Source organism: Pseudomonas sp. CCNWLW23 (assembly GCF_037095675.1).
GTDB classification, from domain to species: domain Bacteria; phylum Pseudomonadota; class Gammaproteobacteria; order Pseudomonadales; family Pseudomonadaceae; genus Aquipseudomonas; species Aquipseudomonas atacamensis.
The window spans coordinates 316,672-373,567 of the sequence record NZ_JBAWKM010000004.1; the positions used below are offsets into that span (position 1 = coordinate 316,672).

The 56,896-nt window shown below is 60.2% G+C and carries 51 protein-coding genes and 1 tRNA gene (1 of these 52 cut by a window edge); 30 read left to right on the forward strand and 22 right to left on the reverse strand.

Going from position 1 to position 56,896, the window contains the following annotated elements; translation table 11 throughout:
* Positions 1-23 precede the first annotated feature (23 nt).
* Complete coding sequence (locus V8J63_RS08500) at positions 24-536, reverse strand: hypothetical protein (RefSeq protein WP_024014007.1); 513 nt, start codon at positions 534-536, stop codon at positions 24-26.
* A 321-nt stretch (positions 537-857) separates the two neighbouring features.
* Between V8J63_RS08500 and mgtE the strand changes: the two genes are divergently transcribed.
* The gene (gene mgtE / locus V8J63_RS08505) at positions 858-2,300 is read left to right on the forward strand and encodes a magnesium transporter (protein WP_016773597.1); all 1,443 of its coding nucleotides are present in this window, start codon (positions 858-860) and stop codon (positions 2,298-2,300) included.
* 256 nt (positions 2,301-2,556) lie between these two features.
* Here mgtE and V8J63_RS08510 read toward each other — a convergent pair whose 3' ends face one another.
* The gene (locus tag V8J63_RS08510) at positions 2,557-2,883 is read right to left on the reverse strand and encodes an Arc family DNA-binding protein (protein ID WP_003178899.1); all 327 of its coding nucleotides are present in this window, start codon (positions 2,881-2,883) and stop codon (positions 2,557-2,559) included.
* A gap of 388 nt (positions 2,884-3,271) precedes the next feature.
* On the opposite strand from V8J63_RS08510, the gene phnN reads away from it, so the two are divergent.
* Positions 3,272-3,841: a phosphonate metabolism protein/1,5-bisphosphokinase (PRPP-forming) PhnN gene (gene phnN / locus V8J63_RS08515; protein WP_110602395.1), complete on the forward strand. Its 570-nt coding sequence runs from the start codon at positions 3,272-3,274 to the stop codon at positions 3,839-3,841.
* Here phnN and V8J63_RS08520 read toward each other — a convergent pair.
* Together V8J63_RS08520 and V8J63_RS08525 are read right to left on the reverse strand one after the other, a co-directional pair.
* Positions 3,816-3,995, reverse strand: a complete 180-nt coding sequence (locus V8J63_RS08520) for a PA3371 family protein (protein WP_016773599.1) — start codon at positions 3,993-3,995, stop codon at positions 3,816-3,818. The two genes, phnN and V8J63_RS08520, sit on opposite strands and share 26 nt — an antisense overlap.
* A 20-nt stretch (positions 3,996-4,015) precedes the next feature.
* Positions 4,016-4,249, reverse strand: coding sequence for a hypothetical protein (locus V8J63_RS08525; protein WP_016773600.1), 234 nt, complete (start codon positions 4,247-4,249; stop codon positions 4,016-4,018).
* A 298-nt stretch (positions 4,250-4,547) separates the two neighbouring features.
* Here V8J63_RS08525 and V8J63_RS08530 point away from each other — a divergent pair.
* A tRNA-Arg gene (locus V8J63_RS08530) sits at positions 4,548-4,624 on the forward strand.
* Positions 4,625-4,699: 75 nt separating this feature from the next.
* On the opposite strand, the gene V8J63_RS08535 is transcribed toward V8J63_RS08530, so the two are convergent.
* Positions 4,700-8,836: a CheR family methyltransferase gene (locus V8J63_RS08535; protein WP_336463890.1), complete on the reverse strand. Its 4,137-nt coding sequence runs from the start codon at positions 8,834-8,836 to the stop codon at positions 4,700-4,702.
* Positions 8,837-9,230: 394 nt separating this feature from the next.
* On the opposite strand from V8J63_RS08535, the gene V8J63_RS08540 reads away from it, so the two are divergent.
* From V8J63_RS08540 to V8J63_RS08555, 4 genes are all read left to right on the forward strand, one after another.
* Positions 9,231-10,835, forward strand: a complete 1,605-nt coding sequence (locus V8J63_RS08540) for a tetratricopeptide repeat-containing response regulator (protein WP_016773603.1) — start codon at positions 9,231-9,233, stop codon at positions 10,833-10,835.
* Positions 10,832-11,524, forward strand: coding sequence for a sensor histidine kinase (locus V8J63_RS08545; protein ID WP_016773604.1), 693 nt, complete (start codon positions 10,832-10,834; stop codon positions 11,522-11,524). The genes V8J63_RS08540 and V8J63_RS08545 overlap by 4 nt, the downstream gene beginning before the upstream one ends.
* 307 nt (positions 11,525-11,831) lie before the next feature.
* Positions 11,832-13,073 (forward strand): glutamine synthetase family protein, encoded by a 1,242-nt coding sequence (locus V8J63_RS08550; RefSeq protein WP_172834031.1) that lies wholly within the window; start codon positions 11,832-11,834, stop codon positions 13,071-13,073.
* Between the two features lie 69 nt (positions 13,074-13,142).
* Entirely contained in the window at positions 13,143-14,525 is a 1,383-nt protein-coding gene (locus tag V8J63_RS08555) for an MFS transporter (protein WP_336463891.1), read from the forward strand.
* Positions 14,526-14,598: 73 nt separating this feature from the next.
* Here the strand turns inward: V8J63_RS08555 and V8J63_RS08560 are convergent, their stop codons facing one another.
* From V8J63_RS08560 to flgA, 4 genes are all read right to left on the reverse strand, one after another.
* Positions 14,599-15,345 (reverse strand): flagellar brake protein, encoded by a 747-nt coding sequence (locus V8J63_RS08560; protein WP_041479276.1) that lies wholly within the window; start codon positions 15,343-15,345, stop codon positions 14,599-14,601.
* Positions 15,346-15,437: 92 nt separating this feature from the next.
* A complete protein-coding gene (locus tag V8J63_RS08565; RefSeq protein WP_016773608.1) occupies positions 15,438-15,905 on the reverse strand; it encodes a flagella synthesis protein FlgN in 468 nt (155 codons plus the stop codon).
* Positions 15,906-15,953: 48 nt separating this feature from the next.
* Positions 15,954-16,280 carry a flagellar biosynthesis anti-sigma factor FlgM gene (gene flgM, locus V8J63_RS08570; RefSeq protein ID WP_016773609.1) on the reverse strand — a complete coding sequence of 109 codons (327 nt, stop codon included), beginning with the start codon at positions 16,278-16,280 and terminating at the stop codon, positions 15,954-15,956.
* Positions 16,281-16,442: 162 nt separating this feature from the next.
* Positions 16,443-17,204, reverse strand: coding sequence for a flagellar basal body P-ring formation chaperone FlgA (flgA, locus tag V8J63_RS08575; protein WP_122612076.1), 762 nt, complete (start codon positions 17,202-17,204; stop codon positions 16,443-16,445).
* Between the two features lie 82 nt (positions 17,205-17,286).
* On the opposite strand from flgA, the gene V8J63_RS08580 reads away from it, so the two are divergent.
* The 6 genes from V8J63_RS08580 (at position 17,287) to flgE (ending at position 22,343) form a co-directional block, all read left to right on the forward strand.
* Positions 17,287-18,219: a chemotaxis protein CheV gene (locus V8J63_RS08580; RefSeq protein WP_016773611.1), complete on the forward strand. Its 933-nt coding sequence runs from the start codon at positions 17,287-17,289 to the stop codon at positions 18,217-18,219.
* Between the two features lie 46 nt (positions 18,220-18,265).
* Entirely contained in the window at positions 18,266-19,093 is an 828-nt protein-coding gene (gene cheR, locus V8J63_RS08585) for a protein-glutamate O-methyltransferase CheR (RefSeq protein WP_336463892.1), read from the forward strand.
* Between the two features lie 270 nt (positions 19,094-19,363).
* Positions 19,364-19,774 carry a flagellar basal body rod protein FlgB gene (gene flgB / locus V8J63_RS08590; RefSeq protein WP_016773613.1) on the forward strand — a complete coding sequence of 137 codons (411 nt, stop codon included), beginning with the start codon at positions 19,364-19,366 and terminating at the stop codon, positions 19,772-19,774.
* Between the two features lie 3 nt (positions 19,775-19,777).
* Entirely contained in the window at positions 19,778-20,221 is a 444-nt protein-coding gene (gene flgC / locus V8J63_RS08595) for a flagellar basal body rod protein FlgC (RefSeq protein ID WP_016773614.1), read from the forward strand.
* A gap of 15 nt (positions 20,222-20,236) precedes the next feature.
* Positions 20,237-20,965 (forward strand): flagellar hook assembly protein FlgD, encoded by a 729-nt coding sequence (gene flgD / locus V8J63_RS08600; RefSeq protein ID WP_016773615.1) that lies wholly within the window; start codon positions 20,237-20,239, stop codon positions 20,963-20,965.
* A 31-nt stretch (positions 20,966-20,996) separates the two neighbouring features.
* Positions 20,997-22,343 (forward strand): flagellar hook protein FlgE, encoded by a 1,347-nt coding sequence (flgE, locus tag V8J63_RS08605; protein ID WP_076563858.1) that lies wholly within the window; start codon positions 20,997-20,999, stop codon positions 22,341-22,343.
* Between the two features lie 1,003 nt (positions 22,344-23,346).
* Here the strand turns inward: flgE and V8J63_RS08610 are convergent.
* On the reverse strand, positions 23,347-26,241 hold the full coding sequence (locus V8J63_RS08610; protein WP_024013986.1) for a ribonucleoside-diphosphate reductase subunit alpha: 2,895 nt from the start codon (positions 26,239-26,241) through the stop codon (positions 23,347-23,349).
* Between the two features lie 859 nt (positions 26,242-27,100).
* On the opposite strand from V8J63_RS08610, the gene V8J63_RS08615 reads away from it, so the two are divergent.
* Positions 27,101-27,823: a response regulator gene (locus tag V8J63_RS08615; protein WP_056788095.1), complete on the forward strand. Its 723-nt coding sequence runs from the start codon at positions 27,101-27,103 to the stop codon at positions 27,821-27,823.
* Positions 27,820-29,430: an ATP-binding protein gene (locus V8J63_RS08620; RefSeq protein ID WP_125926497.1), complete on the forward strand. Its 1,611-nt coding sequence runs from the start codon at positions 27,820-27,822 to the stop codon at positions 29,428-29,430. Before V8J63_RS08615 ends, V8J63_RS08620 begins: the two co-directional genes overlap by 4 nt.
* A gap of 107 nt (positions 29,431-29,537) precedes the next feature.
* On the opposite strand, the gene V8J63_RS08625 is transcribed toward V8J63_RS08620, so the two are convergent.
* A complete protein-coding gene (locus V8J63_RS08625) occupies positions 29,538-30,263 on the reverse strand; it encodes a 4'-phosphopantetheinyl transferase family protein (RefSeq protein WP_125926498.1) in 726 nt (241 codons plus the stop codon).
* A 152-nt stretch (positions 30,264-30,415) separates the two neighbouring features.
* Positions 30,416-31,207 (reverse strand): dienelactone hydrolase family protein, encoded by a 792-nt coding sequence (locus tag V8J63_RS08630; RefSeq protein WP_125926499.1) that lies wholly within the window; start codon positions 31,205-31,207, stop codon positions 30,416-30,418.
* A gap of 143 nt (positions 31,208-31,350) precedes the next feature.
* On the opposite strand from V8J63_RS08630, the gene V8J63_RS08635 reads away from it, so the two are divergent.
* The 4 genes from V8J63_RS08635 to V8J63_RS08650 all read left to right on the forward strand — a co-directional run bounded on the left by V8J63_RS08635 (position 31,351) and on the right by V8J63_RS08650 (position 36,317).
* The gene (locus V8J63_RS08635) at positions 31,351-31,956 is read left to right on the forward strand and encodes a hypothetical protein (RefSeq protein ID WP_122707481.1); all 606 of its coding nucleotides are present in this window, start codon (positions 31,351-31,353) and stop codon (positions 31,954-31,956) included.
* Positions 31,957-32,104: 148 nt separating this feature from the next.
* Positions 32,105-32,782 (forward strand): response regulator transcription factor, encoded by a 678-nt coding sequence (locus V8J63_RS08640; RefSeq protein WP_016773623.1) that lies wholly within the window; start codon positions 32,105-32,107, stop codon positions 32,780-32,782.
* A complete protein-coding gene (locus V8J63_RS08645; RefSeq protein WP_073472181.1) occupies positions 32,779-34,125 on the forward strand; it encodes an ATP-binding protein in 1,347 nt (448 codons plus the stop codon). The genes V8J63_RS08640 and V8J63_RS08645 overlap by 4 nt, the downstream gene beginning before the upstream one ends.
* Before the next feature lie 590 nt (positions 34,126-34,715).
* On the forward strand, positions 34,716-36,317 hold the full coding sequence (locus V8J63_RS08650) for a hypothetical protein (RefSeq protein WP_125926500.1): 1,602 nt from the start codon (positions 34,716-34,718) through the stop codon (positions 36,315-36,317).
* Here V8J63_RS08650 and V8J63_RS08655 read toward each other — a convergent pair.
* Positions 36,308-37,318: an AraC family transcriptional regulator gene (locus V8J63_RS08655; protein ID WP_130887400.1), complete on the reverse strand. Its 1,011-nt coding sequence runs from the start codon at positions 37,316-37,318 to the stop codon at positions 36,308-36,310. The two genes, V8J63_RS08650 and V8J63_RS08655, sit on opposite strands and share 10 nt — an antisense overlap.
* Before the next feature lie 346 nt (positions 37,319-37,664).
* On the opposite strand from V8J63_RS08655, the gene V8J63_RS08660 reads away from it, so the two are divergent.
* A complete protein-coding gene (locus V8J63_RS08660) occupies positions 37,665-38,999 on the forward strand; it encodes a dicarboxylate/amino acid:cation symporter (protein WP_024013978.1) in 1,335 nt (444 codons plus the stop codon).
* Positions 39,000-39,266: 267 nt separating this feature from the next.
* Positions 39,267-40,448, forward strand: coding sequence for a CaiB/BaiF CoA transferase family protein (locus tag V8J63_RS08665; protein WP_336463893.1), 1,182 nt, complete (start codon positions 39,267-39,269; stop codon positions 40,446-40,448).
* Between the two features lie 109 nt (positions 40,449-40,557).
* Here the strand turns inward: V8J63_RS08665 and V8J63_RS08670 are convergent, their stop codons facing one another.
* Both V8J63_RS08670 and V8J63_RS08675 read right to left on the reverse strand, forming a co-directional pair.
* Entirely contained in the window at positions 40,558-41,052 is a 495-nt protein-coding gene (locus tag V8J63_RS08670) for a SprT family zinc-dependent metalloprotease (RefSeq protein ID WP_024013976.1), read from the reverse strand.
* Between the two features lie 147 nt (positions 41,053-41,199).
* A complete protein-coding gene (locus V8J63_RS08675) occupies positions 41,200-41,802 on the reverse strand; it encodes a Yip1 family protein (protein ID WP_016773629.1) in 603 nt (200 codons plus the stop codon).
* A 423-nt stretch (positions 41,803-42,225) separates the two neighbouring features.
* On the opposite strand from V8J63_RS08675, the gene ttcA reads away from it, so the two are divergent.
* Together ttcA and V8J63_RS08685 are read left to right on the forward strand one after the other, a co-directional pair.
* Positions 42,226-43,050, forward strand: a complete 825-nt coding sequence (gene ttcA, locus V8J63_RS08680; RefSeq protein WP_024013975.1) for a tRNA 2-thiocytidine(32) synthetase TtcA — start codon at positions 42,226-42,228, stop codon at positions 43,048-43,050.
* A gap of 167 nt (positions 43,051-43,217) precedes the next feature.
* The gene (locus V8J63_RS08685; protein ID WP_016773632.1) at positions 43,218-43,892 is read left to right on the forward strand and encodes a DNA-3-methyladenine glycosylase I; all 675 of its coding nucleotides are present in this window, start codon (positions 43,218-43,220) and stop codon (positions 43,890-43,892) included.
* 135 nt (positions 43,893-44,027) lie between these two features.
* Here V8J63_RS08685 and V8J63_RS08690 read toward each other — a convergent pair whose 3' ends face one another.
* The 3 genes from V8J63_RS08690 to arsC are packed head-to-tail and all read right to left on the reverse strand — an operon-like array spanning position 44,028 to position 45,399.
* A complete protein-coding gene (locus V8J63_RS08690; RefSeq protein ID WP_324175248.1) occupies positions 44,028-44,453 on the reverse strand; it encodes a DUF2069 domain-containing protein in 426 nt (141 codons plus the stop codon).
* Positions 44,453-45,049 carry an NAD(P)H:quinone oxidoreductase gene (wrbA, locus tag V8J63_RS08695; protein WP_041479575.1) on the reverse strand — a complete coding sequence of 199 codons (597 nt, stop codon included), beginning with the start codon at positions 45,047-45,049 and terminating at the stop codon, positions 44,453-44,455. The genes V8J63_RS08690 and wrbA overlap by 1 nt, the downstream gene beginning before the upstream one ends.
* Entirely contained in the window at positions 45,046-45,399 is a 354-nt protein-coding gene (gene arsC / locus V8J63_RS08700; RefSeq protein WP_186567721.1) for an arsenate reductase (glutaredoxin), read from the reverse strand. Before arsC ends, wrbA begins: the two co-directional genes overlap by 4 nt.
* 113 nt (positions 45,400-45,512) lie before the next feature.
* Between arsC and V8J63_RS08705 the strand changes: the two genes are divergently transcribed.
* On the forward strand, positions 45,513-45,977 hold the full coding sequence (locus V8J63_RS08705; RefSeq protein ID WP_073472190.1) for a TlpA disulfide reductase family protein: 465 nt from the start codon (positions 45,513-45,515) through the stop codon (positions 45,975-45,977).
* Between the two features lie 145 nt (positions 45,978-46,122).
* Here the strand turns inward: V8J63_RS08705 and V8J63_RS08710 are convergent, their stop codons facing one another.
* Both V8J63_RS08710 and V8J63_RS08715 read right to left on the reverse strand, forming a co-directional pair.
* Positions 46,123-46,527, reverse strand: a complete 405-nt coding sequence (locus V8J63_RS08710; protein ID WP_016773637.1) for an META domain-containing protein — start codon at positions 46,525-46,527, stop codon at positions 46,123-46,125.
* Positions 46,527-46,961: a hypothetical protein gene (locus V8J63_RS08715; RefSeq protein WP_039757838.1), complete on the reverse strand. Its 435-nt coding sequence runs from the start codon at positions 46,959-46,961 to the stop codon at positions 46,527-46,529. The genes V8J63_RS08710 and V8J63_RS08715 overlap by 1 nt, the downstream gene beginning before the upstream one ends.
* Before the next feature lie 134 nt (positions 46,962-47,095).
* Between V8J63_RS08715 and V8J63_RS08720 the strand changes: the two genes are divergently transcribed.
* On the forward strand, positions 47,096-47,554 hold the full coding sequence (locus tag V8J63_RS08720; RefSeq protein ID WP_336463894.1) for a hypothetical protein: 459 nt from the start codon (positions 47,096-47,098) through the stop codon (positions 47,552-47,554).
* Positions 47,555-47,560: 6 nt separating this feature from the next.
* On the opposite strand, the gene V8J63_RS08725 is transcribed toward V8J63_RS08720, so the two are convergent.
* Together V8J63_RS08725 and V8J63_RS08730 are read right to left on the reverse strand one after the other, a co-directional pair.
* Positions 47,561-48,550: a 2-hydroxyacid dehydrogenase gene (locus V8J63_RS08725; protein WP_133340702.1), complete on the reverse strand. Its 990-nt coding sequence runs from the start codon at positions 48,548-48,550 to the stop codon at positions 47,561-47,563.
* Between the two features lie 81 nt (positions 48,551-48,631).
* Positions 48,632-51,385, reverse strand: coding sequence for a response regulator (locus tag V8J63_RS08730; protein ID WP_051600774.1), 2,754 nt, complete (start codon positions 51,383-51,385; stop codon positions 48,632-48,634).
* 206 nt (positions 51,386-51,591) lie between these two features.
* Between V8J63_RS08730 and V8J63_RS08735 the strand changes: the two genes are divergently transcribed.
* From V8J63_RS08735 to relA, 5 genes are all read left to right on the forward strand, one after another.
* Positions 51,592-52,314, forward strand: coding sequence for a response regulator transcription factor (locus V8J63_RS08735; RefSeq protein WP_076563844.1), 723 nt, complete (start codon positions 51,592-51,594; stop codon positions 52,312-52,314).
* Complete coding sequence (locus V8J63_RS08740) at positions 52,301-53,725, forward strand: sensor histidine kinase (protein WP_281120679.1); 1,425 nt, start codon at positions 52,301-52,303, stop codon at positions 53,723-53,725. Before V8J63_RS08735 ends, V8J63_RS08740 begins: the two co-directional genes overlap by 14 nt.
* 210 nt (positions 53,726-53,935) lie before the next feature.
* Positions 53,936-54,838, forward strand: a complete 903-nt coding sequence (gene cysM, locus V8J63_RS08745; protein WP_336463901.1) for a cysteine synthase CysM — start codon at positions 53,936-53,938, stop codon at positions 54,836-54,838.
* Positions 54,838-56,214, forward strand: coding sequence for a 23S rRNA (uracil(1939)-C(5))-methyltransferase RlmD (rlmD, locus tag V8J63_RS08750; RefSeq protein WP_336463895.1), 1,377 nt, complete (start codon positions 54,838-54,840; stop codon positions 56,212-56,214). Before cysM ends, rlmD begins: the two co-directional genes overlap by 1 nt.
* Before the next feature lie 101 nt (positions 56,215-56,315).
* A protein-coding gene (relA, locus tag V8J63_RS08755) for a GTP diphosphokinase (protein WP_041479585.1) crosses the window boundary here: on the forward strand, positions 56,316-56,896 show its 5' portion. Its footprint extends 1,663 nt past the window's final position; 581 of the gene's 2,244 nt are visible here — the first part of the coding sequence; its start codon is at positions 56,316-56,318; its stop codon lies off the right edge, out of view.

A 56,896-nucleotide genomic window follows, 5' to 3' on the forward strand; every position in this document is an offset into this window, starting at 1 on the left:
ACCATATACCAAGAAGCCCGCGTTTAACGCGGGCTTTTTGCTGTCCGGGATTTGGCTTTTCCCTTCACACAGCCTCTTTCATCAAAATCAATTTGAGCACTGCGGCCTCGCTTGAGGTCGTAACGATAGCTCGTGGTCGACGTGCGCGTGTTGATCTTGTCGGGCTTGCCCAGTGCGCTTTCGACGTCCCGCTGGCTCATGCCGGCAATCACTCGCCGATTGATGATCGCTTCGCGCCGCTGCCTGTTATCGATCAGGTTTCCACATTTGTGTTCGGTGCCACCGACGATGCCCGGTTCGCGACCGCTGTCTTTCATGCCGGAAACGGCTTCGTGATTGAACTCCGGCATGATTGCGACCCAGCCGGGTGAATACGGGTGGACCTCCTGAATTGAGAGTTGCTCGCCAGTTGCGCAGCTCATCGATGTGAATGTGACGCTGCCGTCAGCGGCCTGGCAACGATGAAGTGTGGTGGCGTTGGCAGGCGTGGTGTGGAGCAGGGCGGTCAGTAGATATAGCGCGGGTTTTGCTGGCATTCGATGTCCTCCATGACGATCTACGCTCAAGGGTAGTCGCTGCTTTTTGCGTTGCCGGTGTGTTTTCTTTTCAAGATGAGTCGTCGCATTTGCACGGGTCAGGCAGGTGCTCAGGTTTGTTTCGCAAGCGCTTGTTTCAGCCGTGATTTTTTCAACGTTTTAAACCGTCAGGCGTGTATCATTGCGCCCGTCAGCCCCGCCGGGGCTTATGGAAAACCTCCATGGACTTACCCAGTAGTTGTTCAGTAAACCGTTTCACCAATCATGAATTGACTGATTGATCCTTCCGGCGTGCCCCGCTGCTGGGAGTGGAGTTCGCCTATGTCCGAAATCGAAGTAAAGAAAACACAGGAAAGCCTGCAGGACCGCCTGGCTCAGGTCGTCGAGCTGCTGCAGCGCCAACGTGTCGTTGAAGACCTGACTCATCGCCAGGAAGGTCCGCACCACGACCGTGTGGAAAACCTGGTTCACCGGCAGAACCTCGTCGAGCTGCAACGCAAGCTCGATGATCTGCACTCCGCCGACGTCGCCTACATTCTCGAAGCCTTGCCGCTGGACGATCGTCTGACGCTCTGGCAACTGGTCAAGGCCGATCGCGACGGCGACATTCTTCTCGAAGTATCCGATTCCGTCCGGGAAACGCTGATCGCCGACATGGACGATCATGAGCTCCTGGCTGCGGCCAAGGACATGGACGCCGACGAACTCGCTGACTTGGCCTCCGAGCTGCCGCGCGACGTTGTCCATGAGCTGATGGAGAGTCTGGATAACCAGCAGCGCGAACGCGTGCGCTCGGCCCTTTCCTATGACGAGGATCAGGTCGGTGCGCTGATGGACTTCGAGATGGTGACGATCCGTGAGGACGTCAGCCTTGAAGTGGTTCTGCGTTACCTGCGTCGCCTGAAAGAGCTTCCCGGTCATACCGACAAACTGTTCGTGGTCGATTACGACGGCGTGCTCAAGGGCGTGCTGCCGATCAAGCGTCTGCTGGTCAACGATCCGGAGAAGCAGGTCGCCGAAGTGATGGCCAGCGATCCGGTCAGTTTCCATCCTGACGAAGACGCCTACGACGCCGCTCAGGCATTCGAGCGTTACGACTTGATCTCGGCGCCGGTGGTCGACAAGAACGGCAAACTGATCGGCCGTCTGACCATCGACGAAATGGTCGACCTGATCCGTGAGGAAAGCGAAAGCGAAGTCCTCAACATGGCCGGTCTGCGCGAAGAGGAAGATATCTTCGCCTCGGTATGGAAATCCCTGCGTAACCGTTGGGCGTGGCTGGCGGTGAACCTGATCACTGCATTTGTCGCATCGCGGGTGATCGGTCTGTTCGAAGGTTCGATCGAGAAGCTCGTGGCACTGGCGGCGCTGATGCCGATCGTGGCGGGTATCGGCGGCAACTCCGGTAACCAGACCATCACCATGATCGTGCGCGCCATGGCGCTGGATCAGGTCAGCACCGGCAACACCTCGCGCTTGATGCGCAAAGAGCTGGCGGTCGGTTTGATCAACGGTCTGGTCTGGGGCGGGGTGATCGGTGTGGTCGCGTACATGCTCTACGGCAGTTGGTCACTCGGCGTGGTCATGACGGCGGCGATGACGCTCAATCTGTTGCTGGCGGCGTTGATGGGGGTGTTGATCCCGATGACGCTGGCGAAAATGGGTCGCGATCCGGCGATGGGCGCCAGTGTGATGATCACCGCGATGACCGACAGCGGTGGCTTCTTCATCTTCCTCGGGTTGGCGACAATCTTCCTGCTCTGACCTTGTGCAATGAAAAGCCCGTCAAATCGACGGGCTTTTTTGTGCCTGCCAAACAGATATGAGCGCAAGTACAAGTAACCGTGGCGAGGGGATTTATCCCCGCTGGACTGCGCAGCAGTCCCATTGTTTTTGGGGCTGTCATGCAGCCCAGCGGGGATAAATCCCCTCGCCACACTCAATTGCCAATCGGCCATCTGTCATATTGCGGGCAAAAAAAAGCCAGCAATCATGCTGGCTTCAATATGCTCGGTATAACTCAGGACGCGTCAGCGGCCATTTCTGCGTCGTGTGCGATCAGCGACACCAGGGCGTTCTGCTGACGGTGCGACAGCTGACGGAAGCGTTGCAACAGCTCGCGCTCGTGCAGCGACAGCTCCGGGCTGTCCAGGCGCATGCTCAGCTCTTCGCCCAGTGCGCCTTCCTGAATAAGACTCTGCTCAAGGCGCGCAATGATCTCGGAGTTCATGCTGCGATGATGATTGCGAGCCACCTCGGCAATGCGTTCACGCATTCCGTCTGGCAGACGTACGACAAACTTGTCAGCCGTACGGCTGGAATAAATTGCCTGTTTCAATGGGCGCATATATTTAACCGGTTAGTTCAGGGGAGCGGTTCTCGGGATTGGCCGCAGGATGTGTGGTAGGACAAGCATCCGGACCAATTGGTTCAACCTGAATTGTTAAGAGGCCGGCATCATGCCTCAAAATTGCCAGATCATTGGCGTCAATTCTGTGACAAATATTGAGCCGGGTAAAGGCGTAATGCCAGCACCAGTTGTCAGAAATGCGGACTGGTTGGAAAACTTTCCATCCTTCCGTATCGCTGCCCGCTTTCGCATGCACATCTGTTGATGTCCGCAGACCTCAGAACGTGCATGCTATGCGGCTCGCTATTCTTGATCCCTATGTGTACAGGATAGTGGCAATTTGCCGATTTACTAGAGGCAGGACCCGTCGGAGGGCGTTTTCGGGATGGATGGCAAGCTTTTTTACCTGATGGGGCCGTCCGGTTCGGGCAAGGACAGCCTGATCGATGCATCGCGCGAGCCACTGCGGGCGTTGAACTGTGAAGTAATGCGTCGGGTGATTACCCGCTCGGCGGAGTCCGTCGGCGAAGATGCAATTGGCGTGACGCTTGAAGAGTTCGAGCGGCGACAGCACGCCGGCGCTTTCTCCTTGGCCTGGCAAGCCAACGGCCTCTCCTACGGCATTCCAAGGAAAATGGATGAATGGTTGCAAGCGGGCCGGCACGTACTGGTCAACGGGTCAAGAGCGAACCTGCGTCAAGCAATGGAGAGGTATCCAACCCTGGTGCCGATTCTGCTGACAGTCCACGATGAGGTCCTGCGCAAGCGCTTGCTCAGCCGTGGTCGGGAGACCCCTGAGCAAATCGATGCGAGGCTGGCTCGCAATGCGTTATTCAAAGACCGAAGATCCAGCGACAGCCCCGTCCATCAGATCGACAACTCTGTTGACCTTGCTATCGCGGTCTCTTCGTTATTGGAGTTAGTTCGGCTCAACGCAGAACCGGATCGAACTTGATTTTGCGCCCTGCAATCAGCGCCAGCACAAACAGCACCGCAAACACGCCACAGCCAACCAGAGGCAAGGTGACTTCCGTCTCCTCGAACAGCGCCAGATGGGTAACGCCACTCAGTAAAGCGAGGATCAGAAATCCCGTCGCTGATTTGGACATGTTGTACTCCTGAAGATATTTCAAAAAACCAGACGTTCGGTGGTTGGCGCCGAGGCTTGCTCAGGCTCGCTGACCATTTGTGTAGAAGCGTCGCTGCGATCACTCAACACGGCCCACTGCGGCGCTTTCTGCACTTGCAGGTAATGCGGCATGCGCTGCGCCACTGGCTGCTCAACGTCAGCCTTGGGAAAAAAATGTGATCCGAGCAAGACAGCCAGAGCCGCTGCGTTTGCAAGCAAGAGGGTGCTGTTCATGGCACGACGCTCCAAATTGTTCTTTTTGATAGAACAGGCATAGCAGTCGCCGTGCCAACAGTGTAACGGCTGATAAGTCCTTTAAAAACAAGGGGTTGGTATGTTTTTTCTGACGACGCTGATTGCAATCTGCAATGACCGCATTTCCGCGCAGTGCAAATTGCCCGGTAAAAGTTCCCGCAATCTTCCAGGGCGCTTGCCTACACTTAAAAAGCCCTACGGACGACATGACAAAACAGGGGCTGGCCGTTAACATGCACGCCGTCTGTCGCGCCGCGTCCAGCGCGCGTCAATCAGTGTCTCAGTAGCTCAATTGGATAGAGCATCCCCCTCCTAAGGGGAAGGTTGCAGGTTCGAACCCCGCCTGGGACACCACCTCTTCAAAAAACAAAAAGCCCCGCCTCACTTAATCGTGTGGCGGGGCTTTTTGCGTTGGAGCGCTGGCGAGCTTTACAGCAACTCCGAACGGCGCAACGCCTCGATGGTTTCAATCAGGTCGTCGTACGCCACCGGTTTACCCAGATGCTGATCGAACCCGGCTTCACGGGACTTCTGCATGTCGCTCTGAGTGCCATACCCGGTGAGGGCGATCGCCGGTACGTTTTTCACCAGCGGCAGCTTGCGCAGGGCAGCCATCAGTTCATAGCCGGTCATGACCGGCATGCCGAGGTCGGAGATGATCAGATCGAAGCGCGTGCTCTCAGCGGCTTTCAGCGCTGCCACCGGATGATCGAAGGCCGTTACGTCGGCGTCTTCCATCTCCAGCAGCAGCTTCAAGGTCTCCAGCACTTCCGGCGAGTCGTCGACCAGCAGAATGCTCAAGCCATCGAGCTTGCCGGAAACCGGTTCAACCTCGGCTGTTGCAGCGGTTTCTTCGACATCAGTCGACAGCGGCAGGCGAACGGTAAAGGTACAACCGGCGCCCAGCCCCGGCGAAGCAACCTTCACCGTGCCGTGCTGGGCTTCGGTCAGTTGCCGCACCAGTGACAGGCCGATGCCCAAGCCTTCACGTTGATGGTTGGTGTGCTGTTTTTCCGCCTGGCCGAACAGATCGAAGACGTGTTCGAGGTTTTCCGCAGCGATGCCGACGCCGTTATCCTTGACGTCCAGTTGCGCCATTTTCCCGCTCTTGCTGGCGATCAACTCAATGCGCCCGCTCGGTGGTGTGAACTTCAAGGCATTGTTGACCAGATTCCAGATGATCTGCTCGACCCGTGTCGGGTCGGCATGAATGATCAACGGTGCTTCAGGCAATTGCAGATCGATCCGCGTGGCATGCTGTTCATTCAGCACGACCGTGTGGATGTCACGCAGCACAGCGCTCAGGTCGACGCGGGCCAGTTGCAGCTTGAGCTTGCCGGTGCGTACGCGAGCCACGTCGAGCAAGTCGTCGATGATCCGCGCCTGGCTGTTGACGGCATCGCAGATGGTATTGACCGCTTTGGTCGCCGGGCCGGCAGTACGGATCATCGGCAGGCGCCGCAGCAGTTCGGCGTTGAGCTGGATCAGGTTGAGCGGGTGCTTGAGTTCATGGGACATGACCGCGAAGAACTCATCACGCAGGGACACGGTATTGCGCGTCTGCGCCAGTTCCTTGCTCTGTTCATCCTGCTGGCGCTTGTGTCCGGTCAGGTCGCGGGCGATTTTTACATAGCCCTGCAAGCGGTCGCCGCTGAGCCTGGTGACCTCGCCGCTGCAGAAGAATCGGCTGCCATCCTTGCGCACATGCCAGCGCTCATCCTCCGAGCGCCCGTGCTGGCGGGCGGTGGACAATTCGCTTTCAGCCATGCCGGCAGCACGGTCTTCGGCTGTGAAGATGAAATCGTAGTACTGACCTTCCGCCTCGTTTTTGCTGTGGCCAAAGATCAGTTCAGCGCCTGTGTTCCAACTGGTGATCGCACCCATTTCATCGAGGATGATAATCGCGTAATCACGCGTACTCTCAGCGACCAGTCGCATGCGTTCTTCGCCCAGGCGCAGCTCTTCCTCGGCTTCGCGGCGTTTGCTGATGTCGATGAAGGTCAACACGGTGCCGTCGATGTGGTCTTCGCTGGAGCGATAAGGCAGCAAGCGGGCGATGTACCAGCGGTTATCGGTACTGTTGACCTCGCGTTCGATCATGTTCAGCGATTCGAACACTTGCGCCGCGTCCTCGGTCATCGCCGGGTAATTCAGGCGATGGGTGATATCCAGCAGTGAACGGCCGGTGTCTACCGGCAACATGCTGAAGATGTCGGTGGCGCGCGGCGTGAACCATTTGATGCGCATGCTGCGATCGACGAACACCGTAGCAATATCAGTAGAAGCGATCAGATTGGTCAGATAATCGTTGATCTTGTCGGTTTCTTCGACTTTGGTCTTCAGCTCGTAGTTGACCGTCAACAGCTCTTCATTGATTGACTGCAACTCTTCTTTGCTGGTTTCCAGCTCTTCGGTGGCCGAGCGCAGTTCTTCGTTGATCGCCTGCATTTCCTCGTTGGAAGCCTTGAGCTCTTCGCTGGAGATTTCCGACTGTTCGATGGTGTCCTGCAAATGCAATTTGGTGCGTTGCAGCTCACGTTCCAGATTCGAGAGCACTTGGCTTTCAGTCTGCAGCACCGTGGTCAGCGCCTGCTCGTGCGCGTCGATCTCCGTTTCATCGAAGGTCACCAGCACGCACTCGCTGTCGAAGTCGTCGTCCTTGTACGGCTGCGCAATCAGCGTGATGCGGTACTGACGCTCCTCGCGCTTGAGCAGCACTTCACGCGAGCGCACGGTGAGGTTGCTTTGCTGCACCTGGAACAGCGTCGTGCGGATTTCCAGGCGCAGTTCCGGCAGGATCAGCGTCAGCAAGTTGCGTGACAGCTCGCCGCCGACATGCCGCAGGAAGCGCCCGGCGGCTTCGCTCATGTGAAGGATATCGGCGTTGGTGTCGACGATGATGCTCGGCGGGGCGAAGCGTTCTATGGCGCGGCGGTGGATATCGGCAAACGACAGCTTGACGGGCTCGATGGCTTTCGATGGCGGTCGGGAAACGCTGGTGCGCATGTAACCGCCACGCGGCATGGTCGGGGTGCGGCGGCTGTTCGCGGTACCGGTCTTGGCGCGGAAGATGCGGTTGCGCTTGTCCACGGGCGCGAACAGTTCGTGGCAGGCATCGGCGCTTTCCGAAGTGCCGAGAAACAGGAAACCACCCGGTCGCAGGGCGAAGTGGAACATCTGCAGGATTTCCCGCTGCACCTCGCGATCCAGGTAAATCAGCAGATTGCGGCAAACGATCAGGTCGATCTGCGAGAACGGCGGATCGGACAACAGGCTGTGCTTGGCGAACAGCACTTTCTCGCGGATTTCCTTGCGAATCCGGTAATGCTCATTGTCCTTGACGAAATAATGCCGAAGGCGTGTTGGCGGTACGTCGGTGACGATGGCTTGCGGATAGGTGCCGGCGCGGCCAGTGGTGATCGCGCGTTCGTCGATATCGGTGGCGAACACTTGCAGGTTGGCCTTGCTGCTTTGTACCTGCATCTGATCATCGAGCAGGATCGCCAGGCTGTAGGCTTCTTCGCCGGTCGAGCAGCCGGCAGACCAGATGCGCAGTTCTTCTTTTTCCGACGAGTCGGCAACCGATTGCACCAGTTGCGGCAGCACATCGCGCTCAAGGGCTTCGAAGGCTTCGCGGTCACGGAAGAAGTTGGTCACGCCGATCAGCATATCGCCGAGCAGGGCCTTGGATTCTTCCGGGGTATTTTGCAGGTAGTCGTAATAGGCGCCGAGGTCAGACTGGCTGGTGACCTGCATGCGCCGCTCGATGCGGCGCAGCACGGTGGCGCGCTTGTAGTGTTTGAAATCGTGACCGGTGCTGCTGCGCAGGTACAACAGGATTTCATGCAGGCGTTGTTCGGCGATCGACGCTTCGTGTTCGTTTGCAGGCTTCAAGGCTTTCAAGTCGGGATCATTGGCGCTGGGTAATTTGATGTTCTGAGAGTTGCGCCACAGCTCCATCAGTTTCTGCGGCATCTCGACCACTGGCAGTATCAGATCGACCATGCGCGTCTCGATGGCGGCACGCGGCATGCCGTCGAACTCGGCGTCTTCCGGCACTTGCACCAGCGTCACGCCACCCTGTTCCTTGATTCGCGACAAGCCCACCGCACCATCGGAACCGGTGCCTGAAAGCACCAGGCAAAAAGCCCGCTCGCGATGCACATCGGCCAGATCGCGGAAGAACAGGTCGATGGCAGTGTGGCGCGCTTGCGGTGAGCCAGCGGGGCTGACGCGCAGGTAGCCGTCATTCATCGTCAGCGAGTGCGCCGGAGAAATCACGTACACGCAGTTCTTTTCGATCGGCACCGGCTGCGTCACTTGCAGCACCGGCATGCGCGTCGATTCCTGAATGATCTGGTCGGCGATGCTCTGGTGATCGGGCGACAGGTGCAAAATGATCACGAACGCCATGCCGCTGTCCTTCGGCATATGCTCGAAAAACAGCTTGGTCGCTTGCAGGCCGCCCGCCGAGGCGCCGATGCCCACCACGGGGAAATTCAGGTGGCTGGGTGTCAGGTCCTTGCGTTCGGGCGCAGAGGGCGAGGCAGGGGTTTTCGAGGTCATCACTTCGGCCTTTTTTGTGGCGGTACAAGCGTATCGCGGACGTCCGGGGGCGCAGGTAATTGAGCAGAATAAACCTCATTTGCGAATCTGCCTGCACTTTTGAAGGACAAATGTGCTGCCTGTGTTTTTGACATCCGGTGATTGGCAACCGTGCCGATTAATTTTCCGGCGTGATGATCGGTGGTCGTTCGTCGTTAATTTCGATCCTCGGACGCTTCGACAATCTCAACGAAGAATCTTGAGCAGCACCCTCAGGCCCCGGGATTTTTGGCCGATAACCCGAACGGTGAGTTCAGACTCCAGCGAAATCGCTTGATGGCGCATGGCCTCCGGCTATCATCTGTGCGCCTGAAATCGCCTCGGTTCGTTTTCTTCAATTGCCTGGAAATCTTCGATGTCGTCGTATCACCAAAAAAGCTTTCTGATCGTCGATGATTTTTCCGATTTCCGCAGTTCCGTGCGTTCGATGTTGCGTGAGCTCGGCGTCAAGGATGTCGATACTGCCGACACTGGCGAGCAGGCGCTGAAGATGTGCTCGCAGAAGTCCTACGATTTCATTCTTCAGGACTTCCACCTCGGCGACGGCAAGAAGAACGGCCAGCAGGTGCTCGAAGACCTGATGTCGGAAAAGCTCATCAGCCACGAAGCCGTTTTCGTCATGGTCACCGCTGAGACCAGTCAGGCGATGGTGCTCAGTGCGCTGGAGCACGAGCCGGATGCGTACCTGACCAAGCCGTTCAACCGTTCCGGACTGGCCCAGCGCCTTGAGCGTCTGGAGCAACGCAAGACCTTGCTCAAACCGATTCTGCAAGCCCTTGATCGCGGTAAGCCGGTCGAGGTGCTCAATGCCTGTATTGCCCTGTGCAAACAGGACATCCGCTATTCGCCGCTGTGCCTGCGCTACCGCGCCGACGCCCTGCGCGACATGAACCAGAACGAAGCGCTGGAGCGACTCTACGACGGCATCATTGCCGACCGGCCGTTGCCGTGGGCCTTCGCTGGATTGGGCAAGTTGCTGTTCAAGCGCGGGCAGGTGTCGCAGGCCAAAGAGGTCTATGAAAAGGCCTTGAAAGTGTTCCCGATGATGCCGGCGCTGTATGACGGCATGGCCGATGTGCTGGTGGCCGAAGGCGACAGCAAAGGCGCGCAGCGGGTGCTCGAAGAAGCGATTCGCCTGTCGCCGCTGGCGGTGCGCCGTCAGGCGCTGCTCGGCAAACTGGCGATGGCCAACGAAGATTTCGAAACCGCCTCGCGCGCTTATCGTCAGGCCGTGGCGCAGGGCGCGCAGTCGCGTTTCAAGGACCCGGAAAGCAATCTCGGCCTGGCTCATGCGCTGATCAGCAAGGGCAGCGATCGCGGCCTCGACACGCGCACGCGGCTGGAGATCAACACCACCCTCAGTGCCGTGGCCAAGGAGAATCCGAGCGATCCCGGCCTGCAAATTCGCGCGCGCCTGATGAAAGCCACCAGCCTGCTGCTTAACGACGCTGAAACCGCCGACAAACTCACCGAACAAGCACTGATGCGCCTCGATGGCATGGAGCAATTCATGAGCCCCGAGGCGGCGTTGCTGGTGGCCAAGCAGTTGCAAATGCTCGGTCAGGCCGAGGCGGGCACTTCGATGCTCAAGAGCTGCGCGGAGATTTACGGGGATGACCCGGCGGTGATGAAAGACATTGCCAAGCTCACCGACGATCCGACGATTCTCAGTTCGAGTAACGCTGCGGCCGATCTCAACCGCCAGGGCGTGCGCGTGTACAAGACCGGCAATCTGGTCGAGGCCCGCGAGGTGTTCCGCAAGGCGCTCAAGCTGCAACCGAAAAACATCAGTATTGCGCTGAACCTGGCCCAGTCGCTGCTGCACGGCACCGACACCAGTGTGCCGTCGGCGGAGCTGGAAGAATGTCGGGCCTGCCTGAAACTGGTGGGCCTGATGCCCGACACCGACGCGCGGTTTGCGCGTTATCAGAAGCTGAAAAGCAAGGCGTTTGGCGAATGAACCCAATTGATCCGGCGCTGGATTTTTCCACGGTGATTGCCTCCACCGTCCACGACATGAAGAACTCCCTGGCCATGCTGATGCAGGCGCACAGCCAATGGCTCGCGCGTCTGCCGAAAGAGCTGCGCGACGGCTCGGAACAGGGCGTGATCGACTTCGAGTTCGCCCACCTCAACGGCATGCTGGTGCAGTTGCTCGGGCTGTACAAACTCGGCGTCAACCAGTTGCCGCTACAGCCGGCCTATCACGAACTCGACGATTTCATCGAGGCGCAACTGGCCGCGCATCAGGAAGTGTTTGCCAGTCGCGGCATCATCGCCACCTATGAAGTCGATCCGTTGAGCCCGCTGGGTTTCTTCGATCGCGAGCTGATCGCCTCGGTGCTCGGCAACTGCATCAACAATGCGATCCGTTACGCCCGCGAGTCGCTGCTGATTACTGTCAGCGATGAAGCCGGGCAACTGGTATTGAGCATCAACGACGACGGCGACGGCTATCCAGCAGAGATGCTTGAGCGCCAGGCCGATTACGTCCAGGGCATCAATCACAGCAGCGGCAGCACCGGGCTGGGTCTGTATTTCGCCAATCGCATCGCGGCGCTGCATCAGCGCAACGGCGTGGAAGGGCGCACCGAAATCAGCAATGGCGGGCCGTTAGGCGGAGGAGTGTTCAGCCTCTACTTGCCCTGAGGTCTGGTGTAGGAGCTGCCGAAGGCTGCGATCTTTTGATTTTGAAAAGCAAGATCAAAAGATCGCAGCCTCGTTGCACTCGTCAGCTCCTACGGCTCCTGCACAAGATGGGGATTTTTGTGGGCGCTGCTTGATATTCCGAACAGCCGCAGCCTATTTTGTCCGGGTCGCCGTTCGCGGCTCGCACAACAACAAGGATTGCGTCATGACAACCGATGGCCAGGGTTCACTCGCGCAGCGATTGACCGGCATTGATGAGATTGAATGTGTCACCCCGGATCTGAACGGTGTGCCACGGGGCAAGGTGATGACCGCCGAGGGTTTTCTCGAAGGGCGGCGTTTGCAGTTGGCGCGGGGTGTGCTGCTGCAATGCATCATGGGCGGCTATCCGCCGGCGCGGTTCTACGGCAGCGATGACGGCGATCTGGCGCTGGTTGCCGATCCTGCGCAGATTCACCGTTTGCCCTGGAGCGACGAGCCGCGCGCCATGGCGATTTGCGACGCCGACGAACTGAGCGGGGGGAGCTCCAGTCTCTCGACCCGTGGCCAGCTCAAAGCGGTCATCGCCCGTTACGCCGCGCACGGTCTGGCGCCGGTGGTGGCGACCGAGCTGGAATTTTTTGTCTTCGCACCCAATACCGATCCGACTCAGCCGTTCCGTCCGCCGGTGGGCCTCGACGGCCGCCGCGAGGATGGCCAGTCGGCGTTCAGCGTCAGTTCCAACAACGGTCTGCGGCCGTTCTTCAGCGAAGTGTATAAATGCATGGCCGCCCTGGGCCTGCCGCGCGACACCTTCATGCATGAAATGGGCGTCAGCCAGTTCGAGATCAATCTGCTGCACGGCGACCCGCTGCTGCTGGCCGATCAGACGTTCTTGTTCAAGCACCTGCTCAAGGAGGTCGCGCTCAAGCATGGCCTGAGCGTGGTGTGCATGGCCAAACCGCTGGCGCACACACCGGGCAGCTCGATGCATATTCACCAGAGTATCGTTGAGATCGGCAGCGGCAAGAATGTCTTCACTGACTCGAACGGCGAGCCGACGTCGATGTTCCGCCACTTCATCGGCGGGCAACAGGCAGGCCTCGCCGATTTCACCGCACTGTTTGCGCCCAACGTGAATTCCTATCAGCGCCTGTGTCATCCGTACGCGTCGCCGAACAATGCCTGCTGGTCCCATGACAATCGCGCCGCCGGCTTGCGTATTCCCGCCAGCTCGCCGGTCGCACGTCGGGTCGAAAATCGTCTGCCGGGCGCCGACGCCAATCCGTATCTTGCCATCGCCGCCAGTCTGGCTGCGGGTTTGCATGGCATCGAGCAGGAACTGGAGCCGAGCGCGGCAATCCAGGGTGAGTTCGCCGTGCCGGATAATCTGGCCTTGCCGTGTACCTTGCACGCCGCGCTGGAGCGTCTGAAACGTAGCCAGTTGGCGAGGGAACTGTTCGGGTCGGAGTTCATCGAAGGCTACATCGCTTCGAAGACCATGGAGTTGACCAGCTTCTTTGATGAAATCACTCCCTGGGAGCGCCGTGTGCTGGCCGCCCAGGCCTGACGTATCGCTGCTGCCGGGCAGTCGTTCTGACCGCCCGGTATTTACTGCAAGGAGCCGCTCGGAACGCCGATGCGCCAAATCTGGAAATCCTTTCGAGCGCTGTATTTTGCCTCGCTGATGATGTTGATCGGCTCAGGCCTTCTTTCTACTTATCTGGCTTTGCGTCTGGCTGCCGACAACGTCGACGGGCTGTGGGTCGGTGCGCTGATGGCGGCCAACTATTTCGGTCTGGTGCTGGGCGGCAAGATCGGCCATCGCCTGATCGCCCGGGTCGGGCATATCCGTGCCTACTCGGCGTGTGCCGGGATCGTCGGCGCGGCGGTGCTCGGCCATGGGCTGGTGGACTGGCTGCCGGCGTGGCTGGTGCTGCGGACGATCGTTGGTCTGGGCATGATGTGTCAGTACATGGTCATCGAGAGCTGGCTCAACGAGCAGGCCGACGCCAATCAGCGTGGGCTGGTGTTCAGCGGTTACATGATCGCCTCGTATCTGGGCCTGGTGCTGGGCCAGCTGATTCTGGTCATGCACCCCGGCCTCGGCCTGGAACTGCTGATGCTGGTGGCGCTGTGCTTTGCCCTGTGTCTGGTGCCGGTGACGCTGACCCGACGGATTCACCCGGCGCCTCTGCACCCGGCGCCGATGGAGCCGCGCTTCTTTATCAAGCGTGTGCCGCAATCGCTGAGCACGGTGCTCGGCGCCGGTCTGATCATCGGTTCGTTCTACGGTCTGGCGCCGCTGTATGCATCGCAACAGGGGCTTACGACCGAGCAGGTCGGTCTGTTCATGGGTAGCTGCATTTTTGCCGGTCTGCTGGTGCAGTGGCCGTTGGGCTGGTTGTCCGACCGTTATGACCGCGCGCTGCTGATACGCTGCTTTGCCGGGTTTCTGGCGGTGGCGGCGTTGCCGTTGGCGATCATGCCGCAGGTGCCGCTGGAGGTGTTGTTCGTCGTTGGTTTCTTCTGTTCGCTGGTGCAGTTCTGCCTGTATCCGCTGGCGGTGGCGTTTTCCAACGACCACGTCGAAGGCGATCGCCGCGTGTCGCTGACCGCCATGTTGCTGGTGACTTACGGCGTCGGCGCGAGCATCGGGCCGCTGCTCGCGGGCGTGCTGATGAAGTTTCTCGGCAGTCAGAGCCTGTATGCGTTCTTCAGTTTCTTCGCGTTGGTGCTGGTCTGGCGGATACGTCCGAAAGCGGTCACCAACCTGCACCAGGTCGACGACGCACCGCTGCATCACGTGGCAATGCCGGACAGCATGTCGAGCTCGCCGCTGGTGGCGGCGCTTGACCCGCGTGTCGATGAGCAGGTGGTGCAGGAGCAGATGGTCCAAGACCCGGCACCGGTCACTCCTGAGCCTGAGCCCGAAGCGCAGCCGGAAGCAGTCGTTGAAACCGAACTGGACAGCGGCAATGACGATAAGCCTACGCCGGATATCAGCGGTGGCAGGCCCTGAATCGAAGGTAAACATCGGCGCATAAAAAAGGGCAGTCCTGTGCGGGACTGCCCTTTTTATTGATCGCTGCGACTCAGAGATCGTCTTTGTCGAAACGCCGTGCTTCACGCTGCAACTGGTAAACAAAACGCTCGACGTTGCGCGCAGCCTGGCCACTGATGTTGTGGAAGCGCAGACCGGCGAAGGTGATGTTGAGTTTTTCTTCGAAATGCAGATAGCGCAGTTCGACCGATGTTGGCTGGTTGCCGAACAGCGGCGGGGCGATCAGGCGATCGTAGACCTGGCCCAGTTGCAGGCGATCAGTGATGTCGCCTTCGAAACGGAATTTGCAGCCGGTGGCGGAGATGTCCAGCAGCTTGCCGTGCAGAGGAACCTTGAGCTTTTCGCCGCCCAGTTCAACGCTGACCAGATCGGTGAGCTTCAACGCAGCGCGGAAGGCGTTACGGCGCTGGTGATAGACCACTTCGCTCGGCAGGTCGCCGGTGTAGAAACGGTCGCCGTCGGATTCTTCGATGTTCAGCGTGCCGTTGCATTCCCAGGCGATGCGCACGCCGTCATGAAAGCCTTCGACCTTGAACGGTTCGCCAGCCTGGAGGAAGCGCTCGCCGTCGCGTGGAATCATTTCGTCCAGCGCGATCGTTGCGGTTTCGCGGTCGACCTTGATCAGGTAACTCTGAAAGCGCTGGCTGCGTTCATGGAAAGTGATGATCAGCGGATCGTGGCTGTCTTGCAGCTGGCGCAGGTTGCTGGAGATTTCCAGTGGCGTGGTGAGCACCTTCGGAGGCTGCGGAGCATCATCCGCGCTTAGGGTGTTGGACACGGTTCTTCAATCTCCAGACAAAATAAGACTACGACTGGCCAGTATTTTGCCAGCATGTTGCGCAAGTGGATAGTGCAGGGCCAGCGAATGGCTCATGCCTGGCTGAGCGTTCGCGGCTTGACCGGTTTGGCAAAGGTCCCGCTGGCGTCGTACAGCGCTGGCGGCTCACCGCCGGTGAGAATCTTCAGCTGGTTGGCCGTAGTCGCCTGCTGGATCTGGATCGACTGGCCGTTCTTGATGTTGGCCGCCTGGCATTGGGCGATCAGCGCGGTCAGGGCGTCGCCCTGGGTCAGCAACTGGTCGCCAATGCTCGACTGGCTGGCCAGTTGCTCAAGACCTGTGCGATCAGTCGGCAGGTTGAGGCTGGCGAGGATTTCGCTGCGCTTGCGGCCATGCTGCTCGAGCAGAATGATCAACGCTTGCTTGGTCGCCAGAATTTCTTCCAGCAACGGCATGTCGCGACCATGCAAAGCGAGGGATTCGGTTTGCAATAACTCCAGCAATTGTTGCGCTGGAGCAAAGTCGTCATTGATCAGTTGCAATAAGTTAGTGTCGTGCATGGCTGGCCTTGGGGTTTAAGCGTCCAAAAGCCTGGCGCCGGCAAAAGCCTAGCGCTGGGCTTCGAAGTTGAGCAGTTTGCTGGCTACACGGTTGCTGTCGACTTTATAGCTGCCATCGGCAATCGCGGCTTTCAACTCGGCCACACGGGCTTTGTCGACAGCAGGCTGATCGCGCAGCTTGTCAGTGACCTTCTGCAACTGTTGAGCCTCATTGCTGAGGTGTACCGACTCCCCGCTTTTGGCGACATTGGCCTGTTCGGCCTGGGTATTCAGCGGCGCGGAGGGGCTGTTTTCAGCGCTTTCCTTGGCGTTGCTGGTACGTGTGCTGCCGGTTAGTGACGAGGAACTGTTCAATCGGTTGAAATCGATAACCATGATAAAAAACCTCTGGGAATTTGGACGCTTGCCATGTTTTCGGCTATCCCCTGAAAAACTTTAGGCCCAATCAACCATAAGCTTGCATGCGCCGTTGCGAGACCTGCTGCGGCACAGTTTAGGGAAGCGACGGGATCGGCGCCAGTTTTCTCCACGAGGCTTTTACATGGCCACTTCGACCTGTCCCGGCGCAATCACCTGCGCCTTGATAACTCTTTGAGAATTAAGGTTTTTTACTCGAATCTGTTCTTTCATGCCGCCATTGGAGAGCGCTTCCCCCGGCATGCGTACGGCAAGGGTGCCGCTGCGCGCAGTGATCACCACCTGGTCACCCTTGCGCACCACTTCGGCCTGTTCCAGATGCACCAGTGTGATGACCTGATCGGCGACCGTTGGTCGGGTAAGTTTCTGCCCGATCGCTTCGTCGACCGAGGTCAGGAAACCCTGGTTGATCGTGCTGACGTCGCGCTCGCGCAAGGTCACATCCTGCGGCTCGATAATGCCGGCGCGTTTCAGCGGACGAGTGGTCGTCACGATCTCGCGAAACAGGCGGACTTGAGCGGGTACGAACACCGTCCAGGGCGAACTGCCTTCGCAGCGAACCTTCACCGTGACGCGGCCCAGCGGGCGCGCCGGGCTCTCCAGCGTGGCTGTCAATTCCTTGTCGCACATGGGCATGCGCATGCGCGGGTCGAGCTGGTTGACTTCGATTTCGTAGCGGCCTTCGGTTTGACTGGAAGCCAAATAGTCTTCTACGGTGAATTCAAGAAAGCCCTGAGTCACGCCGATAAGCATATCAGGCAAGGTAACCGCATCTGCATGGGCAGGACTGCCAGCAAGCGAGCAGCAAACGGCGGACACCGCGCAAAGCCCTTTGCGAAGGGAGGATGTCAGGCGTCGGGAAAATGTCGTTTGAGCGTTCATACGAGTTAAAAAGCAAGCGCCGTGCCGTTTAGCAATGAATGTGCGTCGCAACAACACTTGGCGTTGGTGTAGGAGTCTGGGCATGGCTGGTGTAATGGATTCGGTGAACCAGCGCACGCAACTGGTAGGGCAGAATCGCCTCGAGCTGCTGCTGTTCCGTCTCGACGGGCCGCAGCTCTACGGGATCAACGTGTTCAAGGTACGGGAAGTGTTGCAGTGCCCGTCCCTGACGTTGATGCCCAAATCCAGTCCTGTCGTGTGCGGGGTAGCGAATATACGGGGAGCGACCATTCCGATCCTGGATCTGGCAATGGCAACGGGCTCCGGTGCGTTGAAAGACAAGAACAGTCCGTTCGTGATCATCACGGAGTACAACACCAAGACCCAGGGTTTCCTGGTCCGCTCGGTGGAGCGCATCGTCAACATGAACTGGGAAGAGATCCATCCGCCACCCAAGGGTACCGGCCGCGATCACTACCTGACCGCTGTGACCCGGGTCGACAATCAGTTGGTCGAAATCATCGACGTCGAGAAGGTGCTGGCCGAAGTGGCGCCGACGCCGGAAGCGATTTCGGTGGGCGTGGTCGATGTCGAGACGCAGACCAAGGCGTTGTCGCTGCGGGTGCTGACGGTCGATGACTCGTCTGTGGCGCGCAAGCAGGTCACGCGTTGTCTGCAGACCATCGGTGTCGAAGTGGTGGCGCTGAACGACGGCAAGCAGGCGCTGGATTACCTGCGCAAGCTGGTCGACGAGGGCAAGAAGCCGGAAGAAGAGTTCCTGATGATGATTTCCGACATCGAGATGCCGGAGATGGACGGGTACACCCTGACGGCGGAAATCCGCGGCGACGCACGCATGCAAAAGCTCCATATCATCCTGCATACTTCGTTGTCGGGGGTATTCAATCAGGCGATGGTCAAGAAAGTCGGTGCTGATGACTTCCTGGCCAAATTCCGTCCTGATGACCTCGCATCCCGGGTAGTCGACCGGATCAAAGCAGCAGATATCAGCTAGGGGCCTTCTGCCCCTGGCGGTCAACACGATTTAAGAGGCGGCATCATTGTCTACGGGTAATTTGGATTTCGAACAGTTCCGGGTCTTCCTGGAAAAAGCCTGTGGCATTCTGCTCGGTGAAAACAAGCAGTATCTGGTCTCGAGCCGTCTCAACAAACTGATGGAGCAGCAAGGCATCAAGTCCCTGGGTGAGCTGGTACAGCGCATCCAGACCCAGCCGCGCAGCGGTTTGCGCGAGCAGGTGGTCGATGCCATGACGACCAACGAAACCCTGTGGTTTCGCGACACCTATCCGTTTGAAGTCTTGAAGAACAAGGTACTGCCGGAAGCGATCAAGGCCAGCCCCAACCAGCGTCTGCGGATCTGGTCGGCGGCCTGCTCGTCGGGACAGGAACCGTACTCGCTGTCGATGTCGATCGACGAGTTCGAGCGCAGCAACCTGGGTCAGTTGAAGATGGGTGTGCAGATCGTTGCCACCGATCTGTCGGGCCTGATGCTCAACAACTGCAAGACCGGCGAGTACGACAGCCTGGCGATCGGTCGCGGTCTGTCGCCGGAACGCCTGCAACGCTACTTCGACCCGAAAGGGCCGGGGCGCTGGGTGGTCAAGGCGCCGATCAAGAGCCGGGTGGAGTTCCGCTCGTTCAACCTGCTCGACAGCTACGCGGCGCTGGGCAAGTTCGACATCGTGTTCTGCCGCAACGTGTTGATCTACTTCTCTGCCGAAGTGAAGAAGGACATCCTGTTGCGCATTCACAGTACGTTGAAGCCGGGCGGGTACCTGTTCCTTGGCGCGTCCGAAGCGCTGAATGGTATGCCGGATCATTACCAGATGGTTCAGTGCAGCCCGGGGATTATCTACAAGGCGAAATAAGCGGTTTGCGCTGATACAAAAAACGGGAAGCCCGCAAAGGCTTCCCGTTTTTTTTTGCCCGAAGAAATTCTCTTAACACCCACAATTGTCCGGCTGTGATGGGACGGCAAGCGGCAGAAAAGCGGCATCCGGCGGTAACCGGTTGCCGCTTTTCTGGCATTGCCGCTTAGCCTGTTCGGCGCAAAGCCCCGGAACACGGGGCTTTGTTTATTTGGCACGGCGCTTGCTAAAGCTCAGATACGAAAAACCGGTCACCTGAAGGTTCCCGACATGAGCATCAGCTTCGACAAAGCGCTGGGCATTCACGAAAAGGCATTGGGCTTCCGCGCCCAGCGTGCCGAAGTGCTGGCCAACAACATCGCCAACGCCGACACCCCGAACTATAAGGCGCGGGATCTGGATTTCTCCAAAGTGCTCGAAGCACAGACCGAGAAGACCAAGACCGGCGGCCACTTTGCCCTGAACATGACCAACAGCCGGCACATCGAGGCTGAAGGGCTGGGCAACGGCGACGAGTCGCTGATGTATCGCACGCCGATGCAGCCTTCGATCGACCAGAACACCGTGGACGCTCAACTGGAACAGTCGAACTACGCGGAAAACGCCGTCGGCTTCCAGGCCAGCTTCACCTTGCTCAACAGCAAATTCAAAGGGCTGGTGTCAGCCCTGCGCGGAGAATAATCCATGTCCCTGTCCAGCGTTTTCAACATTGCCGGCAGCGGCATGAGCGCGCAGACCACACGCCTGAACACCGTGGCGTCGAACATCGCCAACGCCGAAACCGTTTCGTCGAGCATCGACCAGACCTACCGCGCCCGTCATCCGGTATTCGCCACCATGTTCCAGGGCGGCCAGGCTGGCGGCAGCAATTCGCTGTTCCAGAACCAGGACGCGGCCGGGCAGGGCGTGCAGGTGCTCGGCGTTGTCGAAGACCAGAGCAATCTTGAAGCGCGCTACGAGCCGAACCATCCGGCTGCCGACGCCAAGGGCTACGTCTACTACCCGAACGTCAACGTGGTGGAAGAAATGGCTGACATGATTTCTGCGAGCCGCTCGTTCCAGACCAACGCGGAAATGATGAACACCGCCAAAACCATGATGCAGAAGGTACTGACCCTCGGTCAGTAATAAGGGGCGACTGCCATGAGCGTTACGGATACCACCAGCAGCCTGAGCATGAACGACATCCTGGCCAACTCGTCGAAGAAGGCCAGCAGCACTACGTCGGGCGGCATCGCTTCGGCGACCAACAGTGCCACCGGCGGCCAGGCGCTGGGCAAGGATGCTTTCCTGCAATTGCTGGTTACCCAGCTGAAAAACCAGAATCCGCTCGACCCGCAGGACAACAGCGCGTTCGTTGCGCAACTGGCGCAGTTCAGCAGCCTTGAAGGCATTACCACGCTGAACTCCACCGTCAGCGGCCTTGCCGGCAACTACAACTCGTCGCAGGCATTGCAAGCGTCGTCGCTGGTCGGTCGCAACGTGATCGTGCAGACCAACACCGCCCAGCTCGATGACCCGAGCAAAGGCCTGACCGGTTCGGTCACCGTGCCTTCGTCGATTGCCGGCGGCACCGTGACCATCACCGACAAGGACGGCAAAACCGTGCGCACCATCGACCTGGGCAGCCGCGCTGCCGGCGATGCCAGCTTCACTTGGGACGGCAAGGACACCGCCGGCACCGTGGTTCCGGTCGGCACTTACACGTTCAAGGCCAACGCACCGATCAACGGCACCGCGACGGACCTGGCGACTTATCTGCCAGCGACCGTCAACAGCGTGACGATCAGCCAGACCGGCGGTGAGCTGATGCTCAACCTGGCTGGCAAGGGCACCGTCGCCCTGTCCAAAGTACAAACCATTGGTATATAGAGCCGACTAACCCGGCATAAAGGAGTGGAATATGTCTTTCAATATCGGCCTTAGCGGTCTCTATGCAGCCAACAAGCAACTGGACGTGACCGGCAACAACATCGCCAACGTCGCCACCGCCGGTTTCAAATCCTCGCGCGCAGAATTCGAAGACGTCTATTCGTCGACGCGTCTGGGCAGCGGCAGCAAAGTGATCGGCAACGGCGTGCGCCTGGCCAACGTTTCCCAGCAGTTCACCCAAGGTGACATCAACAACACTGGCAACGTGCTGGACATGGGCATCAACGGTTCCGGCTTCTTCACCATGAGCAACAACGGCTCGATCTCGTACACCCGTGCCGGTACGTTCAAGGTCGACAACGCCGGTTACATCACCAACACCGACTACACCTCGCGTCTGCAGGGTTACGGTGTGGATGCCAACGGCAAGATCATCAACGGTGTGTTGACTGACCTCAAGATCGATACTTCGAACCTGGCGCCGAAGTCGACTTCGGCGGTGACTTCGAGCATCAACCTGAACTCTTCGGCACCCGTGATTGTTGATACCGGCGCTACTGCCGTGAAGTTCGACCCGTCGAAGCCTGAGACTTACACCAAGTCGTTCAGCACGCCGATCTATGACACTCAGGGTAACTCCCACGTCATGGATCAGTACGTGGTCAAGACTGGCGAGAATACCTGGAAGGTTTACACCCTGGTTGATGGACGCAACCCGGATGCCACCGGTAGCGATCCAACCAACGCCGCCACGCCTCCGGTTGCTTCGACATTGACGTTCGACAGTTCCGGCAAATTGCTTCAGGTGAGTACACCGAGTACTTTGCCGCCGCCGGCGCCAAACCCGCTCATCAGCAGCGACTTGACGTTGAGTAACTGGAAGCCAGGCACCGTGACCAACGGTGTTTTTACGCCTAACGGCGCGGCAGCAAATCCGGCTGGCGTGACCATTTCGATGGCCAAGACCACCCAGTACAACGCTGATACTTCGCGCACGATACCGACTCAGGATGGCTACGCCACTGGACAGATCACCAACCTGACCATCGACGGTACCGGTACGCTGTTCGCCAACTTCAGCAACAACCAGAGCAAGGCGATTGGTCAGGTTGCACTGGCCAGTTTCACCAACGAGCAGGGCTTGCAGGCTGTCGGTGGTACTAGCTGGAAAGAGACTTTCGCTTCGGGTATTCCGGGCTACGACGCGCCGAAGACCGGTACGTTGGGTGAGGTGGTGTCCAACTCGCTGGAAGAGTCGAACGTTAACCTGACTAACGAGCTGGTTGATCTGATCAAGGGCCAGAGCAACTATCAGGCGAACGCCAAGACCATTTCGACGCAGAGCACGATTATGCAGACCATTATTCAGATGACCTGATTCGGGTTTCTGAGCTGGTTTTTTGGGCCCCTCGGTTTTGAGGGGCTTTTTTTTGGTCTTGGCGGCCTCTGGGCCGACCAGGTTCTTGGGGGTTTGGGGGTATATCCGTTTTTGCGGGTGTTGCGGCTGGCGGTTCCGCTCTTACAGCGGGTCACTTTTGCAGACGCCCAAAAGTAACCAAAACGCTTTGCTCCTGCGTTCGGCCCTCGCAGGCTCGGGTTCCTTCGCTCCGGGACTGATCCGGGCGCAGCGGCTACGGTTTGCTTCGCTGCACCTCCTTCCGCTGTGTACGACTGCGTCGTACGGTCGCTGCGCTCCCACGCCCGGATCAATCCCTCCACTCAGCCTTCCGACGTCGCCGGTGGATCAAAAGCACTCGAGCTAACGCTCATTGTTGAATGGGGCGGCTTCGCCGCGGGCAGCTGCGCTGCTTTGCTTTTGCTTTTGTGGGAGCGAGCCTGCTCGCGAAGGCGGCCCGACAGCCGACCTGGTCTTGAGGTAACACTCGATCCAACTGTAGGAGCCGCCGAAGGCTGCGATCTTTTGATCTGGCTCTTGATCTGGCTTTTGCTTTGCTTCGGCTTTTGATCTTTTGCCCCTTCGGCAGGCTTCGTTACGGGATCGATCCGGGTGTGGGAGCGCAGCGACCGTACGACGCAGTCGTACACAGCGGAAGGAGGTGCAGCGAAGCAAACCGTAGCCGCTGCGCCCGGATCGGTCCCGTAACGAAGGTACCCCGAGCTTTAGCGAGCGGGCCGTACGCCGGGGCAAAGCCTTTTGGGTTACCTTTTTGGCGTCTGAAAAAGGTGACTCGCTGTAAGAGCGAAACCGCCAGCGGCAACACCCGCAGCAACGGATATACACCCAAAACCTCAAGAGCCCGGTCGGCCCAAAGGCCGCCAAGGCCGCCAAAAAACAAAACCCCCAACAAACCAGAAGTCTGTCGGGGGTTTTGTTTGCCACGAGATTCCAGGCGTCTCGCAACGCCTGAAATCAGCTCAGCTTATTGGCAAGCTTCGCAATCCGGCTCGTCAATCGCGCAGGCCTTCGGCACTGGCGCCGGACCTGCCGGAGCGGCCAGGACCGAATCGTCGCCGTGGTTGCCGCCGCTGGAAACAGCGTTCAGCTTACCGGTGTTGATGGTCGACTTCTCGGTGCTGGTCGCGGCCAGGGCACGGAGGTAGTAGGTGGTTTTCAGACCACGGTACCAGGCCATGCGGTAGGTCACGTCGAGCTTCTTGCCCGATGCGCCGGCGATGTACAGGTTCAGCGACTGGGCCTGGTCGATCCACTTCTGACGACGGCTGGCGGCGTCAACGATCCACTTGGTGTCCACTTCGAACGCGGTCGCGTAGAGCTCTTTGAGTTCTTGCGGGATGCGCTCGATCTGCTGCACCGAACCGTCGTAGTACTTCAGGTCGTTGATCATGACCGAGTCCCACAGACCGCGAGCCTTCAGGTCGCGAACCAGGTACGGGTTGATCACGGTGAATTCACCCGACAGGTTCGATTTCACGTACAGGTTCTGGTAGGTCGGTTCGATCGACTGCGAAACGCCAGTGATGTTGGCGATGGTCGCGGTCGGTGCGATGGCCATGATGTTCGAGTTACGGATGCCTTTCTGTACACGGGCGCGAACCGGTGCCCAGTCGAGGGTTTCCTTCAGGTCGACATCGATGTACTTCTCGCCGCGCTGCTCGATCAGGATCTGTTGCGAATCCAGTGGCAGGATGCCCTTGGACCACAGCGAACCGTTGAAGGTCTCGTAGGCGCCGCGCTCGTCGGCCAGGTCGCAGGAAGCCTGGATCGCGTAGTAGCTGACCGCTTCCATCGACTTGTCGGCGAACTCGACGGCAGCGTCGGAGCCGTAGGCGATGTGCTGCAGGTACAGAGCGTCCTGGAAGCCCATGATGCCCAGACCGACCGGACGGTGGCGGAAGTTGGAGTTCTTCGCCTGCGGCACCGAGTAGTAGTTGATGTCGATCACGTTATCGAGCATGCGCACGGCGGTGTTCACGGTGCGTTGCAGCTTGGCGGTATCGAGCTTGCCGTCGACGATGTGGTTCGGCAGGTTGATCGAGCCCAGGTTGCAAACGGCGATTTCGTCCTTGTTGGTGTTCAAGGTGATCTCGGTGCACAGGTTCGAGCTGTGGACCACGCCGACGTGCTGCTGGGGGCTGCGCAGGTTGCACGGGTCTTTGAAAGTCAGCCATGGGTGGCCGGTTTCGAACAGCATGGACAGCATCTTGCGCCACAGGTCTTTGGCCTGGATGGTCTTGAACAGCTTGACCTTGCCCGGGTACTCGGTCAGCGCTTCGTAGTACTCGTAGCGCTCTTCGAAGGCCTTACCGGTCAGGTCGTGCAGGTCCGGTACTTCGGATGGCGAGAACAGGGTCCACTTGCCGTCATCGAAGACGCGCTTCATGAACAGGTCAGGGATCCAGTTGGCAGTGTTCATGTCGTGGGTACGACGACGATCATCACCGGTGTTCTTGCGCAGCTCGATGAACTCTTCGATGTCCATGTGCCAGGTTTCCAGGTAGGCACACACCGCGCCTTTGCGCTTGCCACCCTGGTTCACGGCCACGGCGGTGTCGTTCACCACTTTGAGGAACGGCACAACGCCTTGCGACTTGCCATTGGTGCCCTTGATGTACGAACCCAGCGCACGAACCGGCGTCCAGTCGTTGCCCAGGCCGCCGGCAAATTTCGACAGCATGGCGTTGTCGTGGATCGCGTGATAGATGCCCGACAGGTCGTCCGGCACGGTGGTCAGGTAGCAGCTCGACAGCTGTGGACGCAGGGTACCGGCGTTGAACAGGGTCGGGGTCGAAGCCATGTAGTCGAACGAGGACAGCAGGTTGTAGAACTCGATCGCACGGTCTTCTTTCTGCTTCTCTTCGATCGCAAGGCCCATGGCCACGCGCATGAAGAAGATCTGCGGCAGTTCGAAACGCACGCCATCCTTGTGGATGAAGTAACGGTCGTACAGGGTCTGCAGGCCCAGGTAGGTGAATTGCTGATCGCGCTCGTGGTTGATCGCCTTGCCCAGTTTTTCCAGGTCGAAGGTGGCCAGCACAGGGTTCAGCAGTTCGAACTCGATACCTTTGGCGATGTAGGCCGGCAGTGCCTTGGCGTACAGGTCGGCCATTTCGTGATGGGTGGCGCTTTCGGCGACTTCGAGGAAGTTCAGGCCTTCGGCACGCAGGGTGTCCATCAGCAGGCGGGCGGTAACGAACGAGTAGTTCGGCTCGCGCTCGACCAGGGTACGGGCGGTCATCACCAGCGCGGTGTTGACGTCGGTCAGGGCCACGCCGTCGTACAGGTTCTTCAGGGTTTCGCGCTGGATCAGGTCGCCATCGACTTCTTCCAGGCCTTCGCAGGCTTCGGTGACAATGGTGTTCAGGCGGCCCATGTCCAGCGGCGCGAGGCTGCCGTCGGCGCGGGTGATGCGGATCGACGGGTGCGCGTTGACTGCTGCTTCGGCAGGAGCGTGCGCTGCGCGCTCTTTCGAACGGCCGTCACGGTAGATCACGTAGTCGCGTGCAACTTTCTGCTCACCGGCACGCATCAGGGCCAGTTCGACCTGGTCCTGGATTTCTTCGATGTGGATGGTGCCGCCCGATGGCATGCGACGCTTGAAGGTCGCGGTGACCTGTTCGGTCAGGCGCGCAACGGTGTCGTGGATTCGCGACGAGGCGGCAGCGGTGCCGCCTTCAACTGCGAGGAACGCTTTGGTGATAGCGACGGTGATCTTGTCATCGGTGTAAGGAACGACAGTGCCATTACGCTTGATCACGCGCAGCTGGCCAGGCGCGGTGGCTGCCAGATCCGAAGTCGAATCGGCGGCCTGCGGCAAGGTGCCCTGCGGGTTCTCGCGAGTTGTGTCGGTTTGCATGGGGGGTGGTCTCCACATTCTCTATGTTTGTTTGGCACCGTCATGGTGCTCACCGTTCTGTACCGAAGCACTGCAACCGACGGGCGTCGGCATTACAAACTTCGGAACAGTAGGAAAAAGGCTGCAACGCCGCATCCTTGCCGAAGTTTTGGTTACGAGCCGAAGCTCGCCACCGGATTCCTTCGCGGGTGGCAGTCATGACTGCAACACCCATACCGTTTTGTCCGTTTCGGACCAAATAAAACGGTGCCATCCGCCAGTGCGGTTTGGGCTTGAAAAAACTCGCTTGTTCTACCGGAAACTGGCCATAAAGCACTTGAGTTTCAGGTCTGAAATGTGGTTGGGCGTTTTAGGTGAAAACCCTATATGTAGGGTCTCTGTTTTCGCCGTGCTACAAGATAATGCGTTTCAGGGGGGGATTGCAACGTACTACCTGTGGATAAGCCTGTGCGTAATTTGTGTAAGAAACAGGGAAAACGCGTGTAGGCCGCGAACCTGCTGAGCCAGACCGTTTGTCACTGTTTTTTTGCCTGGAAAAACGCTTCAGCGGTTTTTTAAGGGCGCGAACCCTATCACAGAATTCCGCCTTGTCCGAACGCATTTACCGACTTGTTTTCCGGGTGACCGGCGTTTATACAATCGCTGGGTGCATGGGCATTTTTATCCTCCTGAAACATGACAGATGATCGGGAGGTATACGCAGGATTGTGGAAGCGAGCCTGCTCGCGAATCGGTTGACCACTGAGCATTCAGGTTGGAGCAACAGACGCTTTCGCGAGCAGGCTCGCTCCCACAGGTTTTGTCCGTGTCAGGCGATTGTCTTTCTTCTTTTAATAAAAACAGCAAGCAGAGGTCACCGGTGGAGCAACAAACCTGGCAGGTATTGATCGTCGAGGATGACCAGCGACTGGCCGAGCTCACCCGCGATTACCTGCAAGCCAATGGCCTGCGCGTGGAGATCGAAGGCAACGGTGCGCTGGCGGCGGCGCGGATCATCAAGGAGCAGCCGGATCTGGTGATCCTCGATCTGATGCTGCCCGGCGAGGATGGCCTGAGCATCTGCCGCAAGGTGCGCAGCCAGTACGACGGGCCGATCCTGATGCTCACCGCGCGCACCGATGACGCTGATCAGATCCACGGCCTCGACCTCGGTGCCGACGATTACGTATGCAAACCGGTGCGTCCGCGCTTGTTGCTGGCGCGCATCCAGGCGTTGCTGCGGCGCAGTGACACACCGGAACCGGTCGCGGAAAAATCCCGACGTTTGCAATTCGGTCCACTGGTGGTCGACAACGCGTTACGTGAAGCCTGGCTGAGCGACAACGGCATCGAGCTGACCAGCGCCGAGTTCGACCTGCTGTGGCTGCTGGTGTCCAACGCCGGGCGGATTCTTTCCCGGGAAGAAATCTTCACTGCATTGCGCGGCATCGGCTACGACGGCCAGGACCGCTCGATCGACGTGCGCATCTCGCGCATCCGCCCGAAAATCGGTGACGACCCCGACCATCCGCGCCTGATCAAGACCATCCGCAGCAAAGGCTATCTGTTCGTCCCGGAAGCCTGCGCAGACCTGGCGCTGTGAATTCGATCTTCCTGCGCATCTACGGCGGCATGTGCGCCGCGCTGATTCTGGTGGCGGTGCTCGGCGTGCTGGCGCTGAACCTGCTCAATCAGGTGCGCAGCGAGCAATACCGCGAGCGCCTGGCCCACGGCACCTTCTCGCTGATGGCCGACAACCTGCAACCGATGAATCAGACCGAACGCCATCGCGCGTTGCTGGTGTGGGAGCGGCTGCTTGGTATACCGCTGACACTGAAGAAATTCGCCGAAACCGACCTCGATCTGGCCCAGCGCACCCGTGTGCTGCGCGGTCAGGCGCTGGTCGAGCAGACCGGGCCTCACGCGGCCAGGGTCTATCGGCTGATCAGCGAAAAAGAGCAAATGATGCTGGTGGGCGAGGTGCAGCAGATCAGCGAGCAACTGGCCCGGGCGACCATTTACCTGCTGGCCGATGAACTGGTGCGGGTACCGGTCGGCGAACAGCCCAAGCGTCTGGCGCAGATAAAGCAGGAAAAGGGCTTTGGCTTCGATCTGCGTCTGGTCACGGTAAATGACGCCGACATGGACGAAGACCAGAGCCGCCGCGTGGCCGAGGGCGATACGGTGATGGCGCTGGGCAAGGGCGGCGATTCGATCCGCGTCTTCGCCGGTATGGTCGGCACGCCGTGGGTGCTGGAAATCGGCCCGCTGTATCAGATGAATCCGTATCCGCCGGAATGGCTGGTATTGATTGCCGCGCTGGGCCTGACCCTGATCGGCCTTATCGTTTATCTGTTGGTGCGTCAGCTCGAGCGACGTTTGCGCGGCCTCGAAGCAGCGGCCACGCGCATCGCCAAGGGCAGCCTGGAAACCCGTGTGCCGGCGCGCGGTGCCGACTCGGTCGGACGGCTGGCGTTGGCGTTCAATGGCATGGCCGAGCACCTGCAACAGTTGCTGGCGATCCAGCGTGAACTGGTGCGCGCGGTGTCTCACGAGCTGCGCACGCCGGTGGCGCGGCTGCGTTTCGGTCTGGAAATGATCGGCACGGCGACCACTCCGCAAGCGCTGGAAAAATACCGCGAAGGCATGGATCACGATATCGAGGACCTCGACAAGCTGGTCGACGAAATGCTCACCTACGCACGACTGGAGCAAGGCTCGCCGGCGCTGACCTTCCAGCGCATCGATCTGGATGCGCTGGTCAATCAGGTGATCGCAGAATTGGCGCCGCTGCGCGCCGAGGTCACGGTACAGCGCGGTTTGTGTCTGTCATCGGCCGACAATGACGGCGCGTGGGTCGAGGCTGAACCGCGTTATTTGCATCGGGCGCTGCAGAATCTGGTGGGCAACGCGATGCGCCATGCGCATTCGCAGGTGACGGTGAGTTATCAGGTCGGCCAGTTGCGTTGCCGGATCGACGTCGAGGATGACGGGCCGGGGGTGCCGGAGGTGGCGTGGGAGCGGATCTTCACGCCGTTTCTGCGCTTGGACGATAGCCGCACGCGGGCCTCGGGCGGGCATGGTCTGGGACTGTCGATTGTGCGGCGGATCATTCACTGGCACGACGGCCGGGCGATCATTGGCAAGAGCAAGAGTCTGGGTGGGGCCTGTTTCAGTCTGAGCTGGCCGAGGAATCAGGAGCGCCGCTGAGATTCGGGATACCGCCTTCGCGAGCAGGCTCGCTCCCACATTTGAAATGCAATCCCCTGTGGGAGCGAGCCTGCTCGCGAAGGCGCCACAACAGGCAATGCAAAACTTCAGGCAGGAATGCTGACCAGACTCAACAACTGCCCATCCTGCACTGCAAACTGCGCCTCCAGCTCCGATCCGTTGCGCCATTCGCTGGACAAATCAGTCAACAACCGCAGCCTGACCTGACCCGCCGCACTCCATTCCAGCACTTCGGCATGCTCGAAATAAAAGCGCTGCTGCACGATCGGGTACAGCGCTTTGAATAAACTCTCTTTCACCGAAAACGTCAGGGTCACCCGCAGCGCCAGTTGCTCCTGAGAACCCGCCGCCATGCGCTGCAGTTCCGCTGGCGTGAGAATTTCCCCGGCCAGGCGTTCAGCGCGCTCGTGGCTCAACAGGTTTTCCAGATCCATGCCCAAGCCGCGCCAGTGCTGTTTGTTGGCGACAATCGCCGCCGCGCGGCCAGTGCTGTGGGTGATTGAGCCGCAGATGTGCGCCGGCCACACCGGCGCGCGGTCTTCGCCAATCGGCGGGACGATATTCAGGCCTTCGAGTTGTTGCAGCGCGGCCCGCGCGCAGATGCGTCCAGCGAGAAACTCGGCCTGGCGCTTGGCCACCGAGCGCTGAATGCTCGGCGGCGCCAGCACAGCGCTGCGCTGGAAGTCATCGCCAAGCAGGCGTGCCGGGTCGAAGTGGGTACTGAGCAGCACGGTATCGGCCAGGACCGTCGGCAACGGCCAATGGCTGTCGAGCGCAGTGCAGCAGGCGGGCAGGGCGGGGGTGGTATGCATGGCGGGCATTTTGCCGGTTAGTCGGGGCGAGGTCGAGATCGGCGGTGAAGCCTTCGCGAGCAGGCTCGCTCCCACAAGGGATCTTCTGGGCGACAGATATCCGGTGTGGGAGCGAGCCTGCTCGCGAAAGCCGCGCCTCGGTCGTTACTGACTCAACCGAAAATCTTCTTGAAGAACGCCTGCATATCCGCCCACGACTTCTCGTCCGCCGCCTTGTTGTAACCAATGTCCGGCCCACCATGCTCGCCATGGCTCAGGCGATCGGCATCCGGATTGCTGAAACCATGCTTGGCGCCATCCAGACTTACGAACTGGTAGTCCGCCCCAGCCTTGTCCATCTCTGACTTGAAGGCGGTGACGTGGTCCTGAGTGACCATGCTGTCCAGCGCACCGTGCTCGACCAGGATTTTCGCCTTCACACTGCCCGGAGTCGCCGGGGTCTTGGTTGCCAGCGCGCCATGGAAACTCACCACGCCGGCCAGCGGCACACCCTGACGCGCCGCATTCAGCACCACGGCGCCACCGAAGCAATAGCCGATGGCGGCGATTTTGTTCGGGTCGGTCTGCTTTTGTTTCTTCAACAGATCGAGCCCGGCGGCGAAACGTTTACTGGCGGCATCGGCCTCCTTGGTCGCTGCCTGCATGAAGGCCATGGCGTCTTTCGGGTGCTCGGTGTTTTTGCCTTCGCCGTACATATCGATGGCCAGCGCGCTGTAGCCGAGTTCGGCAAGATCCCGCGCGCGGCGCTTGGCGTAATCGTTCAGCCCCCACCATTCGTGGACCACGACAACGCCGGGGCGTGGGCCTTTGATCGCGTCGTCATAGGCGTAGTAACCGATCAGTTGGCTGCCGTCGGCGCTTTGGTAGGGGATTTCTGCAGTCTTGATCGCAGCCTGGGTGAGGCAGCTGACTGCCAGCAAAGTGAGGGCGAGGAACAGGCGCATGGTCGGGTCTCCTTATTGAAAGTGGTCAGAACAGCCTAGTCGATCCGGTTCAGGTCAGGTTCAGAGACGGTTCAGGGGCCGTACAGGGGCGGCTCAGTAACCTTGCGCCATACCCAAACAGCACTGTGAAAGAGGAAATATCCATGACTCGTTTAAACAAATTGCTGCTGGCTTTTACCCTGTTAGGCTCCAGCATCGCGGCGAACGCCGACGACACCAGCAACTTCGCCGGTCTGACGTTCGGCCAGACCAGCGACAAGATCGACAAGTCCCACGCGCTCAACAACAATCTCGGCAACCCCAACGTCACCGGGGCCATCGACGGCAACAACACCTACGGCATGCGCCTCGGTCAGCAAAACAGCCAGGGCCGCTACTACGCCACCTACGACAACGTTTCCGGCTCGCACAATGGCGTTAAACTGCGCCAGGAAAATCTGCTCGGCAGCTATGACCTGTTCTACCCGGTGGGCGGCAGCACCAAGTTGTTCGGTGGCGCCACGGCCGGTCTGACCAAGCTGACGCAGGATTCGCCAGGTTTCAGCCGTGACAGCGATATCGGTTACGCCATCGGTGGCCAGGTGGGTGTGTTGCAGCAAGTTTCGCAGAACACCTCGATAGAACTCGGTTACCGTTACCTGCGCAGCAACGCCAGCACCGAAATGAAAGAGAGCGGCGGCAGCAAACAGGGCTCGCTGGACTTGACCAGCAGCGCGCAGACCTACCTGTCGGCCAACTACTATTTCTAAGCGGTTGTCGCAGTTTGAAGTGTGGAAGCGAGCCTGCTCGCGAAAGGGGTGTATCAGCCGACACTTGCTTGGCTGATCCACCGGATTCGCGAGCAGGCTCGCCCCCACAGGTAGTTGCCTGGAGAGTTCAAGTGATAGGGGGAAAGGCATGAAACTGTTGGTCGTCGAAGACGAGGCGCTGTTGCGTCATCACCTGCAAACCCGCCTGACGGAAAGCGGTCATGTGGTCGAGTCCGTGGCCAATGCCGAGGAGGCGCTGTACCAGACCGGCCAGTACAACTTCGATCTGGCGGTGATCGATCTCGGCCTGCCGGGCATGGGCGGCCTCGACCTGATCCGCCAGTTGCGCTCGGGCGGCAAGACCTTCCCGATCCTCATACTCACCGCGCGCGGCAACTGGCAGGACAAGGTCGAAGGCCTCGCCGCCGGTGCCGACGATTACGTGGTCAAGCCGTTCCAATTCGAAGAACTCGACGCACGCCTGAACGCATTGCTGCGCCGCTCCAGCGGTTTCACCCAGTCGACCATCGTTGCCGGGCCTTTGCTGCTCGACCTCAATCGCAAACAGGCCAGCCTCGATGAGCAACCGCTGGCGCTGACCGCTTACGAATACCGCATCCTCGAGTACCTCATGCGCCATCACCAGCAAGTGGTGCCCAAGGATCGCTTGATGGAGCAGCTGTATCCGGATGACGACGAGCGCGATCCGAATGTCATCGAAGTGCTGGTCGGCCGTCTGCGCCGCAAGCTCGAAGGCCCGGCCGGGTTCAAACCGATCGACACCGTGCGCGGCCTCGGTTACCTGTTCAATGAGCGTTGCACTTGATCCGTTCCCTTCGCGTTCGCTTGATGCTCGCCGCCACCACGTTGGCGGTGCTGTTCATGCTCGCATTGTTGCCGGCGATGCAGGGCGCCTTCAGCCTTGCCTTGCAGGACTCGATCGAACAACGCCTGGCCTCCGACGTCACCACATTGATCTCCGCCGCGCGGGTGGAAAACGGTCGGCTGGTGATGCCGTCGCAATTGCCCGACGAGCGTTTCAACCTCACCGATTTCCGCTTGCTCGGCTATATCTACGACCGCGACGGCAAACTGGTGTGGCGCTCGAAAGCCACCCAGGAAGAACAGATCAACTACAAACCGCGTTACGACGGCCTCGGTAACGAGTTCGCGCGCATCCGCGAGGCCAGCGGTCAGGAGTTCTTCGTCTACGACGTCGAAGTCAAATTGCTCGGCGGCAAAAGCGCAGCGTTCAGCATCGTCGCTCTGCAACCGGTGCGTGAATACGAAACCACCCTCGAAGGCCTGCGGGAAAATCTCTATCTGGGCTTCGGCGCGGCATTGCTGGTCTTACTGGCGCTGCTATGGATCGGCCTGACCTGGGGCCTCAAGGCCTTGCGCCGCTTGAGCCAGGAACTCGACGAAATCGAAGGCGGTACCCGCGAAAGCCTGACGGAAAAACACCCGCGTGAACTGCTGCGCCTGACCGGCTCGCTCAACCGCTTGCTGCTCAGCGAACGCCAGCAACGCAGCCGCTACCGCGACTCCCTCGACGACCTCGCCCACAGCCTGAAAACCCCATTGGCGGTGCTGCAAGGCGTCAGCGAAGACATGGCCCAGCGCCCCGCAGACCGCGACCAGGCTTGGGTCCTGCAAAGCCAGATCGAACGCATGAGCCAGCAGATCAGCTACCAACTGCAACGGGCCAGCCTGCGCAAAAGCGGTCTGGTGCGCCATCAGGTGCGCCTGCAACCGGTGCTCAAAAGCCTCTGCGATACGCTGGACAAGGTCTACCGCGACAAACATGTGCGCGTGACCTTTGATCTGCCGGAGCATTGCTACGTGCCGATCGAGCAGGGCGCCTTGCTGGAAATGCTCGGCAACCTGCTGGAAAACGCCTACCGCCTGTGCCTCGGCGAAGTGCGGGTCAGCGTGCGCGAATCACTGGCCGGGATCGAATTGTGCGTCGAGGATGATGGCCCGGGGGTGCCACTCGATCAGCGCGCGCGAATTCTTGAGCGTGGCGAACGCCTGGACGCCCAGCATCCCGGGCAGGGCATCGGGCTGGCGGTGGTCAAGGACATCATCGAAAGCTACAACGCGCGTTTGGCTTTGGGTGATTCACCGATGGGCGGGGCGGCGTTCAGGATTCATTTTCCGGCTGTGTAAAGGTTGGCAGTGCCAGCCTCTTCGCGAGCAGGCTCGCTCCCACATTGGAGCTGTGGTGTTAACAAAGCCCCTGTAAAAGCCAGCTTGCTGGCGCTGCCGTCGCTGCGGTCAACACATAGAAGCCGCCTACCGCGCCCTCGACCATTAATTCAAACCATCCTCGCCACATGACGCCCGCAAACCCAGCACGATCTGCCTCGTCAATCCCGACATCGATAACTAAACCCTGCTGGTAAACGCCTGAGTCGCTCGCCTCGGTGAGTGTGATTCAGTGATCTCGCCGGACCTCTGGGCGTGCCATATCGCAACACGACATTGGGGATTGCGCGGGTTGGGATGCTGGAGGGAACTGGGCGGTGAATCGGGTGCTGGATGATCTGGATCCACCCGGTTGAGCACGGTTCTCGAAATCCTTACACACCTGTGGCGTGGGGCTTCGGCCCTCGCCACAACGGCTGATACAACAGTACCGTTCGTCGCAAATCCTTTTGAACTGTCAGACCTGACAGTATCCCCTTGGCTTCGCCGCGTGTTTGATGAGCTTCATCCAGGCCGACGTTCGTTGGCCTAAGCGACAGGGAAGGTGCGTCATGAAAGACGATCAGTCAAACGGCGGTGTGCTGGCCAATTATCCGATCAAGTTCGCCGGTGCCACCCCGGACGTGATTGTCAGCCCCGCGCCTCCCGCAGGAGTGCCGGTGGAGGGGTTGCCACAGGCGAGCTTCCGGGAGGTGGTCAGCCGCGACGGTAGCCGTGAAGGCGCGGTGCAAGCGGTGGTCGAACCTCCCTTGGGTGGCAGTTATCTGAATATTGCGCTTTACATGAAAGGCTCCTGGGATACGCAGCCGCAGTTGCTCGAGCGCAAGCCGGTGCCACCTGCCCAGCAGAATGATCCGGTGTATTTCGACGTCTATCAGTCGTCGCTCGGCGACGGTGTGCATGTTTTCACCTATGAAGTGGAGCGAGTCAGCGGCAACACTGGGCCGTCCATCGAGTCGTGGGCGCTGTATCATCGTGACCTTCCCGGCGGCAACGATGTGCCCGGCACGGGCGACCATCCTGACCTGGCAATCAGCCTGCCGGCTGAGTTGGGTGACCCGCCGCATATCGGTAAGGAAGAAGCGGATCGAGGTGTTGCGGTGACGGTGTCTTACTCGTTTATGAGGGCATATGATCGGATCACCCTTGAGCTCAATCGCGAACGTTTTCCCTTTACCGTACAGCCCGGTCAGCAAGGCATCCCTTTTGTAATGACCGTAACCCGAGACATGTTTGAACGGGCCGGCAATAACGCGCAGTTTCCCATCTCATACACCGTGGTCGATCAGGTGAACAATCCGACGGATAAACGGCGCTGGTCGAAAGTGATCGAGGCGGATGTCAATTCGCAGCGCGTCACCTTGGAAAAACCGATTTTGCGTGAAGACCTGGATGATTCCAGTGATGATCCAAATATCATTGATCGTGACAAGTTGGGTGGTCGGCCACTGTATGTGGTTGTTCTGGCGGACAAAGCGCCTTATCAATTGAACGATGACGTTGTAGTAACGTATATCTCGAGTCAACCTAGCGCTGAATTTTCCGTACTTGGCAAGGTTGAGAGAGACAGTTTGGGCCGCCTGCAGTCCCTCATTGAGGTCCCCAATGTGCAGGTGATTTCGGGCAGTCAGATTTCTGTTTCATTTGAATTGAAAAGGGATGGGCAAACCATCGGCGCCTCCCTGCCTGCCCTTGCGCGAGTCGTTGGTGGCGGTGGAGTTGAAGATTGGGAGAGTGAGGCTCCAAGAGCATTGCCGAACAATAGCCCTACACGATTGAAGAGCGGGCTCACGGTCATCCCGACCGGTGCAAATATCACTGTAGCGGCTTATATCACTGTTGCGGATCAAAGCGGTTACGGCAGCAAGCATTTGGTTTCCGGTTCGAATATCTCGGTTCGGTTTGAGCTGGGGGATATCGCGAATTTCATCAGCTTTGCATATGGACAATCGCAAAACCCAAGCAATACTGTCGTTTTCTTTGATACGGAACATGGTGAAATAGAGCGCCAGTTTCTCACTGCGGGCTTCCTGGTACTCTGTGTCTATAGAGGAACACGACCTTGTGCCTCCTTCGAGGTGAGGGTCTCAGAACCTGGGCTGGATCACGGCATAGTGATCGACAAAATAGAATGGCGATTCAATCAGGGGTAATCCCACTGTTCCTGCGCCCGATAAGCCCCCGGTGTCAGCCCCGTCCATTTCTTGAACGCCCGGTGAAACGCCGAAGGCTCAGAGAACCCGAGCTGCTCGGCAATCTGCTGCAACGACAGATCCGCGCGGCCCAGATGATAGATGGCGATATCCCGCCGCAGCTGATCTTTCAGCTCCTGAAAACTGGTGCCTTCCTCGCGCAAGTGCCGGCGCAAGGTCTGCGGGCTGATATGCAGATGCGCCGCAACCGCTTCCAGATCAGGCCAGTGCGCAGCGTCGCGACTGAGCAAGCGGCGCAGGCGGCTGCTCAGGCTGTCGCCGTCGTCGGGGCGCGAGAGCAGGTCGGCGGGGGAGCGTTCGAGAAAATGCTTGAGCGTGCGTTCGTCCTGCAACAGCGGCATGGCCAGGTAGCGACTGTGAAACAGCAGGCTGCTTTGCTCGGCATCAAAGGTCAGCGGGCAGGGGAACAGCAGATCGTATTCGCCGCCGTGCTCGGGGCGCGGATAGCTGAAAGTCGCCTGCTCGAGGCGAATGCGCTGGCCGATCAGCCAACTGCCGAGGCGGTGCCAGATCACCAACAAACTCTCGCTGAGAAAATGATCCGGGTCCCACCACTGCGCGTCGTCCAGGCTCAAACGCACCCATTCGTCTTCGCGACGCAGGGTCAGGCGTGGGGCGTCGGGGAACAGGCTGTAGAACAACAAACCACGTTGCAGAGCCTTCTCCAGGTTGCGGCAGTGAATCGAGGCGTGGCACATCATGGCGAAGCTGCCGGGCTTGCTCGGCGCGCTGCCGAAACCCAGGTATTCGTCGTCCAGCGCCAGCCACAAACCCTGAATCAGCCGGGTGAACTGCTCCGGGGCAATCCGCGCGCGGGGCTCGTCGAGCAATTCCGCGCTGATCCCCAGTTGCTGCAACAGGCCTGAATAATCCAGGCCGCGCCGGCGTGCACCGCCAAGGGCGGCACGTGCGAAATGGCTGGCGATGGTGCGTTCGCGCATAAGCGGCAATCCTTGTTCAGGCACCGATCGTAACGGCGAGCCGGCAACGCAACAAGGCGGATTTCCGCCAAATTGCAGGGCACTGAACGCTCAGTTGGCGGAAATCCGCCATGCCTCAAGTCACTGATTGGTGACAGGAAAATCCCGCAGCCCCTGATATCAAAAGGCTTGCTGCCATTCGCACCAATCTGGCACGACGTTTGCGATACAAGCCACAGAAGCGTGCATTTCTCCGCCCGGAAAAATGCCGTTCCAACAACAAATCCCTCCAGTGCAGGAGGGTTCGCAATTAAGGTTCGGCGCTCGACAGATGGATGTTGCCGCTGGACGCTTGAGGAAACCTGCAATGACGACTCGTCAGCCACTGTACAAATCCCTGTATTTCCAGGTGATCGTTGCCATCGCCATCGGCATCCTGCTTGGTCACTTCTATCCGCAGACCGGTGTGGCCCTCAAGCCACTGGGTGACGGCTTCATCAAGCTGATCAAAATGGTCATCGCCCCGATCATCTTCTGTACTGTTGTCAGCGGCATCGCCGGCATGCAGAACATGAAGTCGGTAGGCAAGACCGGCGGCTACGCGCTGCTGTACTTCGAAATCGTTTCCACCATTGCCCTGCTGATCGGTCTGGTCGTGGTCAACGTTGTGCAACCGGGCGCCGGCATGCACATCGACGTCACCACCCTCGACGCCTCGAAAATCGCCACCTACGTGACGGCCAGTAAAGACCAGAGCATTGTCGGTTTCCTCCTCAATGTGATCCCGAACACCATCGTCGGCGCGTTCGCCACCGGTGACATCCTGCAAGTGCTGATGTTCTCGGTGATCTTCGGCTACGCCCTGCATCGCCTGGGTTCGTACGGTCGTCCGCTGCTGGACATGATCGATCGCTTCGCCCACGTGATGTTCAACATCATCAACATGATCATGAAACTGGCGCCGCTGGGTGCGTTCGGCGCCATGGCGTTCACCATCGGTGCCTACGGTGTCGGCTCGCTGGTGCAACTGGGCCAGTTGATGATCTGCTTCTACATCACCTGCGTTCTGTTCGTCGTGCTGGTGCTGGGTGCGATCTGCCGGGCTCACGGTTTCAGCGTGTTCAAGCTGGTGCGCTACATCCGTGAAGAACTGTTGATCGTACTGGGCACGTCCTCGTCGGAATCGGCACTGCCACGCATGCTGATCAAGATGGAGCGTCTGGGCGCGAAGAAATCCGTCGTGGGTCTGGTGATCCCGACCGGTTACTCGTTCAACCTCGACGGTACTTCGATCTACCTGACCATGGCGGCCGTGTTCATCGCCCAGGCGACTGACACGCACATGGACATCACCCACCAGATCACTCTGCTGCTGGTGCTGCTGCTGTCCTCCAAAGGCGCGGCGGGTGTGACCGGTTCGGGCTTCATCGTCCTGGCCGCAACGCTGTCGGCGGTAGGCCACCTGCCGGTTGCCGGTCTGGCGCTGATCCTCGGTATCGACCGTTTCATGTCCGAAGCCCGCGCCCTGACCAACCTGGTCGGTAACGCTGTAGCGACCATCGTCGTCGCCAAGTGGGTCAAGGAACTGGACACCGATCAACTGCAGACCGAGCTGGCTTCCGGCGGTCGCGGTATCTCCGACGAGCGTGAAGAAGACGACCTGGGTGTGGCTGAAGGCCCAACCCCGAGTAATGTGAAGTAAATACAAGAACTGCGCATCAGTACGATGTGAGGTTGTAAAAAATCCCTTGTGGTGAGGGATTTACCCCCGATGGACTGCACAGCGGGCCTCTTCTTCCAATTCCAGAGAAGGGGCCGCTTCGCGACCCATCGGGGATAAATCCCCTCGCCACAGGGGTTTTTTCTTGCCCGGAATTTGAGCGCAACGGTCACACCTGCTGACATTTGCGGTGATTGCCGCATCGGCGATGGCTGCCTAGGCTGAGTACATCGCCCAAGGAGTTCGCTCATGTCTGCACCGCTGGCCTCACTGAAGATTCTCGATTTCTCGACCTTGCTGCCGGGGCCGTTCGCCTCGTTGCTGCTGGCGGACATGGGCGCCGAGGTGCTGCGCATCGAATCGCCGACGCGGATGGATCTGCTGCGGGTGCTGCCGCCGCATGATGGCGGGGTCTCGGCCAGCCACGCTTATCTGAACCGCAACAAGCGCAGTCTGGCGCTGGACCTGAAACAGCCCGAAGCGCTGCAGATCATCAAGCAACTGCTGGGAGAGTACGACATTGTGCTCGAGCAGTTTCGCCCCGGGGTGATGGAGCGCCTGGGCCTGGGTTATGAAGCGTTGAAAGCGATCAATCCAAAGCTGATTTATGTGTCGATCAGCGGTTACGGCCAGAGCGGGCCGTACAAGGAGCGCGCCGGGCATGACATCAACTATCTGGCACTGGCCGGGCTGGCCAGCTACACCGGACGCGCCGACAGCGGGCCGTTGCCGTTGGGCATGCAGGTGGCGGACGTGGCGGGCGGCTCGCTGCACGGCGTGATCGGCTTGCTGGCAGCGGTGATCGCCCGCCAGCAAACCGGGCAGGGCACCCATCTGGATGTGAGCATGACCGACTGCGCGTTCAGCCTGAACGCCATGGCCGGCGCTGGTTATCTGGCCTGCGGCGTGGAACCGGGTCGGGAAGACCAGATGCTCAATGGCGGCAGCTTTTACGATTATTACCGCACCCGGGATGGGCGCTGGATGTCGGTGGGGAGTCTGGAGCCGGCCTTCATGCAGCAATTGTGCACGGCGCTGGGCCGGCCGGAACTGGCCGCGCAAGGGTTGTCGCCCAGGCCTGAGCAACAACAAGCATTGAAAGAGGTGTTGCGCATCGAATTCGAGCGGCATGATTTTGCAGAACTGTGTGAGTTGTTCGCCGGGATCGATGCCTGTGTCGAGCCGGTACTGAGTCTGGGCGAGGCGCTGGGCCATCCGCAGTTGCAGGCGCGGGAGCTGGTGACCCAGGTGCCGCGCGGCGATGGCACGACGCAGGCGCAGATGGCCTGTCCGTTGAAATTCTCTGAGGCATTGCCGGCGCCAAGGCATGTTGGCGCGGGGTTGGGGCAGCATACGGAGGAGGTGTTGGGGGAGTTGGGCTTGAGTGCTGAGCGGATCGCCGAGTTGCGTTCGGCCAGGGTGATTCTGTAGCGCTCATGCCGCCGCCTTCGCGAGCGGGCTCGCTCCCACATTGAAATGCATTCCCCTGTGGGAGCGAGCCTGCTCGCGAAGGGGCCAGTCAGGGCACCGCAGAAAGCAACTATTCCACCCGCATCTCACCACTGAACACCAGCGTACTGCGGCAGCGCCGGCACAGATACCGCCGCCCTTGCCGCACCAGACCATGGCGCTGGGCGGTAAACGGGAAATCACTGTCGGGGCACGGGCATTTGTAGATATAGCGGGTCACGCTGCGCCGCTTGATTTCATAGGTGTGGCAGCGATCCGGCGGCAATTCGTAGACGCCGCGCATGATCAGTTGCCACTCCTCGCCATGGGGCTGGATGCGGTCGCCGAACAGTTGATGAGCGATCAGGTGAGCGACTTCGTGTGCCACGGTCTGCTTGAGGAAGTGCTCGGTGTTTTCCCGGTACAGCTGCGGGTTGAAGCGCAGCAGGTTCTCGTGCAGATGCGCGACACCGGCTTTCTGCCCGCGCAGCTTGAGGCTGACGACGGGGCGTTTGAAGGAGCGTTTGAAAAAGGATTCAGCGAGTTGGTAACAATCTTCGACGCGGGTATTGAGTTGCTCGGGCATGCTTGATGGATCTCCAGAGACGCCGAGTATGCCGCAACCCCGGCGACTTGCGAATCGCCGACCTGCCGAATGGTCGTTGCCCAACGAGAAGGCCGCCTTGCGGCGGCCTGTATTGGCAGATGTTGTTTTTCTCAGGCAGGAAACAGGTCAGTTGGTATAGACCGGGCCGACACCCAGGCCCCAGACAATCACGGTGAACGCCATGATCGCCACCAGCACTACCAGGCCGACGGCGAGCACCGAGCTGGAAAACAGGAAACCTTCATCCGAAGGGATGTTCATGAAGGTCGGCAGGCCGACATACAACAGATACACCGTGTAGCAGATGGCCGCTGTGCCGACGATCATCCCCAGCCACATGTGCGGATACAGCGCCGCCAGACCGCCGACGAACAACGGTGTCGCGGTGTATGTGGCAAACGCCACGCAACGGGCCAGGCTTGGATTGGCGTCATAGGTGCGTGCCATCCAGTGCACGAAGGCGCCCATCACCGCGACCCCGCCGAGCATCGCCAGGTACGACATGATGGTCATCCACAACGCGCTTTCGAACGTGAGCATCACCGGCGCGCGATTGCCGATCACCCAACCGACCTGGGTCGTGCCGATGAACGCCGAGACAGCGGGGATCGCTGCCAGGATCAGCGTATGCGTCAGGTACATGTGGCTGATGCTTTCCTCTTGGTCGCCACGGATCTCCTTCCATTCCTGATCGGGGTGGGTAAACAGTCCCACTACGTGATGGATCATGCCATTCACTCCTCTTGTCATTGCCATCGCCCCCCAACGGAGCGCCTACGGGCCAAGATGGCCGAGCAAATACAGGTCTTCAGATGTGTGCGACCTTATGTCGCAGTATAGAAAGGAGTCCAGCGCACCGGTATGCCGGGCTTAGAGCAAATCGCGCTGTAAACGGGATGGATAATCGCCTCAGGGTCTTGCAGGGAAGTCATTTTTGGAGTTGAAACACTTTAGTGGCGAGGGGATTTATCCCCGTTCGGCTGCGCAGCAGTCGCCAGCCCATTAACCGCGCAGTGTGGCAATGCGAGTTCTCAGGTTCTGGGGCTGCTTCGCAACCCAGCGGGGATAAATCCCCTCGCCACAGATGCTTCGCGCTACTGGGGTTTTTGCGTAAAATGCCGGCCTTTCGTCACACCTCACGGATTTCGCGTCATGGGCACTCTTACGGTCAACCAGAACAAACTGCAAAAGCGCCTGCGCCGCCTGGCCGGCGAAGCGGTCGCCGATTTCAACATGATCGAAGATGGCGACAAGGTCATGGTCTGCCTGTCCGGGGGCAAGGACAGCTACACCATGCTCGACGTGCTGATGCACCTGCAGAAGGTTGCACCGATCAAGTTCGACATCGTCGCGGTGAACATGGACCAGAAACAGCCGGGCTTTCCCGAGCACGTGCTGCCGGCCTACCTGAAAGAACTGGGCATCGAGTATCACATCGTCGAGAAGGACACTTACTCGGTGGTCAAGGAACTGGTGCCGGAAGGCAAGACCACCTGTTCGCTGTGCTCGCGCCTGCGTCGCGGCACCCTGTACACCTTTGCTGACGAAATCGGCGCGACGAAAATGGCCCTCGGTCATCACCGCGACGACATCGTCGAAACGTTCTTCCTCAACATGTTCTTCAACGGCACCCTGAAAGCGATGCCGCCGAAGCTGCGCGCCGACGATGGCCGCAATGTGGTGATCCGCCCGCTGGCGTACTGTAACGAGAAGGACATTCAGGCCTACTCGGACCTCAAGCAATTCCCGATCATCCCGTGCAACCTCTGCGGCTCGCAGGAAAATCTGCAGCGCCAGGTGGTCAAGGAAATGCTCCAGGACTGGGACCGCAAGACCCCGGGCCGTACCGAATCGATTTTCCGCAGCCTGCAGAACGTGGTGCCGTCGCAACTGGCCGACCGCAACCTGTTCGACTTCACCAGCCTGAAGATCGACGAGACCGCGGCTTCGCGTTTCGTCAATGTCGTCAATCTGTAAACACAACCTGTAGAAGCTAGCCCTGTGGCGAGGGGATTCATCCCCGCTGGGGCGCGAAGCGGCCCCAAAATCTCGGGGTCTGCTGCGCAGCCCAGCGGGGATGAATCCCCTCGCCACAGGGGCGTGCTTCTCCAGGTGTTATTCATTTCCAAACCTCAGGAGAGGGCATGCGCGATTACAAGTGGCTGCACGAATACTGTCTGAACCGTTTCGGTTCGGCGGCTGAACTGGAAGCCCATCTGCCCGTTCCCAAGACCCCCGCACAACTGCGCAAGATCCGCGACGACCGCTACCTCTCGACCATGGCCCTGCGGGTTTTTCGCGCCGGGCTCAAGCACAGCCTGGTCGACGCCAAGTGGCCGGCGTTCGAAGAAGTGTTCTTCAAGTTCGACCCGGAAAAAGTCGTGCTGATGAGCGCCGAACACCTTGAGCGCCTGATGCAGGACGCGCGGATCATCCGCCATCTGGGCAAACTGAAAAGCGTGCCGCGCAATGCGCAGTTCATTCTCGATGTGGAAAAGGACAAGGGCAGCTTCGGCGCGCTGATCGCCGACTGGCCGGTGACCGATATCGTCGGCCTGTGGACCTACCTGAAAAAGCACGGCCACCAACTCGGCGGGCTGTCGGCGCCGCGCTTTTTGCGCATGGTCGGCAAGGACACGTTCGTGCCGAGCTACGACGTGGTCGCGGCGCTGAATGCGCAGAAGATCGTCGACAAAGTGCCGACCAGCCAGCGTGATCTGGCAACGGTGCAAAACGCCTTCAACCAATGGCACGAACAGAGCGGCGGACGGCCGATGAGCCAGATTTCGATGATGCTCGCCTATACCGTCAACCATTGAGTCCATCCGATCGTTCCCATGCTCCGCGTGGGAATGCCGCCCGGGACGCTCCGCGTCCCTGAGACGCAGAGCGTCTCTGGATGCGTTCCCACGCAGAGCGTGGGAACGATCGGTGTAGCAACTGATGGCGATCGGTCAGGCGACGCTGATCTCGCCTTCACCCGCCAATCTGCGATTCAGCTGATAGCGCCAGCGCACATACAACAGCGCCGAGCAGAACACCGCCAGGCTCGCGGCCATTTCCAGCAGGCCGAACAGCTGCCGGTTGGGGTCGTACGCCGCCAGTGCGCCTTTGATGAAATACAGGTTCACCACAAAACACATCCACGAATGGCCACGGGCGCTGCCCATGATCATCGCCGGGGCGAGCACCAGCCACGGGATCAACTCGACCAGCAGAATCACCCAAGGCCGCGCGCCATGCAGATCGGCGAACAGCAGGTAATAAACAGCGAGCAAGCCGGCGAGGGCGAAAAAGCTCAGCAGGCTGAGCACGCGCATCGCCTTGACCCGTGGCTCAAGCCACTCTATCGAGGGCAGGACTTTCGGCTTCTTCGCCATCAGCCCACCAGTTTCTGCGCGGTTTTCGCCAGGCGCAGACCGAGTGCGCGACACAGCGCCACTTCGTGCTGGTCGAGACCGTTCTTGCCGTCGGCACCGGCGTGATGGCTAGCGCCATAAGGCGTGCCGCCACCCTCGGTTTCGAGCAGGGCCGATTCGCTGTAGGGCAGGCCGGTGATCAACATGCCGTGATGCAACAGCGGCAACATCATCGACAGCAGCGTGGTTTCCTGGCCGCCGTGCAGGCTGGCGGTGGAGGTGAACACACCGGCCGGTTTGCCGACCAGCGCGCCGGTCAGCCAGAGGTTGCTGGTGCCGTCGAGGAAGTATTTGAGCGGCGCGGCCATGTTGCCGAAACGCGTCGGACTGCCCAAGGCGAGGCCGGCGCAGTTCTTCAGATCATCAAGGCTGGCATAAAGCGCGCCTTCAGCGGGAATCTCCGCCGCCACCGCTTCGCACTCGGTGGAAATCGCCGGCACTGTGCGCAGACGCGCTTCCATTCCGGCCTGCTCGATGCCACGGGCAATCTGCCGGGCCATCTCGTTGGTCGAACCGTTGCGGCTGTAATAGAGAACCAGAATGTACGGCGTGCTCATGGCAACAACTCCAGCACGTTTTCCGGTGGGCGACCGATGACGGCCTTGTCGCCGACTTCCAGAATCGGCCGCTCCATGAGTTTCGGGTGTGCGGCGATGGCGTCGATCAATTGCTGCTCGCTGAGGCTGGCGTCGGCCAGGTTCAGGGTTTTGTATTCCTCTTCACCGCTGCGCAGCAGCTGTCGCGCGCTGATCCCGAGCTTGCCGAGCAGGGCCTTGATCTGTGCGGCGCTGAGCGGCGTTTCCAGGTAGCGCACGACGGTCGGATGCAAGCCGCGGGCTTCGAGCAGTTCCAGCGCGCCGCGGGATTTCGAGCAGCGCGGATTGTGATAAAGCGTCAGATCGGTCATGGCGGGTCGCTTCTGGCGTAAAGTGGCGGCTATTCTAACTGTGCGGCGCGCAATCCAGAACCGTCAGAGGCGATGGGTCGCAGGCGCTTTCGAATTTTCACAAGGAACACGACATGACACGGCGATTGGCAGCGGCATTGACGATAATCGGGGCGTTGATGCTGGGGGGCTGCGGCAATGATTACGGCATCGACCAGAACGGCCAGAAGGTTGCGTCCGAACGTCTGGACAAACAATGGGTGGTGCTTAACTACTGGGCCGAATGGTGTGGCCCGTGCCGCACGGAAATTCCCGAGCTGAATCATTTGGCTGATGAGCTCAAGAGCAAGAATGTCGGGGTGTTCGGGGTCAACTTCGACAACGTGCAGGGCGCGGAGCTGAAAGAGGCGAGCGAAAAACTCGGCATCAAGTTCACCGTGCTGGCGCAGGATCCGGCCGAGCTGTTCGACCTGCCGCGCAGTGAGGCGCTGCCGGTGACCTTCATCATTGATGACAAGGGCAAGGTGCGTGAGCAGTTGCTGGGTGAGCAGACGGCGGCGGGCGTGATGGCGAAGCTGGAGGCGTTGCGGAACAAGTAACCTGTGGCGAGGGGATTTATCCCCGTTGGGTCGCGAAGCGGCCCCATGCGCAGTTCCGGGCGAACTGCAAACTCAGGGCTGCTACGCAGCCCAACGGGGATGAATCCCCTCACCACAGGTAACCCCCTGCGGGCACAGAAGGGGCTCAGCCCTCTTCCAGCCACCAGCGCAACGGTTTGCCTTGAGCCGGCCAGAAGCGTATCTGCTCGATTGGCGAAATGTCCCAGCGCTCGACTTTTTCCAGCGCCTGCAAGAAGCGTTGTTCCTGCTCCATCAACGCCGGGGCGCAGAGCTTGCGGGTCTTGCCGATTTTGCCGAAGCTCAGCTTGTCGCCATCCTGCGTGTACGGCGCGAACCAATGGTTGCAGCCGCCGTTGCCGTAGGCGCGGCCGTCATCGCCAAGGGTCACGGTCAGATGGCTGTAATCCATCAGTGGCCGCTCGCCGATCCATTCCAGAATGTAGCTGCGGTTGTGCTGCAGTTGCACCGGCTCTGCGGCGCAACCGACCAGGCCGACACCGATCAGTGCGGTCAGGGCGAGGCGTTTCATCACGCAGGCTCCTGGCATTTCGGGCACAGGTGCTTGTCGCCGACGGCTTTCCAGCCCAGCTCGGCGATGCGCGCGGTGGCGGCAGGTTTCTCGGCGGTCTTGCCGAGTTTGGCATCCACGGCGAATTCGAAGCTCAGCTCTTTCGCGCAGCTGTCGCAGTTGACCTGCCAGGTGTGAATGGCCAGTTCGCCGAACACCGGGCCTGTGGTCATCGCGGTCCATTGGCCTGGCGGATTGATAAGGTGGCGCACCGTGTCGACGGTCAGGCGCATGGACAAATCCTTGCTGCCTTTGAGCGTGACCAACAGGGCATCGCCGATGCGGATCGAGCCACCGTTGCCGGTCACCTGATAGCGGCCCGGAACCAGGGCGCGGCATTCGGTGAGGGTGTGTTGCGGGTTCATCAGGGTGTAGCGGAAATCGTGTTCGACCATGGGTCCTCCAAATATGCGCGACATGCTAGCACGGGCTCGATTGCAGAATGATGCGCGCGTGCGACCTTCGATCCGGTTCAAATGCAGCGACAGTCATGGCAAACTGCCGGCCCCCGAATCTGAAGGAACGGAACATGGCGCTGATCGAATGTTATGAATGCAAGCGGAGCATCAGTTCCGACGCGCTGGTGTGCATTCACTGCGGCGCGCCGATGGCCGAACATGCCGCCATGCAGGCGCAATCGACGGCGGCACCGGTGCAAGCCGCGACGATTTCCTTCGGCAGCCTGCCACGTAACAACGCAGTGCCCGAGGCGGTTGCGCCGCCAGTGTCCGAGCCTTTACCCAAAGTGATGCCGGCAGCGGCGGGGCGCCGACGTCGTCAGCAGGCTGCGGAACAGGCCCGCCAGGAACAACAACCGCTCAACGCCGATGGCAGTCGCCCGGTGGAAGGCTGGCTGAAAATCATGGTGTTTCTGTTGCCAGCGTTTTTCGTCTGGTTCCTGCTGCGCAACGGCCATTCGAGCAAGCAGCGCCTGCTCGGTTTCGGCTGGCTGGGCTTGCTGATCCTGGCGTCTTCGCTGTCCAAGTAAAACCGTTCAACCCTCGACCTGGTTCTGCGGCGCACCTGCCGCCCAGGTCGCGATGTTGTGCAGGGTGGTCGCGGCAATCGCGCCCAGCGCCTCGCGGGTCAGAAACGCCTGATGCGCGGTGATGATAACGTTGGGAAACGTCAGCAGACGCGCCAACACATCGTCCTGCAACGGCAGGTCGGAGCGATCCTCGAAAAACAACTGCGCCTCTTCCTCGTAAACATCCAGCCCCAGATAACCGAGTTGGCCGTCCTTCAGCGCGTCGATCAGCGCTGGCGTGTCAACCAGCCCGCCACGCCCGGTGTTGATCAGCATCGCCCCCGCCTGCATGTGCGCCAGTGAGTCGCGATTGATCAGGTGCTTACTCTGCTCGTTGAGCGGGCAATGCAGGCTGATGATCCGTGATTGCGCGAGCAATTCCGGCAGGCTCAGATAACGTGCGCCCAACGCCAGCACCTCGGGATTGGGATACGGATCGTAAGCCAGCAATTCACAGCCGAAGCCGTGCATGATTTTCGCGAAGGTCGCACCAATCTGTCCGGTGCCGACAATGCCGACGGTTTTGCCGACCAGATCGAAACCGGTCAGGCCATGCAGGCTGAAATCGCCTTCGCGGGTGCGGTTGTAGGCGCGATGCAAACGACGATTGAGGGCGAGGATCAGCGCCACGGCATGTTCGGCCACGGCGTGCGGCGAGTAGGCCGGGACACGCACGACGGCCAGGCCAAGGCGTTTCGCCGCCGGCAGGTCGACATGGTTGTAACCCGCCGAACGCAGGGCAATCAGCCGCGTGCCGCCAGCCGCGAGGCGTTCCAGCACCGGGGCGCTGAGATCGTCATTGATGAACGCGCAAACCACTTCGTGTTGCTCGGCCAGCGCCGCCGTATCGAGGCTGAGCCGCGCCGCTTGAAAATGCAGTTCAAGCCCGGCCGGGCAGTCGGCGGCGAGGAAGCTGTCGCGGTCGTAGGTCTGGCTGCTGAAAATGATCGTGCGCATGAATCCTCCTGGAACATCGACGCGGGCCGCAATGGCCCGCGACAACTGTAGCGCTTTGCGCGCGCCGTGCCTTGCCGTGGATCAGGCGCTGATGCGCGCCTGCGCCGCGAGTCGATTGATCGAGCGTTCCAGCTCATCCAGCGCGGCAGCGGCTTTCGGATCGTCCTGCTTGAGCAGGGTTTCGCTGCGCTGGCAGGCGGCGCGCAGTTGCGGCACGCCGCAATAACGGGTGGCGCCGTGCAAGCGGTGCACGCGTTCGAGCAGGGCATTCTGGTCGTGGCTGTCACGCGCGGCGCGTATCGCTTCGCGGTCGGCTTCCAGCGAGGCCAGCAGCATGGCGAGCATGTCCGCCGCCAGATCCGCTTTGCCCGCCGCCAGACGCAAGCCTTCTTCGTGATCGAGCACTGGCAGTTCCTGCTGACTCGCTGCGCTGTCGCCGCTGCGCTCCGGCGCCTGATTGCGCAGCGCCAGTCCGGTCCACTTCAACACCACCTGCGCCAGTTGCCGCTCGCTGATCGGTTTAGTCAGGTAGTCGTCCATGCCGCTTTGCAGCAGCGCGCGTTTTTCATTGGCCATGGCGTGGGCAGTGAGGGCGACGATCGGCAGCGGCGTGCAATGCCGCTCGCTTTCCCACTGGCGAATGGTTTCCGTGGTCTGGCGGCCATCCATGCCTGGCATCTGCACGTCCATCAACACCAGATCGAAAGATTCGCTTTGCACCGCTTTGACTGCTGCGTAACCGCTTTCCACCGCGAGCACGCGGGCGCCCATGTCTTCGAGCAGGGTCTGCACCAGCAACAGATTCGCCGGGTTGTCGTCGACACACAGCACGCGCGGCGCACGGCTGGACAGCGGCTCGCCCGGTTCGCTGCGCGGCTGGCGCGGATTGACCAGATCGGACAGCGCCCGGCGCAGCTTGCGCGTACATGCCGGTTTGGCTTGCAGCTGGCTGTGCGGGTTGGGTACCGACAGATGAAATAGCGTCTGTTCGGTGGTCGGGCACAGCACCAGCACTTTGCAGCCCAAGTGTTCGAGGTCCCAGATGTGCTGGTTCAAGCGTTCCGGGAGCATGTCGTTGCTGGTGATGCCGATCACCGCCAGATCGATCGCCTGATCGGTCTGATGCGCGCCGGTGACGCCATTGCTCAGGCTCTCCAGAGTATTGAACGGCGTAACTTGCAGTCCGCAGTCTTCCAGCTGATGTTGCAAGGCCTGACGCGCCAGTTCGTGGTTTTCCAGCACCGCCACACGGCGCCCGAGCAGCGGCGCGGCGGGCAGGTCCTCGGCATCGTCGCGGGTCTTGGGCAGGCTCAGGCTGATCCAGAATTCCGAACCTTCGCCCGGCGTGCTGTCGACGCCGATCTCGCCGCCCATCTGCTCGATCAGGCGCTTGGAAATCACCAGCCCCAGCCCGGTGCCGCCGGGTTGGCGCGACAGCGAATTGTCGGCCTGACTGAAAGCCTGGAACAGCGCGCGGACATCCTGACTCGACAGACCGATGCCGGTGTCCTGAATGCTGATGCGCAGTTGCACGCTGTCTTCGTGTTCGTCTTCGAGCATCGCCCGGGCGACGATGGTGCCTTCGCGGGTGAACTTGATCGCATTACTCACCAGGTTGGTGAGAATCTGCTTCAGGCGCAGCGGATCGCCGACCAGCGACAGCGGCGTGTCGCGATAGACCAGACTGACCAGCTCGAGCTGCTTGGCGTGCGCGGCCGGGGCGAGGATGGTAAGGGTGTCCTGCAACAGGTCGCGCAGGTTGAACGGAATGTGATCAAGCACCAGTTTGCCGGCCTCGATTTTCGAGAAGTCGAGAATCTCGTTGATGATTCCCAACAGGCTGTCGGCGGACTTTTCGATGGTGCCCAGATAGTCGAGCTGGCGCGGGGTCAGTTCGCTTTTCTGCAACAGGTGAGTGAAGCCGAGAATGCCGTTGAGCGGCGTGCGGATCTCGTGGCTCATGTTGGCGAGGAATTCGGATTTGATCCGGCTGGCTTCCAGCGCTTCTTTGCGCGCCAGGTCCAGTTCGATGTTCTGGATCTCGATGGTTTCCAGATTCTGCCGCACGTCTTCGGTGGCCTGATCGACGCTGTGCTGCAATTCTTCGCGAGCATTCTGCAGGGTGCCGGCCATGCGGTTGATGCCCGAGGCCAGTTCGTCCAGCTCCTGACTGCCGAGGGGCGGCAAGCGGGTTTCCAGGTGACCGTCCTTGAGTTGCGCGACCGCTTGTTTGATCTGGCTCAGCGGACGGTTGATGGTGCGGCCCATGCGCAACGCGAGGAGGGCGGCGCCGGCAAGTCCGGCGGCGATCAGCAGCAGGCTGGCGAACAGGCTGCGATAACCGCGCAGCAACATGCCGTTGTGCGACAGCTCCAGCTCGACCCAGCCGAGCAGCCGTTCGGATTCTTCGGGAATGATTTCGCCGGCGAGGTTGCGATGCTTGCCGAACACCGGCATCAGGTAGCGCGTCGCGTCATTGCCGCTGCGTCGTTGCAGCAGCGCGCTGTCGCCGCTTGGTGCCTGATTTAGCATGGTCGGGCCGGCGTGGGCCAGTGGCGAGCGGTCCGCCGCGAGGAAAGTCACCGCGCGCACGTCGGGTTGTTCAAGGGACTGGGTGGCGATGCGTTCAAGCAGATCGGCGTCGCCGTGACCCATCGCCGGCGCCACCAGCGGCGCCAGTTGCTCGGCGATCATTTCGCCGCGCTGCATCAATTGGCTGTGCAGGTCGGTCTGCTGCGTCCAGGTGAAATAGCCACCCAGCACCAGCGCCATCAGGCTGGTCGGCAACAAGGTCAGCAATAGCACGCGACCTTTGATTCCCAGTTTCTTGAGCACGCCTATCTCCCGCATCCCGCTGATCTGTTGACACATGCGTGCATCCGGCACGCGACATGGGCGCAGTGTAGCGATTTGCAGGCGGGCAATCTTGCGGAAAATGCAGCGCCGCCCACGCACTCGTTCGTCCGACAGGCCAAGCTTGTGTTGCCCGCTGTCGGACAATCTTGAATAATCCGCCAACTGAGAATTACTTGCAGATACTCATGACTCCTGTTTCCGTTGGCCAGCCACGCATCCTTTCCATTGAAGACGATCCGGTCCTCGGCGCGTATGTGCACGAGCATCTGGGCCGCAGCGGTTTTCAGGTGACCTGGTGCCAGAACGGCCAGGAAGGTCTGAACATCGCCCAGCGCCAGCCTTTCGACGTGGTGCTGATGGATATTCTGCTGCCGGGGCTCGATGGTCTGCAGTTGTTGACGCAATTGCGGCAGAGCCATTCGACGCCAGTGTTGCTGATGTCGGCGCTGGGTGCCGAGGCCGACCGCATCAGCGGTTTCCGCCTCGGTGCCGATGACTATCTGCCCAAGCCGTTCAGCATGGCCGAGTTGCATGTGCGCATCGAAGCGATCCTGCGTCGGGTGGCGCTGGATCGGCGCCCGCCTGCGGTTACCGCTGCGGTGGTCAGCGGCGCCCTGCGTTTCGATGACGAACAGTGCGATGTGTTTTTCCGCGAGCAAGCGGCCGGGCTGACCCGCAGCGAATTCCGTCTGCTGGAAACCCTGCACCGCAACAACGAGGAGGTGCTGAGCAAGGCCTTCCTTTATCAGCACGTCCTGCAACGCGGCTTTGCGGCGCACGACCGCAGCCTCGACATGCACATCAGCCAGATCCGTCGCAAACTCAAAGCCATCGGTTACACCGAGCGCGAAGTGCGCACGGTGTGGGGCAAGGGCTACGTCTTGAGCGGCGCCGATGAAACTGTCTGAACTGCCGGGGCGGCATTCGCTGTTCTGGAAACTGGCGTGCCTGCTGGTGGCGTTCTGTCTGCTGATGATCTGGCTGAGCTGGTCGTGGGGCCGCTACATGGAGGAGCGCAATCAGTTTCTCTCCAGTGACGCGCGCAGCACCCTCAGCCGTTATGCCGCGCAAGCCGAACAGGCGTGGCAGCGCGGCGGGCGCAATGGCGTCGATGACTGGTTGCAGAGCATGGAATTGCGCGAGGCCAGTTGGGTCGGCGTGATCGGCGCTGATTTGCAGTCGCTGAGCAGCCAGCCGTTGAACGCGGCAGAGGTGCAGCACCTGACCTTTTTGCGCGGCCTCGACTGGCCGATCCACAAGAAGGGCCGACCTTGGCTGCGGGTACCGTTCCCTCAGGATCCGGCCGCCGGCATTCTGGTCATCGAGCTGCCTGAACGTTTTGTGCCAGGCAAGTACCGGGTGTTCTGGCGCGTCATTACCAACGGCGTGATTCCCGGGCTGTTCACCCTGTTGCTCTGTGTCGGCCTGTATCGCCTGCTGGTGGTGCCGCTGAACAACCTGCGCGAACAGGCCAACGCCTGGCGCGCCGACCAGTTGAATGTGCGCCTGTCGAGCGGCATCACCCAGCGCCCGGATGAACTCGGTGAGCTGGCGCGGGCCTTCGATTCCATGTCCGAGCGCCTGCAAAGCACAGTCGCCCTGCAACAGCAGTTGTTGCGCGACCTGTCTCACGAACTGCGCACGCCGCTGAGCCGCCTGCGCGTGGCCAGTGAAAGCGAACAGGGCCTGGCGCAATTGCGCGAACGCATCGGCCGCGAGGTCGACGGCATGCAGCGGCTGGTCGAAGACACCCTGCAACTGGCCTGGCTCGACACCGACCGCTCACCGTTGCCGGATGAAGCGATCCAGATTCAGGCGCTGTGGGAAATGCTCACCGACAACGCCTGCTATGAAAGCGGCTGGCCGAGTCTGCAACTGCAATGCTCGGTCGAGGCATCGTGCTGGGTGCGCGGCAACCTCAATACCCTGGCGCAGGCGCTGGAAAACATCCTGCGCAACGCCATTCGTCACTCGCCCGAGGGCGGGATTGTGCGTCTCGATGCACGGCGTGATGGCGAGTATTGGCATTTGTGGCTGGAGGATCAGGGCGGCGGCGTGGCTGACGAAGATCTGCAGCGAATCTTTTCGCCGTTCATTCGATTGGACGGATCGAGACCCGGAGATGGTGGCTTTGGCCTGGGCTTGAGCATTGCCCGCAACGCGGTGCAACGGCAGGGCGGGTTGCTCTGGGCGGAAAATACCGGGGCGGGGCTGCGGTTGAATTTGCGCTTGCTGGCGGATGATGGCGTCGCCCATGCGGACGCCTTCGCGAGCAGGCTCGCTCCCACAATGGCTGTGCATTCACCGCAGATCGCATAAGCAACATTCATCCCCTGTGGGAGCGAGCCTGCTCGCGAATTCCAAGCAGCACCACAAGAACTGAGTGTTGCGCAAATAAAAGTCGCACCACTGGCGCGACTTTTAGTTGCTTATTCCCATAAACCATAAGCACCGCACTTTGCGTGATATGGCCTGCGCGGGTTTGCCGGTATGATAGGCGCCCCCGCACGTCTGGATTGCGAATACGCCATGACCTTGCAGTACCCAACCATCGCCGATTGCGTCGGCAACACGCCGCTGGTGCGTTTGCAGCGCCTGCCCGGCGCCACCAGCAACACCCTTTTGCTCAAGCTCGAAGGGAACAACCCGGCGGGTTCGGTCAAGGACCGCCCGGCGTTGTCGATGATCACTCGCGCCGAGTTGCGCGGGCAGATCAATCCCGGCGATACGCTGATCGAGGCGACCTCCGGCAACACCGGCATCGCGCTGGCGATGGCCGCTGCGATCAAGGGTTACAAGATGATCCTGATCATGCCGGACAACTCCAGCGCCGAGCGTAAAGCGGCGATGACCGCTTACGGTGCCGAGCTGATCCTGGTGACTCAGGAAGAGGGCATGGAAGGCGCCCGCGATCTGGCCCAGCGTATGGAAGCCGAAGGCCGTGGCAAGGTGCTCGACCAGTTCGCCAATGGCGACAACCCTGAAGCGCACTACACCACCACCGGTCCGGAAATCTGGCGTCAGACCCAGGGCAGCATCACCCATTTCGTCAGTTCGATGGGCACCACCGGCACCATCATGGGCGTGTCACGCTACCTCAAAGAGCAGAGCGACAGCGTGCAGATCGTCGGCCTGCAACCGATGGAAGGCTCGGCCATTCCGGGCATCCGCCGCTGGCCGCAGGAATACCTGCCGAAGATCTATCAGGCTGACCGCGTTGACCGCATCGTCGACATGGCGCAAAGCGAAGCCGAAGACGTTACCCGGCGCCTGGCCCGCGAAGAAGGCATCTTCTGCGGCGTGTCCTCGGGCGGTGCGGTGGCAGGGATGCTGCGCTTGTCCAGAGAAGTTGAAAACGCGGTGATCGTCGCGATCATCTGCGACCGTGGCGACCGTTACCTGTCGACCGGCATTTTCGACGCGCCGAACTGATGGCCAAACACGAGAGAGGCCTGCGCTTCCAGCCCACCGGCGGCAGCAAGGCGCCACAGATCCCGACCGGCAAAAAGCAGCGCTTGAGTATCGAGCGCCTGGCCAATGACGGTCGCGGTATCGCGTTTTTCGAAGGCAAAACCTGGTTCGTCCTCGGCGCCCTTGCCGGTGAAGAGGTCGAAGCGCGGGTGCTCGGCGCCCACGGCAAAGTGGTCGAGGCGCGTACCGAGCGCGTGTTCACGGCCAGCGAATTGCGGCGCCCGGCAGCATGCCCACACTTCGGCCGCTGTGGCGGTTGCAGCGTTCAGCACTTGCCCCACGCTGAACAACTCGCCCTGAAACAGCGCATGCTCGCCGAGCAATTGTCGCGGGTGGCCGGTGTCGAACCTGAAGAGTGGGCGGCGCCGCTGACCGGCCCGGAATTCGGTTACCGTCGGCGCGCGCGGATCGCCGTGCGCTGGGACATGAAGGCAAAGAAACTCGAAGTAGGTTTCCGCGCCGCCGGCAGTCAGGACATCGTCGCGATCAGCGAATGCCCGGTGCTGGTACAGCCCTTGCAGCCGATCATGACCCGCTTGCCGGAGATGCTGCGGCGCCTGAGCAAACCGCAAGCGTTGGGCCATGTCGAGTTGTTCAGCGGCTCATCACTGGCGGTATTGCTGCGGCACATGGCGCCGTTGTCCGAAGCGGATCTGAGCATCCTCAAGGATTTCTGCCAGTTCCACGAGGCGCAGTTGTGGCTGCATGGCGAAGGTGAACCGCAACCGGTCGAGGCCGGTCAGAGCCTCGGTTATCGCCTGGAACAGTGGAATCTCGAGCTGGCTTATCGGCCGGGTGACTTCGTTCAGGTCAACGCCGGGGTCAACGAAGCGATGATCGCCCAGGCGCTGGACTGGCTGAAACCGACGGCTGAAGAACGCGTGCTCGACCTGTTTTGCGGGTTGGGAAATTTTGCGCTACCGCTGGCCAAAAGCGTCCCCGAAGTGGTGGCTGTGGAGGGCGTGCAGACCATGGTCGAGCGAGCCGCTGCCAACGCCGTCAGTAACAATTTGCATAACACAAAGTTTTTTCAAGCCGATTTATCCCAGCCTTTGAGCGATGCCCAGTGGATCGGAAACGGCTTTTCTGCGGTACTCTTGGACCCACCGCGTGACGGTGCTTTCGAGGTGGTGCGCAAGCTCGCGACCCTGGGTGCCAAACGGTTGGTATACGTGTCGTGCAACCCGGCCACGCTGGCGCGCGACACGCAGGAATTGATCAAGCAGGGCTACCGGTTAAAACGTGCCGGGATTCTCGATATGTTTCCTCAGACGGCACATGTCGAGGCCATGGCGTTATTTGAAGCGAGCCAGGACGGCTCGTCTGAATCCGTCTGATCTGTCCGCGCAGCGTTCGCCTGAGCCCCGCGAGCGCGAACGGACACTGAGGATCAGCGATTTGACGCATTGAATCTGCGTCGTAGGGAAGGTAAAGCAGCATGGTACAGGTGAGAGCACACCAGCCGATCAACACCGACGGCAGTATCAATCTCGAGGCCTGGCTCGATCACGCGGTCAGTGTCGATCTGGCACTGGATCGCGAGGCCTTGAAAGAAGCCTGCGAGTTCGCTCGCGAGGCCGAACAGCAGTCCAATGCGAAGAAGAACCTGTGGGCCGAAGGCTCCGGCAGTTTCAGCACTGGCCTTGAGATCGCCGAGATCCTCGCCGACCTCAAGCTCGATCAGGATTCACTGGTCGCCGCCGTGTTATATCGCGGCGTGCGCGAAGGCCAGATAGAGCTGGCGGCCATCGGCCAGCGCTTCGGTCCGGTAGTGGCCAAGCTGATCGACGGCGTGCAGCGCATGGCGGCCATCAGCGCCAGTCTCAGCCCACGGCAATCGATGGTCATGGGCACCCAAGGGCAGGTCGAGAACCTGCGCAAGATGCTCGTGGCCATGGTCGATGATGTGCGCGTTGCGCTGATCAAACTGGCCGAACGCACCTGCGCCATCCGTGCGGTGAAAACCGCCGACGATGAAAAGCGCAACCGCGTCGCTCGCGAAGTCTTCGACATCTATGC

Coding starts and splice junctions, on each gene's coding strand:
- V8J63_RS08500 (WP_024014007.1), bottom strand. CDS start 536: ATGCCAGCAAAACCCGCGCTATATCTACTGACCGCCCTGCTCCACACC.
- mgtE (WP_016773597.1), top strand. CDS start 858: ATGTCCGAAATCGAAGTAAAGAAAACACAGGAAAGCCTGCAGGACCGC.
- V8J63_RS08510 (WP_003178899.1), bottom strand. CDS start 2,883: ATGCGCCCATTGAAACAGGCAATTTATTCCAGCCGTACGGCTGACAAG.
- phnN (WP_110602395.1), top strand. CDS start 3,272: ATGGATGGCAAGCTTTTTTACCTGATGGGGCCGTCCGGTTCGGGCAAG.
- V8J63_RS08520 (WP_016773599.1), bottom strand. CDS start 3,995: ATGTCCAAATCAGCGACGGGATTTCTGATCCTCGCTTTACTGAGTGGC.
- V8J63_RS08525 (WP_016773600.1), bottom strand. CDS start 4,249: ATGAACAGCACCCTCTTGCTTGCAAACGCAGCGGCTCTGGCTGTCTTG.
- V8J63_RS08535 (WP_336463890.1), bottom strand. CDS start 8,836: ATGACCTCGAAAACCCCTGCCTCGCCCTCTGCGCCCGAACGCAAGGAC.
- V8J63_RS08540 (WP_016773603.1), top strand. CDS start 9,231: ATGTCGTCGTATCACCAAAAAAGCTTTCTGATCGTCGATGATTTTTCC.
- V8J63_RS08545 (WP_016773604.1), top strand. CDS start 10,832: ATGAACCCAATTGATCCGGCGCTGGATTTTTCCACGGTGATTGCCTCC.
- V8J63_RS08550 (WP_172834031.1), top strand. CDS start 11,832: ATGACCGCCGAGGGTTTTCTCGAAGGGCGGCGTTTGCAGTTGGCGCGG.
- V8J63_RS08555 (WP_336463891.1), top strand. CDS start 13,143: ATGCGCCAAATCTGGAAATCCTTTCGAGCGCTGTATTTTGCCTCGCTG.
- V8J63_RS08565 (WP_016773608.1), bottom strand. CDS start 15,905: ATGCACGACACTAACTTATTGCAACTGATCAATGACGACTTTGCTCCA.
- flgM (WP_016773609.1), bottom strand. CDS start 16,280: ATGGTTATCGATTTCAACCGATTGAACAGTTCCTCGTCACTAACCGGC.
- flgA (WP_122612076.1), bottom strand. CDS start 17,204: ATGAACGCTCAAACGACATTTTCCCGACGCCTGACATCCTCCCTTCGC.
- V8J63_RS08580 (WP_016773611.1), top strand. CDS start 17,287: ATGGCTGGTGTAATGGATTCGGTGAACCAGCGCACGCAACTGGTAGGG.
- flgB (WP_016773613.1), top strand. CDS start 19,364: ATGAGCATCAGCTTCGACAAAGCGCTGGGCATTCACGAAAAGGCATTG.
- flgC (WP_016773614.1), top strand. CDS start 19,778: ATGTCCCTGTCCAGCGTTTTCAACATTGCCGGCAGCGGCATGAGCGCG.
- flgD (WP_016773615.1), top strand. CDS start 20,237: ATGAGCGTTACGGATACCACCAGCAGCCTGAGCATGAACGACATCCTG.
- flgE (WP_076563858.1), top strand. CDS start 20,997: ATGTCTTTCAATATCGGCCTTAGCGGTCTCTATGCAGCCAACAAGCAA.
- V8J63_RS08610 (WP_024013986.1), bottom strand. CDS start 26,241: ATGCAAACCGACACAACTCGCGAGAACCCGCAGGGCACCTTGCCGCAG.
- V8J63_RS08625 (WP_125926498.1), bottom strand. CDS start 30,263: ATGCATACCACCCCCGCCCTGCCCGCCTGCTGCACTGCGCTCGACAGC.
- V8J63_RS08630 (WP_125926499.1), bottom strand. CDS start 31,207: ATGCGCCTGTTCCTCGCCCTCACTTTGCTGGCAGTCAGCTGCCTCACC.
- V8J63_RS08635 (WP_122707481.1), top strand. CDS start 31,351: ATGACTCGTTTAAACAAATTGCTGCTGGCTTTTACCCTGTTAGGCTCC.
- V8J63_RS08640 (WP_016773623.1), top strand. CDS start 32,105: ATGAAACTGTTGGTCGTCGAAGACGAGGCGCTGTTGCGTCATCACCTG.
- V8J63_RS08650 (WP_125926500.1), top strand. CDS start 34,716: ATGAAAGACGATCAGTCAAACGGCGGTGTGCTGGCCAATTATCCGATC.
- V8J63_RS08655 (WP_130887400.1), bottom strand. CDS start 37,318: ATGCGCGAACGCACCATCGCCAGCCATTTCGCACGTGCCGCCCTTGGC.
- V8J63_RS08660 (WP_024013978.1), top strand. CDS start 37,665: ATGACGACTCGTCAGCCACTGTACAAATCCCTGTATTTCCAGGTGATC.
- V8J63_RS08665 (WP_336463893.1), top strand. CDS start 39,267: ATGTCTGCACCGCTGGCCTCACTGAAGATTCTCGATTTCTCGACCTTG.
- V8J63_RS08670 (WP_024013976.1), bottom strand. CDS start 41,052: ATGCCCGAGCAACTCAATACCCGCGTCGAAGATTGTTACCAACTCGCT.
- V8J63_RS08675 (WP_016773629.1), bottom strand. CDS start 41,802: ATGATCCATCACGTAGTGGGACTGTTTACCCACCCCGATCAGGAATGG.
- ttcA (WP_024013975.1), top strand. CDS start 42,226: ATGGGCACTCTTACGGTCAACCAGAACAAACTGCAAAAGCGCCTGCGC.
- V8J63_RS08685 (WP_016773632.1), top strand. CDS start 43,218: ATGCGCGATTACAAGTGGCTGCACGAATACTGTCTGAACCGTTTCGGT.
- V8J63_RS08690 (WP_324175248.1), bottom strand. CDS start 44,453: ATGGCGAAGAAGCCGAAAGTCCTGCCCTCGATAGAGTGGCTTGAGCCA.
- wrbA (WP_041479575.1), bottom strand. CDS start 45,049: ATGAGCACGCCGTACATTCTGGTTCTCTATTACAGCCGCAACGGTTCG.
- arsC (WP_186567721.1), bottom strand. CDS start 45,399: ATGACCGATCTGACGCTTTATCACAATCCGCGCTGCTCGAAATCCCGC.
- V8J63_RS08705 (WP_073472190.1), top strand. CDS start 45,513: ATGACACGGCGATTGGCAGCGGCATTGACGATAATCGGGGCGTTGATG.
- V8J63_RS08710 (WP_016773637.1), bottom strand. CDS start 46,527: ATGAAACGCCTCGCCCTGACCGCACTGATCGGTGTCGGCCTGGTCGGT.
- V8J63_RS08715 (WP_039757838.1), bottom strand. CDS start 46,961: ATGGTCGAACACGATTTCCGCTACACCCTGATGAACCCGCAACACACC.
- V8J63_RS08720 (WP_336463894.1), top strand. CDS start 47,096: ATGGCGCTGATCGAATGTTATGAATGCAAGCGGAGCATCAGTTCCGAC.
- V8J63_RS08725 (WP_133340702.1), bottom strand. CDS start 48,550: ATGCGCACGATCATTTTCAGCAGCCAGACCTACGACCGCGACAGCTTC.
- V8J63_RS08735 (WP_076563844.1), top strand. CDS start 51,592: ATGACTCCTGTTTCCGTTGGCCAGCCACGCATCCTTTCCATTGAAGAC.
- V8J63_RS08740 (WP_281120679.1), top strand. CDS start 52,301: ATGAAACTGTCTGAACTGCCGGGGCGGCATTCGCTGTTCTGGAAACTG.
- cysM (WP_336463901.1), top strand. CDS start 53,936: ATGACCTTGCAGTACCCAACCATCGCCGATTGCGTCGGCAACACGCCG.
- rlmD (WP_336463895.1), top strand. CDS start 54,838: ATGGCCAAACACGAGAGAGGCCTGCGCTTCCAGCCCACCGGCGGCAGC.